This is a genomic window from Runella sp. MFBS21 (assembly GCF_029433105.1).
Taxonomy (GTDB): domain Bacteria; phylum Bacteroidota; class Bacteroidia; order Cytophagales; family Spirosomataceae; genus Runella.
In genome coordinates, this window is the sequence record NZ_JARNTW010000003.1 from 346,029 (window position 1) to 403,699 (window position 57,671).

Annotated in this window: 52 protein-coding genes (2 of these 52 cut by a window edge); 24 read left to right on the forward strand and 28 right to left on the reverse strand. The window is 41.5% G+C overall.

All coding sequences use genetic code 11. The features are described 5' to 3' along the window. Nucleotides 1-163, reverse strand: the 5' portion of a protein-coding gene (locus P1X15_RS08870; RefSeq protein ID WP_277337791.1) for a hydroxypyruvate isomerase family protein. Its footprint begins 731 nt before the window's first position; the window shows 163 of its 894 coding nt (coding positions 1-163); the start codon lies at nucleotides 161-163; the stop codon falls past the left edge of the window. Nucleotides 164-439: 276 nt separating this feature from the next. On the opposite strand from P1X15_RS08870, the gene P1X15_RS08875 reads away from it, so the two are divergent. Continuing rightward, the gene (locus tag P1X15_RS08875) at nucleotides 440-898 is read left to right on the forward strand and encodes a hypothetical protein (protein ID WP_277337792.1); all 459 of its coding nucleotides are present in this window, start codon (nucleotides 440-442) and stop codon (nucleotides 896-898) included. Nucleotides 899-914: 16 nt separating this feature from the next. Here the strand turns inward: P1X15_RS08875 and P1X15_RS08880 are convergent, their stop codons facing one another. Continuing rightward, nucleotides 915-1,892: a polyprenyl synthetase family protein gene (locus P1X15_RS08880; protein WP_277337793.1), complete on the reverse strand. Its 978-nt coding sequence runs from the start codon at nucleotides 1,890-1,892 to the stop codon at nucleotides 915-917. Between the two features lie 172 nt (nucleotides 1,893-2,064). On the opposite strand from P1X15_RS08880, the gene P1X15_RS08885 reads away from it, so the two are divergent. The 4 genes from P1X15_RS08885 to P1X15_RS08900 all read left to right on the forward strand — a co-directional run bounded on the left by P1X15_RS08885 (nucleotide 2,065) and on the right by P1X15_RS08900 (nucleotide 8,133). Then, a complete protein-coding gene (locus P1X15_RS08885) occupies nucleotides 2,065-3,399 on the forward strand; it encodes a D-alanyl-D-alanine carboxypeptidase/D-alanyl-D-alanine-endopeptidase (protein ID WP_277337794.1) in 1,335 nt (444 codons plus the stop codon). Nucleotides 3,400-3,434: 35 nt separating this feature from the next. Continuing rightward, entirely contained in the window at nucleotides 3,435-4,628 is a 1,194-nt protein-coding gene (locus P1X15_RS08890) for a DUF2252 domain-containing protein (RefSeq protein WP_277337795.1), read from the forward strand. Between the two features lie 180 nt (nucleotides 4,629-4,808). Then, entirely contained in the window at nucleotides 4,809-5,399 is a 591-nt protein-coding gene (locus P1X15_RS08895; protein ID WP_277337796.1) for a hypothetical protein, read from the forward strand. A gap of 97 nt (nucleotides 5,400-5,496) precedes the next feature. Further along, nucleotides 5,497-8,133: a DUF5686 and carboxypeptidase regulatory-like domain-containing protein gene (locus tag P1X15_RS08900; RefSeq protein WP_277337797.1), complete on the forward strand. Its 2,637-nt coding sequence runs from the start codon at nucleotides 5,497-5,499 to the stop codon at nucleotides 8,131-8,133. A 36-nt stretch (nucleotides 8,134-8,169) separates the two neighbouring features. On the opposite strand, the gene P1X15_RS08905 is transcribed toward P1X15_RS08900, so the two are convergent. The 13 genes from P1X15_RS08905 to P1X15_RS08965 form a co-directional block, all read right to left on the reverse strand. Next, nucleotides 8,170-9,543, reverse strand: coding sequence for a hypothetical protein (locus P1X15_RS08905; RefSeq protein ID WP_277337798.1), 1,374 nt, complete (start codon nucleotides 9,541-9,543; stop codon nucleotides 8,170-8,172). 94 nt (nucleotides 9,544-9,637) lie between these two features. Next, complete coding sequence (locus tag P1X15_RS08910; protein ID WP_277337799.1) at nucleotides 9,638-9,856, reverse strand: cysteine-rich CWC family protein; 219 nt, start codon at nucleotides 9,854-9,856, stop codon at nucleotides 9,638-9,640. Further along, the gene (locus tag P1X15_RS08915) at nucleotides 9,853-10,968 is read right to left on the reverse strand and encodes a PepSY domain-containing protein (protein WP_277337800.1); all 1,116 of its coding nucleotides are present in this window, start codon (nucleotides 10,966-10,968) and stop codon (nucleotides 9,853-9,855) included. Before P1X15_RS08915 ends, P1X15_RS08910 begins: the two co-directional genes overlap by 4 nt. Nucleotides 10,969-11,106: 138 nt before the next feature. Further along, nucleotides 11,107-12,495, reverse strand: coding sequence for an alkaline phosphatase (locus P1X15_RS08920; protein ID WP_277337801.1), 1,389 nt, complete (start codon nucleotides 12,493-12,495; stop codon nucleotides 11,107-11,109). A gap of 316 nt (nucleotides 12,496-12,811) precedes the next feature. After that, nucleotides 12,812-15,448: an SIR2 family protein gene (locus P1X15_RS08925; protein WP_277337802.1), complete on the reverse strand. Its 2,637-nt coding sequence runs from the start codon at nucleotides 15,446-15,448 to the stop codon at nucleotides 12,812-12,814. A gap of 9 nt (nucleotides 15,449-15,457) precedes the next feature. Further along, on the reverse strand, nucleotides 15,458-16,027 hold the full coding sequence (locus P1X15_RS08930; protein WP_277337803.1) for a hypothetical protein: 570 nt from the start codon (nucleotides 16,025-16,027) through the stop codon (nucleotides 15,458-15,460). A gap of 157 nt (nucleotides 16,028-16,184) precedes the next feature. Beyond that, a complete protein-coding gene (locus tag P1X15_RS08935) occupies nucleotides 16,185-17,012 on the reverse strand; it encodes an SUMF1/EgtB/PvdO family nonheme iron enzyme (RefSeq protein ID WP_277337804.1) in 828 nt (275 codons plus the stop codon). Between the two features lie 345 nt (nucleotides 17,013-17,357). Next, entirely contained in the window at nucleotides 17,358-18,266 is a 909-nt protein-coding gene (locus P1X15_RS08940) for a hypothetical protein (protein ID WP_277337805.1), read from the reverse strand. Next, a complete protein-coding gene (locus P1X15_RS08945; RefSeq protein WP_277337806.1) occupies nucleotides 18,263-19,333 on the reverse strand; it encodes a cytochrome-c peroxidase in 1,071 nt (356 codons plus the stop codon). Before P1X15_RS08945 ends, P1X15_RS08940 begins: the two co-directional genes overlap by 4 nt. Then, complete coding sequence (locus tag P1X15_RS08950; RefSeq protein WP_277337807.1) at nucleotides 19,311-20,111, reverse strand: MbnP family protein; 801 nt, start codon at nucleotides 20,109-20,111, stop codon at nucleotides 19,311-19,313. The genes P1X15_RS08945 and P1X15_RS08950 overlap by 23 nt, the downstream gene beginning before the upstream one ends. Nucleotides 20,112-20,222: 111 nt before the next feature. Continuing rightward, nucleotides 20,223-20,618, reverse strand: a complete 396-nt coding sequence (locus P1X15_RS08955; RefSeq protein WP_277337808.1) for a hypothetical protein — start codon at nucleotides 20,616-20,618, stop codon at nucleotides 20,223-20,225. Between the two features lie 81 nt (nucleotides 20,619-20,699). Next, a complete protein-coding gene (locus P1X15_RS08960; protein ID WP_277337809.1) occupies nucleotides 20,700-21,773 on the reverse strand; it encodes a cytochrome-c peroxidase in 1,074 nt (357 codons plus the stop codon). Nucleotides 21,774-21,779: 6 nt separating this feature from the next. Continuing rightward, complete coding sequence (locus tag P1X15_RS08965) at nucleotides 21,780-22,592, reverse strand: MbnP family protein (RefSeq protein WP_277337810.1); 813 nt, start codon at nucleotides 22,590-22,592, stop codon at nucleotides 21,780-21,782. A gap of 252 nt (nucleotides 22,593-22,844) precedes the next feature. Between P1X15_RS08965 and P1X15_RS08970 the strand changes: the two genes are divergently transcribed. The 3 genes from P1X15_RS08970 to P1X15_RS08980 all read left to right on the forward strand — a co-directional run bounded on the left by P1X15_RS08970 (nucleotide 22,845) and on the right by P1X15_RS08980 (nucleotide 25,014). Further along, nucleotides 22,845-23,195, forward strand: a complete 351-nt coding sequence (locus P1X15_RS08970) for a PadR family transcriptional regulator (protein ID WP_277337811.1) — start codon at nucleotides 22,845-22,847, stop codon at nucleotides 23,193-23,195. 57 nt (nucleotides 23,196-23,252) lie between these two features. Next, nucleotides 23,253-23,777 carry a hypothetical protein gene (locus tag P1X15_RS08975; protein ID WP_277337812.1) on the forward strand — a complete coding sequence of 175 codons (525 nt, stop codon included), beginning with the start codon at nucleotides 23,253-23,255 and terminating at the stop codon, nucleotides 23,775-23,777. 382 nt (nucleotides 23,778-24,159) lie between these two features. Next, nucleotides 24,160-25,014 carry an energy transducer TonB gene (locus P1X15_RS08980; protein WP_277337813.1) on the forward strand — a complete coding sequence of 285 codons (855 nt, stop codon included), beginning with the start codon at nucleotides 24,160-24,162 and terminating at the stop codon, nucleotides 25,012-25,014. Between the two features lie 63 nt (nucleotides 25,015-25,077). On the opposite strand, the gene P1X15_RS08985 is transcribed toward P1X15_RS08980, so the two are convergent. After that, on the reverse strand, nucleotides 25,078-25,764 hold the full coding sequence (locus tag P1X15_RS08985; protein WP_277337814.1) for a hypothetical protein: 687 nt from the start codon (nucleotides 25,762-25,764) through the stop codon (nucleotides 25,078-25,080). 138 nt (nucleotides 25,765-25,902) lie between these two features. On the opposite strand from P1X15_RS08985, the gene P1X15_RS08990 reads away from it, so the two are divergent. The 4 genes from P1X15_RS08990 to P1X15_RS09005 all read left to right on the forward strand — a co-directional run bounded on the left by P1X15_RS08990 (nucleotide 25,903) and on the right by P1X15_RS09005 (nucleotide 29,509). Continuing rightward, the gene (locus tag P1X15_RS08990) at nucleotides 25,903-26,346 is read left to right on the forward strand and encodes a YHS domain-containing (seleno)protein (RefSeq protein ID WP_277337815.1); all 444 of its coding nucleotides are present in this window, start codon (nucleotides 25,903-25,905) and stop codon (nucleotides 26,344-26,346) included. A gap of 94 nt (nucleotides 26,347-26,440) precedes the next feature. Next, a complete protein-coding gene (locus tag P1X15_RS08995) occupies nucleotides 26,441-27,562 on the forward strand; it encodes a sensor histidine kinase (protein WP_277337816.1) in 1,122 nt (373 codons plus the stop codon). Continuing rightward, nucleotides 27,559-28,329 (forward strand): LytTR family DNA-binding domain-containing protein, encoded by a 771-nt coding sequence (locus P1X15_RS09000; RefSeq protein ID WP_277337817.1) that lies wholly within the window; start codon nucleotides 27,559-27,561, stop codon nucleotides 28,327-28,329. Before P1X15_RS08995 ends, P1X15_RS09000 begins: the two co-directional genes overlap by 4 nt. Nucleotides 28,330-28,735: 406 nt before the next feature. Beyond that, on the forward strand, nucleotides 28,736-29,509 hold the full coding sequence (locus P1X15_RS09005) for a hypothetical protein (protein ID WP_277337818.1): 774 nt from the start codon (nucleotides 28,736-28,738) through the stop codon (nucleotides 29,507-29,509). Nucleotides 29,510-29,580: 71 nt separating this feature from the next. Here P1X15_RS09005 and P1X15_RS09010 read toward each other — a convergent pair whose 3' ends face one another. Both P1X15_RS09010 and P1X15_RS09015 read right to left on the reverse strand, forming a co-directional pair. After that, entirely contained in the window at nucleotides 29,581-31,296 is a 1,716-nt protein-coding gene (locus P1X15_RS09010; protein ID WP_277337819.1) for a GMC oxidoreductase, read from the reverse strand. 42 nt (nucleotides 31,297-31,338) lie between these two features. Beyond that, nucleotides 31,339-31,968 carry a gluconate 2-dehydrogenase subunit 3 family protein gene (locus P1X15_RS09015; RefSeq protein ID WP_277337820.1) on the reverse strand — a complete coding sequence of 210 codons (630 nt, stop codon included), beginning with the start codon at nucleotides 31,966-31,968 and terminating at the stop codon, nucleotides 31,339-31,341. A gap of 304 nt (nucleotides 31,969-32,272) precedes the next feature. Between P1X15_RS09015 and P1X15_RS09020 the strand changes: the two genes are divergently transcribed. Then, the gene (locus P1X15_RS09020; RefSeq protein WP_277337821.1) at nucleotides 32,273-35,506 is read left to right on the forward strand and encodes a M4 family metallopeptidase; all 3,234 of its coding nucleotides are present in this window, start codon (nucleotides 32,273-32,275) and stop codon (nucleotides 35,504-35,506) included. An 81-nt stretch (nucleotides 35,507-35,587) separates the two neighbouring features. On the opposite strand, the gene P1X15_RS09025 is transcribed toward P1X15_RS09020, so the two are convergent. From P1X15_RS09025 to radC, 3 genes are all read right to left on the reverse strand, one after another. Continuing rightward, nucleotides 35,588-36,037, reverse strand: coding sequence for a DinB family protein (locus P1X15_RS09025; RefSeq protein ID WP_277338066.1), 450 nt, complete (start codon nucleotides 36,035-36,037; stop codon nucleotides 35,588-35,590). Further along, the gene (locus P1X15_RS09030; RefSeq protein ID WP_277337822.1) at nucleotides 36,037-37,356 is read right to left on the reverse strand and encodes an APC family permease; all 1,320 of its coding nucleotides are present in this window, start codon (nucleotides 37,354-37,356) and stop codon (nucleotides 36,037-36,039) included. Before P1X15_RS09030 ends, P1X15_RS09025 begins: the two co-directional genes overlap by 1 nt. Before the next feature lie 81 nt (nucleotides 37,357-37,437). Further along, nucleotides 37,438-38,142: a RadC family protein gene (gene radC / locus P1X15_RS09035; RefSeq protein ID WP_277337823.1), complete on the reverse strand. Its 705-nt coding sequence runs from the start codon at nucleotides 38,140-38,142 to the stop codon at nucleotides 37,438-37,440. 62 nt (nucleotides 38,143-38,204) lie between these two features. Between radC and P1X15_RS09040 the strand changes: the two genes are divergently transcribed. Next, nucleotides 38,205-39,215 carry a glycosyltransferase family 2 protein gene (locus tag P1X15_RS09040; protein ID WP_277337824.1) on the forward strand — a complete coding sequence of 337 codons (1,011 nt, stop codon included), beginning with the start codon at nucleotides 38,205-38,207 and terminating at the stop codon, nucleotides 39,213-39,215. Nucleotides 39,216-39,239: 24 nt separating this feature from the next. Here the strand turns inward: P1X15_RS09040 and P1X15_RS09045 are convergent, their stop codons facing one another. Next, the gene (locus tag P1X15_RS09045; RefSeq protein ID WP_277337825.1) at nucleotides 39,240-39,686 is read right to left on the reverse strand and encodes a GNAT family N-acetyltransferase; all 447 of its coding nucleotides are present in this window, start codon (nucleotides 39,684-39,686) and stop codon (nucleotides 39,240-39,242) included. Between the two features lie 62 nt (nucleotides 39,687-39,748). Next, nucleotides 39,749-40,813, reverse strand: coding sequence for a ferredoxin--NADP reductase (locus P1X15_RS09050; RefSeq protein WP_277337826.1), 1,065 nt, complete (start codon nucleotides 40,811-40,813; stop codon nucleotides 39,749-39,751). Between the two features lie 225 nt (nucleotides 40,814-41,038). Between P1X15_RS09050 and P1X15_RS09055 the strand changes: the two genes are divergently transcribed. Then, entirely contained in the window at nucleotides 41,039-41,365 is a 327-nt protein-coding gene (locus P1X15_RS09055) for an iron-sulfur cluster assembly accessory protein (RefSeq protein WP_028666816.1), read from the forward strand. 69 nt (nucleotides 41,366-41,434) lie between these two features. Here the strand turns inward: P1X15_RS09055 and P1X15_RS09060 are convergent, their stop codons facing one another. Beyond that, nucleotides 41,435-42,787: an FAD-binding protein gene (locus P1X15_RS09060; protein ID WP_277337827.1), complete on the reverse strand. Its 1,353-nt coding sequence runs from the start codon at nucleotides 42,785-42,787 to the stop codon at nucleotides 41,435-41,437. A gap of 363 nt (nucleotides 42,788-43,150) precedes the next feature. Between P1X15_RS09060 and P1X15_RS09065 the strand changes: the two genes are divergently transcribed. From P1X15_RS09065 to lepB, 5 genes are all read left to right on the forward strand, one after another. Then, the gene (locus P1X15_RS09065) at nucleotides 43,151-43,954 is read left to right on the forward strand and encodes a ParA family protein (RefSeq protein WP_277337828.1); all 804 of its coding nucleotides are present in this window, start codon (nucleotides 43,151-43,153) and stop codon (nucleotides 43,952-43,954) included. A 116-nt stretch (nucleotides 43,955-44,070) separates the two neighbouring features. Then, a complete protein-coding gene (locus tag P1X15_RS09070; RefSeq protein WP_028666819.1) occupies nucleotides 44,071-44,991 on the forward strand; it encodes a ParB/RepB/Spo0J family partition protein in 921 nt (306 codons plus the stop codon). Beyond that, the gene (locus tag P1X15_RS09075; protein WP_277337829.1) at nucleotides 44,988-45,677 is read left to right on the forward strand and encodes a DUF5683 domain-containing protein; all 690 of its coding nucleotides are present in this window, start codon (nucleotides 44,988-44,990) and stop codon (nucleotides 45,675-45,677) included. The genes P1X15_RS09070 and P1X15_RS09075 overlap by 4 nt, the downstream gene beginning before the upstream one ends. Before the next feature lie 71 nt (nucleotides 45,678-45,748). Continuing rightward, nucleotides 45,749-46,468 (forward strand): 4-hydroxy-tetrahydrodipicolinate reductase, encoded by a 720-nt coding sequence (gene dapB / locus P1X15_RS09080; RefSeq protein ID WP_277337830.1) that lies wholly within the window; start codon nucleotides 45,749-45,751, stop codon nucleotides 46,466-46,468. A gap of 39 nt (nucleotides 46,469-46,507) precedes the next feature. Continuing rightward, nucleotides 46,508-47,647 (forward strand): signal peptidase I, encoded by a 1,140-nt coding sequence (gene lepB, locus P1X15_RS09085; RefSeq protein ID WP_277337831.1) that lies wholly within the window; start codon nucleotides 46,508-46,510, stop codon nucleotides 47,645-47,647. 157 nt (nucleotides 47,648-47,804) lie between these two features. On the opposite strand, the gene P1X15_RS09090 is transcribed toward lepB, so the two are convergent. The 4 genes from P1X15_RS09090 to sbcD form a co-directional block, all read right to left on the reverse strand. Next, nucleotides 47,805-49,001 carry an ATP-binding protein gene (locus tag P1X15_RS09090; protein WP_277337832.1) on the reverse strand — a complete coding sequence of 399 codons (1,197 nt, stop codon included), beginning with the start codon at nucleotides 48,999-49,001 and terminating at the stop codon, nucleotides 47,805-47,807. Between the two features lie 87 nt (nucleotides 49,002-49,088). Continuing rightward, the gene (locus P1X15_RS09095) at nucleotides 49,089-50,123 is read right to left on the reverse strand and encodes an OmpA family protein (protein WP_277337833.1); all 1,035 of its coding nucleotides are present in this window, start codon (nucleotides 50,121-50,123) and stop codon (nucleotides 49,089-49,091) included. A 69-nt stretch (nucleotides 50,124-50,192) separates the two neighbouring features. Continuing rightward, nucleotides 50,193-53,234, reverse strand: a complete 3,042-nt coding sequence (locus P1X15_RS09100; RefSeq protein ID WP_277337834.1) for an AAA family ATPase — start codon at nucleotides 53,232-53,234, stop codon at nucleotides 50,193-50,195. Between the two features lie 196 nt (nucleotides 53,235-53,430). After that, entirely contained in the window at nucleotides 53,431-54,645 is a 1,215-nt protein-coding gene (gene sbcD / locus P1X15_RS09105) for an exonuclease subunit SbcD (protein WP_277337835.1), read from the reverse strand. A gap of 121 nt (nucleotides 54,646-54,766) precedes the next feature. On the opposite strand from sbcD, the gene P1X15_RS09110 reads away from it, so the two are divergent. The 4 genes from P1X15_RS09110 to P1X15_RS09125 form a co-directional block, all read left to right on the forward strand. Next, nucleotides 54,767-55,048, forward strand: coding sequence for a nucleotidyltransferase family protein (locus tag P1X15_RS09110; RefSeq protein ID WP_277337836.1), 282 nt, complete (start codon nucleotides 54,767-54,769; stop codon nucleotides 55,046-55,048). Then, on the forward strand, nucleotides 55,045-55,380 hold the full coding sequence (locus tag P1X15_RS09115; protein ID WP_277337837.1) for a DUF86 domain-containing protein: 336 nt from the start codon (nucleotides 55,045-55,047) through the stop codon (nucleotides 55,378-55,380). Before P1X15_RS09110 ends, P1X15_RS09115 begins: the two co-directional genes overlap by 4 nt. A gap of 16 nt (nucleotides 55,381-55,396) precedes the next feature. Then, a complete protein-coding gene (gene serA / locus P1X15_RS09120; protein ID WP_277337838.1) occupies nucleotides 55,397-57,301 on the forward strand; it encodes a phosphoglycerate dehydrogenase in 1,905 nt (634 codons plus the stop codon). A gap of 105 nt (nucleotides 57,302-57,406) precedes the next feature. Further along, nucleotides 57,407-57,671, forward strand: partial view of a glycosyltransferase family 39 protein gene (locus tag P1X15_RS09125; RefSeq protein ID WP_277337839.1) — the beginning only. The gene runs 1,067 nt beyond the window's last position; only the first 265 of its 1,332 coding nucleotides appear in the window; the start codon lies at nucleotides 57,407-57,409; the stop codon falls past the right edge of the window.

The following is a 57,671-nucleotide window of genomic DNA, read 5'->3' on the forward strand; positions in this document are numbered from 1 at the left end:
AAGGAATAGAACCATAGCACCAGCGACTTACGGAGTGTTTGATATTACCTTTTAGTTTAGTGGGTTCGGCGGCCATAGTGTCGTTTGTTATCACAGTAGAAACAGTTGCCGCTGAAGCTCCCAGTGCTTTGATTGCATCGCGACGTGATAGATTAGATTTCATTGGAAGGTTTTATTTTTATAAAGAAACATGGCTGGACTTTCTAACGTTTACTTACAACATTGCCATGTGTGTGTTCTAAAATAAATGACCGTTTGCTAAATAAACAACTCTTTGAAAAGCGCAACTCACTAAAAAACGCTTAAACCACTTATCTTCACTAATAAGATTCTGACTATTAAATATTTCTATTTCGTATTAAGCAGTTTTTTTAGCTTTAAAAAAGTAAAACATAACTAATTTCAAACAAAATCAACCATCGCTTAAATTTTATAAATCATGGATACAACTGACATTTTCAACGATTTAGAAATGTATGGAAGCAGCAAAAACGGCACCAAGGTCGTGATGCCTAAAGGCAAAAAAGAAGGCAGTTGCTGGGAATTTGTAGAGATGGCATTAATCGAAAACAACTACAAATACCATAATGAAGGTGGACTAGGCGAAGACCTATATGCCTGGGGAAGTCCTATTGACATAAGTACCATTAGAACTGGTGATATCTTACAATTTACCAATCATATTTTTACACTGAAAGATGGCAGATATTTTAAAAGGGGGCCTAAACATACTGCTATTGTTTCTACTGTAAATGACTCCAAAGCCGTGGTAGGGATATGGGAGCAGCATGTGACCAAACCATCAAAGGTTGTTTTCAATAAAGTATATTTAAGCCCCGAAGGTGAATGTACGGTAGTAGAAGGAACGGTAAAGGCTTACCGCCCCATCAAAAAATAAAATTTGTAGCCAATGGTTAGCTCTCACGCCCCACCAAAAACGCGGCAAAATCAAGCAACGGTTTTTTGCGTTCGATAGAAACACTGAGACTTGCTAAGGCTTCAAAACCTTTGGCAAAATACTCCTCGGCTTTGGCTTCGGCAATTTTATCAATTCCTAGTTTTGAGTAAATTTCCGTTACGGCCGCTACTTTGGTGGCGGTATCATACGTACCTTGGGGAAGACTCAGCCAGTAGTCTAGTTGATGTTTGGTATCGCCTTCGGCCAAAAGCAGGGCTTCTATCAACATAAAGGTTTTTTTGTTGGCGATGATGTCCCCACCTACTTGCTTTCCAAATTTTTCGGGATCGCCATATACATCTAGCAAATCATCTTTCAATTGAAAACCTAATCCCATATTGACGCCTACATTGTACAGAAGTTGAGTTGTAGTCTCATCGGCACCAGCAACGATTCCCCCTAGCTCCATCGCAAATCCCAATAAAACGGAAGTTTTGAGGCGAATCATCTCAATATATTCCTCTTGCGACACATCGCGACGGGTTTCAAAATTCATGTCCCATTGCTGCCCTTCACATACCTCCGCCGCTGTACGATTGAATCGTCGAATCACTAGTGGTAAATGGTGAGCATCTACATGAAGTAAAAGTTCATAAGCATTGACGAGCATCACATCGCCCGACAAAATTGCGGTATTGGCATTCCATTTTTCATGGACCGTAGGCTTACCTCGACGCAAAGGGGCTTGATCCATGATGTCGTCGTGCATGAGGGTAAAATTATGAAATACCTCTACTGCCACGGCAGGTTTGAGGGATTTTTGCCAATCATCTACAAACAAATTTGTGGACAAAACCGTCAAAAGAGGACGTAAACGCTTGCCTCCCAATGACATAATATAACGAATAGGTTCGTACAATTCGGCTGGCTGTTGGCCGTAAGTGGTATTTTCTACTTGTTTGGAAATTGCTTCTAAAAAGGGTTGAAAAGTCATGCTTTAAATGGTAAATGTTGAGCCGCTGTAGCTTTCGAGTCAAAAATAATGGAACTTACCACTATAAACGGCCACCAATCAAAAAAGTTTTGAGTAATTTGTATGAAAAACTTTCACAAAGTGAAAACTTTGCCCCAATCAACCACCTTACCGTCTCCACAATCTTTTTGCTATGCTACGTCATCTACAAACTTATCTTTTTACTTTTTACTGTTGTCTTTTATTCTCAAGCTGTGCTACATCTCAACCTAAAAAAAAGCAAACACCTCCCCAAGTCGCCGAAACCAATAAATGGCGAGATTTAGTTGCCAATTCGGCTATTTTTCGTCAAAATCATACCGGATTTGCACTGTACGATATAGAGCAGCAAACCCTAGTAGCTGAGTACCAAGCCGACCGTTATTTTACGCCAGCCTCCAATACCAAACTTTTTACTTTTTATGCAGGTTTGTCTTTACTTGGCGATTCAATTCCAGCTCTTCGCTACGTCACTAAAGGCGATTCTCTGATATTTTGGGGAATAGGTGATCCATCTTTATTACATCCCGATATGCCTTCTAGCAAAGTGCTTGACTTCCTAAAAAATTGGCATGGGAAGTTGTTTTTCTACCCTCACAACTACACCGGCAAACGCTTTGGTGCTGGCTGGACGTGGGGGGACTATGATGAATACTATCAATGCGAGATTTCGGCTTTGCCCCTTTATGGCAACATCGTCAGATTTACAAATCATACTGTCAGCCCACGCGTCTTCAAAGACAGCTTGCGCACGGCGGGCTGGACCGAAAAATTCAATCTTTCTCGTGATGAATTCAACAATAGATTTTTTTCAACTGGCTGGCCTAGTGGCTCTTTCACCGAAGATGTCCCCTACCGTACTTCTCCGCTTATGGCAGCGCAATTGTTGGCCGATACTCTTAAAAAAGAAATCCATTTACTTCCCAAAACCTCTCTAGGAGGCCATTATTCGACACTTTATAGTTTACCGATTGATACCCTTTATAGACGTATGCTCCAAGTCAGTGACAATATGTTTGCCGAACAAATCATGCTTATGTGTGCTGCCAAACTCGACTCCAACAATCTTGGCTTTGAGACCAAACAAAGTATCGATTTCGTAAAAACACAATTGCTAACCGACCTCCCCGACGAACCTATCTGGGAAGACGGCTCAGGGCTATCGCGGTATAATCTTTTTACACCGCGTTCGATTATTAAGCTTTTACAAAAAATACAAACCAAAGTCCCCGACCAAGAGCGCTTGTTTGGATTATTGCCAATTGGAGGTAAAGCAGGCACTATCAAAAATCAATATAAATCGCGCGAGCCGTTTATATTTGCCAAAACAGGGTCATTATCCAACGTTTATTCTTTAAGCGGCTTTTTGAAAACTAAAAAAGGAAAAGTCTTGATTTTTAGTCTTATGAATAACAACTTTATTCAAAAAACTGCCGAAATCCGCAAAGAGGTTGAACGGATCTTGACCGAAATTCACGACAAATATTAAAGAATCATCAGCCGAATTGCTAGCCCGAAAACAATATGCCAGTCATTGCTCAAATCAAACAAGGCAACTTAGGCCGCAACAAGTTGCTTTTAGAACAAAAATACTACCGCATGACCGAAGGAGTGTACCGCTTTTTCAGGGCTACTTCGTCTATTTTTTATCACGATTTTATTCAACATTTTAGTACAACCGACCATACGCGCGTGTGGGGGTGTGGTGACTTACATCTTCAAAACTTTGGGACCTACAAAGCCGAGAATCGGCTAGTATACTTCGACATCAATGACTTCGATGATGCCTTGCTGCTACCAGCAACTTGGGAAATCAGCCGTATGCTAGTGAGTATTTTGCTGGCAGCCGAAGAACTCGACATGGAGCCTTCCGAGTCGCAATCCCTTCTCAAAACCTTCCTAAAAAGCTATACTACAACACTTTCGATGGGTAAACCGATTGACATCGAGCGGCGAAGTGCAGAAGGCATGCTCAAAGAGTTTTTAGAAAATCTTGAAAAACGCCGCCGCCGCGACCTTATCAAAGAACGCACTATCAAAAGTGATAATAGCCGCCTCTTAAACGTAGACTATGAAAAAGTACTGCCAATCTCTGAGGAACAAAACACCAAAGTCAGAAGACTTTTGGAGTCTTGGCATAGTCAGCATCCTACGCCTTTTTATGAGCGGATTTGCGATGTAGGTGTACGTGTCACAGGTACCGCTAGTCTAGGACTTGAGCGATATGTAGTATTGGTAGAAAATACCAAAGAGAAGCTATATCTACTTGACCTCAAAGAAGCACGGCATTCTACGCTAACACCTTATATTCAACTGCCTCAGCCTCATTGGCACAGCGAAGCGCATCGTATTGTAGGAATTCAGAGCAGAGTCAACAATGTGCTTCCCACTTTACTTAATCCGATTGTAAATGATTCTCAATCATTTGTATTGAAAGAACTTCAACCCGAACAAGACAAGTTTGATTTTCATTATTGGGATGGCGAGCTTGAATCTTTTCTCTCCCTTATCTCTACCATAGGTACGATTACAGCTTCGGGGCAATTGCGCAGTGCAGGGCGGCAAGGCTCTTCTATCGCCGACGAACTCATCGATTTTGCACACGATACCCAATGGCAACGCGATTTGTTGGCCTATTGCCGAGATTATCCTACCAAAGTCCACCAAGATTATTTTCAGTTTTGTGAGGCCCTCGAAGAAGATTTTTTTGATGAATAAATATCAACGCTGGCAACCTTTGGAACATTGCCAAGGTTTTTGACTATAAACTAACGCTGGCAACCTTTGGAACGTTGCCAGCGTTAATGACGTTGCCAAGGTTTTTGCTTCTTAACTTAAGTTAACGAAAAATGAGGCGCTAGACTACAATTTTGCGTTTAAATCATTCTTTTTTAGTCTATGAAACTCATTTCTTTTCACCGCGTCAGTGGCATAGTGATTGCTCTATTTGCCGTTTTTCATTTGTATAATCATCTTATGGCATGGTTTGGTATCGAATCTCACCGCCACTTTATGGAGCTTTTTAGGCGAGTGTATCGCTTTCCACCCGTTGAGGTATTGTTGCTTATATGCATAGGATTTCAGGTGATTAGTGGCATTTTACAAATAAAACATTTACGAACTAAAAACACCCTCACTTTTCTCGACCGTTGCAAAATCTATTCGGGTGTGGTTTTTGCTTTGTTTATTTTACAGCACCTCAGTGCAATCATGGTTCAACGACTGATATGGCATGGTGAGACTGACTTTCATTTTGCAGCAGCAGTAGTATTGTCGGCCCCTCAGAAATACTACTTTGTTCCTTACTATTTCGTGGGGGTGTTTTCTTTAGGAGTGCATATAGCAAGTGTGCATCGTCAAAAAATAATTGCTTGGGTAAGCCCCAATCAAGCTAATTGGCACGCCTTTTTTATTTTATTTCTAAGTTTTAGTATTGCTATTGTGATTTTGTACGTATTTATGGGAAGCAGGTTTGCTATTCCTCAATAGAGTAGTAAATAAGCACTCAAAATTTTGTAACTTTTTGAAGGCTATTTCGTTGATAAACATCAGGCTTTACATCTTTGTTTGTACTTAACTCCTATTCATGAAATCATTTTTTCTATTATTTCTTCTATCTATTCTTAGTTTTTCTTCTTTCGGAGGGGGAATCAAAGGTGTTATCAAAACTTCTAAAGGTGAACCTTTGCCCTACGCTGCGGTGGTGGTTAAAGGGACAAACCTCGGAACGATGGCCAATGCCGAAGGTCGCTACGAACTTGTCTTGGATAAGGGAAAGTATGAAATCATTTTTCAATATTTGGGTTTTAAAGCTTTGGTAAAAACCATAGAAATAGGGACAGATTCCCAAAACCTCGATGTAGTATTAGAGGAACAAGCTCTTAATCTCAACGAAGTAAAAATTGGCTCCAACTCCGAAGACCCTGCCTATACAATCATGCGGCGAGCCATAGCCTCAGCGCGTTTTCATGCCTTACAAGTACAATCGTACAACGCACGTGCCTACATCAAATCTACAGGCGTGATTACCAATATCCCTTTTTTGGCGGAAAAAGCCCTCAAAAAAGAAGGCATCGAAGAAGGTCGTCCGATATTGAATGAAAGTGTCAACGAAATCACTTTCCAACAGCCCAACAATTATCGTCAGCGCGTAGTATCGACCCGTAATAGCCTCGACAACAGCGCTCCAAGCCCCAATGCATTTGTACTTGCGAGTTTTTATGACCCTACCGTGGGCGATGCCGTTTCGCCTCTTTCTCCCAAAGCCTTTGGGTATTATAAATTTGAGTATGAAGGTTCATTCCGAGAAGGGGATTTGGAGGTCAACAAGATAAAAGTGATACCACGCTCGTATGGTGAGGGAGTATTCAAAGGACAGATTTATATCATCGAAAACACTTGGGCTATTCACAGCCTGAATCTCCAAACTACCGTCCAGAGTTTTGATGTTGACCTCAAACAAGTCTCAAGTCTTGTACAAGATGTATGGATGCCCACCAATGTACAGATTCGTTTTGGAGGCTCTATGATGGGCTTTTCGGGTGAGTTCAAATACGTGGTGTCGCTTAATTATAAAAACCTCAAAATCAACCCTTCTTTCAAAGCTCCTCCCACCATCGTGGACGAAAAATTTGAGAAGCCTGATAACGATTTGTCAAAAAAAGACCTTCGTTCCAAAAAACTCAGCGACCTTGCTGCCCAGCAAAAAGAGGTTTCGACCAAACAAATGCGTAAGCTCATGAAAGAATATGAAAAGCAAGAAAAACGTGAACGCAAGGCTCAAAAAGAAGACATTAATGTAGTTAGGAATGACTCGATTGTAGTAGATTCGATGGCACATCGCCGCACCGATACTTATTGGAACGAACTACGGACGATTCCTCTGACCGAAATTGAAACCAAAAGCTATAAACATTCGGACAGTATTCGCATTGTAAAAGAAATCAAAATCAAGGCCGATAGTACAAAAGCCAAGAGAGACTCTTCTAAGGTCGATTTTCTTTCACTCATGACAGGGCGTTCTTTTAGACTATCTAAAAAATGGACGCTTGATTATCAAGGCCCTCTTCATCCTCAAAATGCTACATATAACACCGTAGACGGCTATGTATTGGAGAGCAATTTTAATTTCAAAAGACAGCTAAATCGCGACAACTCTATTTATATTAAACCTTTGGCACGATATGCGTTTGGCCGAGAAGTAGTATCGGGTACAGTAGCTACGGGGTGGACTGGACGGCGACGTGGAATTTCGCTATCTGGCGGGAGGTATGTATCACAGTTCAATGCCAACAATCCAATCAATGCCAATGCCAACACCACCGCGACTTTGTTTTTTGAAAACAATTTTATGAAAATCTATGAAAAAGATTTTGGTCGACTTTCCTTCTATTACTCACGTCTGGCCGATGTTTTTTCACTTAATGGTTTTGTCGAATATGGGCAGCGATACGAACTCGAAAACCTCGAAAATGCTCGCTCATGGATACGTTGGAATCAATTTGCATTTTCGCCCAATGCTCCCTTCAATCAAGAATATGCCAATCGCTCTACGGCTTCCGCTTTGTACTATCGTTTTGAGCCGCACCGCGCCCTCACTCTAGACCTTTCTTTAACATGGAGACCAGGCCAACAATATCGTATTTATAATGGTCGTAAACGCTATCTCAACAACAGAAATCCGTCGGTAGTCTTGCACTATGTCAAGGGGATTCCTGATATAGGAAATAGCATTTCAGATTTTGATTTCTTGGAGCTTACGCTCCGCCAAGATATCAAAACGGGTGTAAGAAGTGAGCTACATTATTCTGTATCGGCGGGGGCTTTTCTCAACAATCGCAACCCATACTTTATGGATTACAAACATTTTGCAGGCAATCAGACTTTTGTGCAATTTGGCGACGCTTTCTCCACTTTTCGTGGTCTGCCGTACTATACCTACAGTACCTCCCAAAGGTTTTTTGAAGCACACATCGTCAACGAATCGCGACGCTTATTGCTGACTCGCATTCCACTTATTCGATTGGCTGGTTTGAAAGAAAACCTTATGGTTCATTATTTAGCCACTCCTACCATTTCTCAATATATGGAAGTAGGTTACGGTCTCGATGGACTGATTCCCAGTTTTCCATTTTTTAGAGTAGAAGCTGTGGCAGTTTTTGAAAATTACAAATATTACCGAACCATTTTCCGAGTAGGAACAACGTTGAAATTTGGTCGGTAACATCGTTGAAATGCAACGATGCAACAGCCAACGATATTATTGTTCGTAATAATATCCAAAAATAATCCCCATTTCGTCTTCGCTAGTCAGGCCAAATCTGACAATTTTGGAGGTATTGTTGTTGTAGGTGATTTCGGAAGTAAGGCCCTCCCCTGCTTTGAATTCGAGCGGCACATTGAAGGTTTTGATAAGAGGATGTTCCCAATCGGTACTTTCATATACGATTTCGCCATTACGCGCACCTCCCGCAATTTTAATCACAAACTTCTCCCCTAATTTGTGCGTATGTGACGTAAGCATCAACACTTTGGTAGGTTTCGAAAACTTAAACGTTTTGGTAGCAATCGTCACCTGATTAGGAGCTAAACGAAAATCCTCATTACCCATATTGATTGAATTGGCTACAATTTTCACCTGCTCCTTAGGCATTTTGTACAAATTGACATATACCTCTCCCGGAATTTTTCCGGCGGTTTTGTTGACATAATGCGAGTTGAAATCAAAAGAATAATTGGCAGGAATCCGCAATGCTATCCCTTCTGGAAAAGTATAATCATGCTCTTGGGTTTGGGTACCTGCCCAAAACACGTGATTTTGCATACTCAAAAACGTCAATAGATTGCTAGTTCCGTCGGCATTGCGCAAATCTCTCACTTGCCCTACAGTGGGTAGGTTGTTGAGGTTTTTAAAATCATACAATATAAAATGATGGCTACCGGGACGCATCCGCGATTGGATGCGATTGATATATAGCTCCGATGTATTTCCGACAGGTTTACGAACAAAAATTTCGCGTTCGTAAGTGTTAGAAACTTCAAAAGGCTCCAAATGTAGCTGAATACCCTCATTAGATTTGGGGGGCTCTAGGGCTGTAAAAGTACTTCCAAAATTAGAACCACACAGCGGCACCGAATTGGTAATGAGGGATGCATCTACCGAACCACCCGCCCGAGGTGCTCCCGCTTCAATCCATTTACGAACAAACTCGATTTCACCCACCGAAAGTCCATTGGCCCCGAGCGGCATGGGATTTCCGTATTGTTTACTAGCCAACAGCGAAGCGGCGCTACAATTGATTTTGGTAAACAAAAAACTCTTAGACACATTGCCAGGCATCACGAGCCGCATCGAATCGGTCTTAGCAGCGGTATTTTTGGGGAATTTATTGATCAGATTGTCATATGAACTTATACCTGCAAGTACAAGCCCATGCTGCCTAAAAGCGGCGTCTTGCTCAGAGGCATGGCAGCCCGAAGTAGCACATGACTTATCAAATATCTGCGTTTGAATCAGTTTGAAAGAACCTTCTTCAAGTACTTGCTCTTCTGCCTTCTGCTGACATGAGCTAACCATCACCGCCGAAGTCACCACCACTCCCAAAACTCCAATGTAAAACTTGAAAGTATTCATCAGTCAAAAACCGTTATCTGTAAAACCTGTGAATATAACGCAATTTACTCATTCGCAACTATCTGTAGCATAGACAATTTTGAACAATAGAAGTTTAATCTTTTTCTGAAGTAATCAATATTCCTCCCAAAGCCACCAAACAATCATTGCAAAGGCATTGATTGAGGTATTTTTGGGCAAGAAACCCCCTTAGTTCTTCACTCAACTGCACCTGAAAACAGGGACAACTCACCCCCAACGAAGCCTGACAACCAAAAGCCTTCCCACAATGAGGGCAGGTAGTAGATTTAGTAGTTTCAAGCGGAAGTTTCATAGAGCAGGCTTGAGTATTTTGTGTTTATTTACTTTTCTTTTTCGACGCCACCAAAGCAAAAACCCTGTCACTGACAATAGTCCAGGCGTAAGGCCAATCACAATATATACAATTTTCAGGAAAATCCCGCCAAAATTCCCAACGTGCAGCGGATGAAAAGTAGCTTCAATTTTTTTCCAAGTCGATAAATCTGAGTACCGAGTTATGCCTAAAAATTCGCCCGTATAAGCATCAAATTGAATAGAATTTTTGGCCGAAAACAAAGGGTTTTCGTTTTCATAACTCCCTCTTACGTTAAACTTACGATGAGGCTGCGGGGGTAGATAAACATAGCTTGGCGTCAACTCAGGAGCTTTGATGAGTGCTTCGTCGTATAAGTTTTGTAACGAAACTTTGGCAAGGGAGTTGGCAGGAGTAGGCGCAACTTCGTTGTCCCACGTTTTCTTTTCAAAAGCAAATAAGTTGAGCCAAAAACCCGTAAAGAAAATAATTACATTAAAAACCAACGACCAAACCCCCACCATACGGTGTAAGTCAGAAGAAATAGTACGCCAGTTTTTGGGGTTGAAACGTTGTCTAAAAGTCAACACTTTCCAGATAAATTTACGATAAACCACCACTCCCGTCAGGATAGACACTAACATTGTTAGGCCAAAAATAGCTGTCAAAGCAGCACCAGGCATCCCTAAGTGGAACGAAAAATGGAATTGAAAAATCCATTCAATCCAACCCACCTCAAGGTCGTCGCTGCGTCCGTGTCTGATGATTTGCCCTGTATATTGATTGATGTTAATGGCTCCTAAATCATAGGAAATCAAGCGTGTATCGTTTAGATAAAGCCGAAATTGATAGGAGTGATTGGGAGGTGCCGCAGGATTCAACCACGCAATACCGTCTAGATTGGGGTATTTTTGAGTAATAATTCGATATAGACTGTCAAGCGGCAAAGGCTCGCCCGCTGGTACGACATCGGTAATATGACCATACATCCACGGTTCAAGTTCCTCTTTAAAAACCAGTATAGACCCACTTAACCCCAATAGCAATAAAAAAAAGCCCGTAATGAGGCCAAACCATGAGTGAAGTGTAAAAAGCTTGCGCTGTATGTTCATAAGTTGATGAAGATTAACAACTACTTGACGGTTAACAAGGCTGTCTAACGGTTAACGCAGGCACTGTTTGAAACAGTGCCTGCGTTGAATACCTCGCCAACCCTGCCAACGTTTTGAACGTTGGCAGGGTTAAAAACTTTATGCTTTTACTTCGGTCAAATCAAGCATAAAATTATGCAAGTCAATATTCTTTACAAAAGGATTGAGTAGCTCACTACCTGGCCCAAACATCGACAACTCCACAAACTCTGCCGTATGGTCGGTGCCAGCCCATCCTATGGAAGTAAAGGGCGTTTGGATTTGGGCCAATTTTTGAAAAGGTAATTTACGGGCATTATAAACGCCGTCTTCACCGAGCAAATAATAATTACTCAAAATCGTTAGCGCCTCCTCAGGTTTTATCACAATTCCCTGCGCCGCTTCGATGCGCTCAATAATCTGCGCAGGCGTAAAATTTTTGTCAATACCATTCAATATCCACTCGTTGGTGTGCTTGAAAGTCACGATTTTATCAAAATTGGCATTGGCTTTAGAACCCGACAAAAGCGCAGGGCTGGCATTGCCGTGGTCAGTAGTAAGGACTACGAGCGTATTTTTATCTTTTTCGGCAAAATCTATCGCTACTTTGAGCGCATCATCAAACTGGATTTGCTCCCCAATTAAGCCACCAATGTCGTTGGCATGAGCCGCCCAATCTACCTTACCAGATTCTATCTGTAGTACAAAGCCATTGGGATTTTTTTGCATGATTTCGATGGCCTTTTGGGTCATCTCGGCCAAGGTAGGCACTTTTGCTTTGAGTTCTTCTGAATTGGCACGGTCAAGGGCATACGGCAGTCCGTCGTTGTGAAATACTCCCAAAATAGGCTTCTCTGCATTTAGTCCTAGCATTTCTTGACGCGTAAGTGCTACTTGATAGCCGGCGGTTCGGAAATCTTGCAGCAAGTCGCGTTTATCAGCCCGATTTTCTTTCGAGAACACATCCGTTCCTCCGCCCATCATTACATCAAACTTCAACGATAAGTACTGCACCGCAATAGGGTCCATGCTACGGCTTTTGGAATTTACCGAAAAACCCGCCGGTGTCGCATGTGTAATAGGCACCGTAGTAACACAGCCCACAGCCTTGCGAGCTTCTTTGAATTTCTGCAAAATAGGCCGGTATTCTTCGCCATTGGGGCCCATGTTGAGCACTCCATTTTTTACTCTCACTCCCCCACCCCACGACGAACTCGCCGCCGCCGAGTCGGTCACTAGAGAGCTCGCCGAAGCGGTATCCATAAGTGCTCTTTTGACGCGATTATCGCGCATGAGTTGTAGCCAATGACTCCCACGCCCGTGATGACGCTGTAGCATCAAATCCGCCATGTTGAGGGTGCCGATACTCATGCCATCGCTTACCATAAATATGATATTTTTGACCTTGCCTTTCTTTTTGGCAATGGCATCACCCGCTCCCCAAGGATTGAATAGCTGAGTCCCAAAAGCAGCCAAGGAACCATTTTTAAAAAAATCTCTTCTACGCATAGATTGGTTTGGTTGTGGTTGTATAAACTATAAATCACTGAGTATGATGTATGCCTTCACAAAGCTACACACTCTCTATTTATTACTTGACATTTCCGAAATAATACCACCACACTTTTTGTCATTTTTCACTTGTGATATTCTTGTATCTAATGATTCCTTAATTACGCATCAAATTAAACATTCGCTTTGTAGCCCACGTTGGTGGGCATCAATCTCTATGTCGTCGCGTAAGCTGGCTTATGTAGGTAGTTGGAACAAAAACCTTCTTATTTTCAGAGTCAGAATAGAACACTCTTGACTATGAAAAAGCTTATCAACGTACATCCTTTACCAACTCACACATAAAAGTATAAATATCATCATAGTCACTTCCATAAACAAGGTTTTGAATGTTGCGGTCTAATGGTATATTTCCTTTATCCTTTTCCAAGATTAGCCTATAATGATGATGTTCCGAATTTATTACCTTTTTCGACCATTCAAATAGTGGTCCAAAGTTAGGGTCATCAAGCCCTGCTCCAAAGCCAATAAAGAGTATGTATTTACTTAAGGAAATAGCTTTTTCAATGGCTTGAAAAAATTCATCATGTTTCAGGTCATTATAAGAAATATTGCCTAAAATGACCGTATCCGCATCGTCATAGTAACCATGAAGGTGGACTATTTCATTTCTGTTACCATTTACGACGTCTTGAATTTTATCAGCATCCTTATTGGAGATAATCCCACGCTTCAAGTTTTCGTTCAGTAACTTGTCATAGTTGGTAGTATAAATTTGGGTATCTAACTCGCCAATTTTATTGATTAATTCTGGGCGGTTATTGGGAAGCGTTCCTACTTTGTTTCTTAGCCAAGTTTTGAACTGATGTACACCTTTTAATTTATTTGTAATGTGTTCAGCAACACTCAACCATTCTTCTAGTTCGTTAGAATCAATTGCTTCTCTTTTTCTTCTTACCCAATTATCATCGCAGTTGGCTACATCTTTACAATATTCTACCCCATTTTCAAGCAAGCCGCGCCACTTTGATAATGGTTCGTTTTGAGTTGTGTAAGCCGATACGCCTGTTCCGACAAAAATGACGACCTTTTGTTCTTTCAATTTTTGAACTAATTCATGATAAACGGCTCCTTTTGTGATACTCATAGTTGTTTTTTGGGGGGTTAAAAATCTTTGGAATGCTGGAATATGTACCGTTTGTCCATTGTAATCTTTACAAAATTGATTCCTTAAATCGTGATTTTCTTTTAAATTTCGAAAATTCACTTTGAGACCTTTTTCGTTGCTTAAATATATCTGAAAATAGTCACTATTCCAATCTTGCAAATTTCTATTTTTTTCAGGGATTGAAATAACAAAGTCAACAACTTGCTTGAGAATATCCATAGTGTTGACATTTTTCTTTTCAAACAAATTTAATTGTTGCTGCTCTCTGTCAAATTTTATTAGTAATTTATTGCCGTTATCTAAATCAATGATTATTCCATTATTCCAAAAAAGATAGCTTCCTTTCTTTACTTCAACGGCGCATCCAAATTTTCCATAAATTTTTAACATTACCAAATTCATCAAATAAGAATCTGATTCAATAATAATTGAAGGATAGCTATTAAACTCTCTTTCTTCTCTTTTTCGATTTCCATCTTGTTCGGGTAGGTATTGAGGAATAAAGAACGTATTGGGTTCACTGGGTATGGTGAAAATTAAGTCAAATGATAATAGAATTTTAATAAGGTCTTCGTAATTGAGAAAGACCGTAAATTGACTGCGATGAATCGTGTGCCTTATTTCATCTTCAGATAATTTCCATTTGCTTACATCAGATAAAATATTTTTATAAACAAAGTCTAAAAAAACTTTTGGTTTTGCGAAAATCAAGTGGGGTGTTATGTCTTTGAAATACAATAACAAGCCCATGTTGTGAAAGACTTGAAGTAAAATTGTATCTTCTTGATTTATAGAGCCATAGAATAACTCATCTGTTTTGACAATCGCTTCATTTTCAGATTTTATTAAACTGTAAACGTATTCGTACCTTTGGGGGCGCATTAAAGGTTTGGTGTTTATTATTTCGAGTAAAAGTTCATTTAATCCGCCCAAACGTTTTGGGAGATTTTGAGGTTTTTTATCAGGCATCAATGCCATGGCATGATAATGTAAACTTAATTTATTTCCATATTTAACTTGATATTGAGTTTGGTTAATAGGAGTGATTTGGTAGCCTTTTTTATCGATTTTATTTTCAACGACAATGGCATCTGACTTAATTTGGTTGTCAATATCAAAACCTAATTGTTCTATACATCGTAGCCAATAATATAATTCAAAACATTTATCCAATTGTCCTTCTCTTAGTTCCTCGTTTTCAGAGCTTGCCCAAAGCAATAAATTGATAGCGCCGCCTGAAAAAAACAATTTATGAGTAGCATGAAAATACTCTTGGCCGCCAAAGTCCCAAACGTGCAATGTGATAGGCTGTTTATCAGTATCTTTGATTAATTTTTTTATTTGTTGATAATCAATGCCATGAGTACTCAGATTAGATGAATTAGCATTATGTTTATTATTTTTCCAGTAGTAGAGCAAGTTTGATTTACCTATGTTTGTATTTCCTAACAGCAATACTTTTACGTGATTGAACGGTACTTGAAGGTTATTAAATAATGTTTTTACTGCTCGCCAACCTACTTTTACTTCCGAAGGGTAATCACGATCAATAGAAGTATTTGTTAAATTTACTTCATATAATATTTCAAAATTTTTAAAAAATTTTATTTCGTTCAAACCAATCGGAAGTCTTGATAAGTCAAGTGCTTCTAATGAATTCTTGGCCGAAGCTAAACGTTGTGGTAAACTTGTTAGGGGATTGTTGCTTATATCTAAAATGCTGAGTTGAGGTACGGCGGAATCGAAAGTGAATGTTTTTATATGATTATTCTGTGCAATCAAGCAGGCTAATCATTGGGCTTGTTTAGGAATTCGAAGCTCGTTTAGATTACCATTTGATACATTAAGAAAACGTAAAGAGTTTAGGGTGTTAGGTAATCGTAGTTTTGCTAGTTCGCCGCAAAAAGAAATGTCAATATTGTTTAATTGCTCAAACTTTCCATTTAGTTCCACTTGAGTAAGCTTAGGACAATGTGAAGCCTTAAAAGTGGTTAGTTGGCTGCAATTTGCTAGATTAATATGATTTAACTTTTTATTCTGAGAAAGGTTTACAAAAGTGAGATTAGGTAAAAGATTGGGATAAAAACCTTCGAGGTTGGTATTGACGATTGACAAAATCTGAACAAAGTCACTGTTAATTTCTAACAAGTCAATCAGCTGAATCCACTCATTGGCTTTTAATTCTATACTGCTGATATGCAGCCCAAATGCCTTCCCATCCCAATAATACCGTTTATCAGGGCTTGGAATGTCAACATTAGTATCTTCATGTTTGACGGGAGAAAGGGTTACTTTCAGCGTTTCGATTTTCGCTGCTTTTGTAAATCCTTGAGCGTCTAAAAAGGAGGTTAATTCGTTCATGCTAATCTAAAAAATGGCTAGTTTCAGGGTATTTAGATGCTTCTAATTCTGCGGTATTTAGATGCCTCCTTCGTCGGCATGACAAATAGAAGATTATTTGTTTCGTTGACATGACAAATAGAGACTCACTTGTTTCGTCGGCATGACAATTGGAGGCTTATTTGTTTAGTCGTCCCTCCTCACGCTTCGTAGATTCGTTTCGGTCTGAAGGGAGGAAAAAAACCAACCGAAAACCGTTGCCGTTGAAGCGGTAGCCGGGGGCGTCGTAGCTGCGGCGGCGAATACGGCAGTTGAAGCGGTTGCCGAAAAAGCCGCCGCCCCGAAGCACTTTGGTTACACCTTGTTGGTTGGGAGTGGGTAGGCCATTTTTTGGTAAATCTGCCAATTTGAATTGATAATCGTCTTGGCACCATTCCCAAACGTTGCCGCTCATATCGTACAAACCCAGGGCATTGGGTTCTTTCAAGCCAACGGGGAACGTAGATTTATCACCCGAATTATCGGTAAACCAGCCTACGTCGTGGAGGTTGTTAGAGCCCGCATAATCCAGTTGGGGCTTATCCCAAGCTTGCCCACCAGCTGCGGCGTATTCCCATTGGGCTTCGGAGAGGAGAGCAAAAAGCCCCTGAAAGCCCAATACCTGTAGTTGATGATTGAGTTTCGGTAAAAAATCCTTGGTGATCTCGTTCCATGATAGGCCTTCCACTGGACGATAGTTGCCTTTAAAACGGGAAGAGATTTGTCCCGTTACTTTTTGGTACAACTCCTGCGTAACCGCAAACCGCCCGATAAAATAATCACGGTCAAAGGTGATTTGGGTTTCGGCTTCGTTTTCATAGCCTGAGTTATTATCGCCCATGGTAAAGGTTTTGCCACGGGCCGCTACATATACCAGCTCGGTGTAGTCGAGGCCAAAGAGTTTAAAGTCTTGGCCATTGAGGTCTTTGAGGGTTTCTCCTTCAGAGTAGGGTCGGTTTAAGTCCATATTTTAGGGCGCATAAGTACTTGCTAAACAGCCCGTAAAATACAAAATCAACCACAACACGCCTAATTTTTCAGGGGTCATTTTTAGCACTCCATCTCTTTCGGCTCAGGGCTTCCATTGGGGCATTTCCGAAACAATCCCACCACACTTTTTGTCATTTTTCCCAAAAAAAGGATTTCCTTTTTCGGTGGGAGTTTGCGAAAGCCAATAAATCCCTCAAAACTTTAGAGTAACAGCAACTGTACCAAGCCCTACCTAACTCCTGAAACTGATACTAATTTAATTTAGCAATGTTTTGGTGTGAAATGAGGGTAACAAACCTCACAATGATGTCGATTCTCTTTCTTAAAATAGAAAAGTAATGTGAGTCGTAGTTGTATTTTTCAGTTTTAAATCTCCATCCGAAAGATGCTGATAAAGAGGCGTTTGATATGTAACACCTGCCGAAATCTTTTTATAATACAACTCAAATCCTACATTGGCAGTAGAAAGAACTCCTCCCGTAAAAGTATTTTTAGTGCCGTTTTTGGTATCATATCCAAAACGCTCCGCATACACTCCTACATTAGGCATCAAAGTAAGTGACGACAACGACACCGTCCGAAATACCGAAATCGATCCACTCGTACGGTTAGCAAAACGGTATTGATTGGGATTGGTCGTATTGATTTTATAAGATACATCTACGTTGGCACCCCAATTTTGGTAACGTAGGTTGTAGATAGCATTCAAGACAAAATCGACACTGCCCGTACCCAATTGAAAATTGGCATTGGCCACCTCACTACCATCTTCTACATATCGAAACTTACCCGTAGGAGCTTTCACTCCTCCCCCAATGAGCAGGGTTTGATCCACTTTATGGGATGTAGAATCCCAAAATGTATTGACAATATTGTAATGAAACAAGGCCGACACATCCCCTAGCCCATTGATTCTCTGCGGGGTCTCGGTACGGTAAAGTGTTTGGGTATTCAAACTATAAGGTACAAACACCATCAGCTGTGTCCGTTTGAAAGGATAAAAACGCGCCCACAATTCGGCCGTTTGAAAGTTTTCACGAGCGCGAAAAAAAGTACTATTAAGATGAGATTCATAGTTTTTGATACGATAACGCACCCCCGCAAAGCGCATGTGTGATTGGGGCAAAATACCAAAAAAAGAACCGCCATTGCCACAGCCGCATACATCACAGGCGTGAGAGGGCAGTATTCCCAATAGACTCAGCAAGAAAGTATAAACTAAATTTCTCATGGTGCAGCAAAGCGTGGATTGGTTAGAAAATCTTTGTCGGTCAATGTTTTAAGAAAAGCAATGATTTTTTGTTGTTCTTCTTTTGTCATTGCGATTCCAAGACGCCCGTTTTGTTTTAAAAGTGGGTCTAGATTATCAGTTTGTTTTACACCACCTGCATAATGCTCCAATACCCCTTCCAAATTCAAAAAACGACCGTCGTGCATGTAGGGATAAGTGACCTCGATGTTGCGCAAAGTAGGTACTTTAAATTTGTTTTTATCTTGCGGATTTTCGGTGATTCGATAGCGTCCTAAGTCATCGGTGTATTCGGGTAAGAGTCCATTACTCCGAAAACTGTGATCGGTAAAGAGCATTCCACTATGACAAGTAGCACAGCCTTTTTCTTTAAAAAGCTGTAAACCAGCAGCTTCATCGGGAGCCAATTGCGCTTTGCCTGCCAAGTATTGATCATATTTAGAATTGGCAGAAACGAGTGTTAGCAAAAATTGAGACAATGCCTTCAGAAAACGTTCCGTGGTGATTTCGTCGGTACCATAGGCTTTTTTGAAAAGACGGGGATAGTCTTTGTGAGTCCGCAGTTTTTGAAGCACATTCCCGATTTTTTCGTCCATCTCAAGGGGATTTTCAATCGGTGCAATCGAAAACAAATCCAAGTCAAAGACCCCACCATCCCAAAAAAACGAATCTTGCCATGCCAAATTGACCAGCGGTTGGGCATTACGTGTTCCTTCTTGGTCGTCTATTCCGTGACTAAAACCATGCCCGTGATGCGTAAATGCGTGACTTTGATTATGACATTCGCCGCACGAAATGCTACCATCACGCGAGAGGATTCCGTCATAAAAAAGCTTTTTCCCCAAAGCCACCCCATCGTTGGTGAGGGGATTTTTGCTAAGGTCATAACTAGGTTCGGGAAAACCCTGAGGTACCGAGAAAAGGGGTTCGGGGCTTGCCTCTCCCCCCAAAATAGAGCAAGAAGCAAGCCATCCAATAAAACTCAACGACACCGCCACAAGGCGCCAACGCGAGCTGTTGATGAGATTACATTTTGTCGTTGTGGACATGATCTACTTTAAACATCTTGGTATAACCGTCCACGATAGGTTTTGAGGCCGCCGGGTTCATCACCACGCTTGTTTTGGCAATACTCACCCCTTGGCTAAATGTCTGAAGTACGTCCGTGATGAGATGCACAGTGGGGGCTACGTTTTTACGAACTTGAGCCGAAGTTGTCCCAAAAGACACAGAAACCGTACGGAGATTGTTGGCAGTGACTGAATTCATCCCGCCAAAACCACCGACATGGAATTGGAACTTTTTGGTAGGCGTAGTCGCTACCGACGAATTCCCTTCCAATTTGAAGAAAATATATCCCGAATTCCACGACCAGTACATGTTGTCTGTACCATAAGAAGCGGGGTCAAGCGCACCCGTACGCTGCGACACATCTGAAGTGCTTTTGAGGCTATCTACCCCAATAACGTAGCTGATAGAAGTATAATCGCCCGCTGGTACATCTTTCAAAGTGATATTCAATGATTTGGTATCGGCCTGACGAACTAAGAAATACTGGTTAGGAAACTTCACCTCAGTACCGTCTGCTTTTTTGAGGGCGATATTGCTCACAAAATAGTTGAGCGTTGTGACGGTAAAATCTTCGTTGGCCGCGTTTTTGTAAGTTTTGGTATCTAACACAAGCTTTTCGTTACCTACATAATTATCAAATTCAAGGATAACAGAATTTTTATCATTAGGACCGATTTCTTCTTCTTTGCTACACGATACCAACACAAAAGAGACTGCCAACGCCATAAGCGTTGAAAATAAGAATGACTTTTTCATTTAAAATGGAATATTTGCTTTGAATGAATTAAAATTGTTTTGAACACAAGCCCCATAAGAAAACCAATTCACACTGATTTTCAATTAGTTGCTTTGTGTAACTAAAAAACATTACAAAACAAATGCAGGTGGGCGGAGCAGCGAAGAGGTAAAATCGGTCGTAGGATTAGGCTGATAATGAGCATTATCAATTCGCTCAAAATAACTTACAGATACTGATGAAATCGTCAGAATCACTTCATCAAATACATCTTGTATGATTTTTTTGAAGGCATCATCTTGTTTTTGGGCTTCTTCGCGCGCATGACCTTCGGCTACTTTGTGAAGCTGTTTGGCTAAGTAGCACTTCCCATCGCAATGAAGCTGAGGTTTGAAGCGATTTTCGCACAGGTTTTTGATAATGAAGTCTTTACGAAGCTCAAAGTCAAGATACACAAACGGCACTATCAGTATTTTGAAACTGATAAGTGTTAATAAAAAGTACGCTATGACCCTTCTACCGTTCATGTGATATAATAAATACGACTGCAAAGATAAATCTCCTCTTATACAGTTGTATGACAAAAGTCACATAATTTTCCGTCTTTTCTAAAATGCCTTCCCAAATCCAGGGTCAGCAAAGCGGTAGTCTTTTACAAATTGCTCATCCGAAAGGGTTCGGAGAAAGGCAATTATCTTTTGCTTTTCTTCGGAAGTAAGTGAGATACCAAGCTGGGCGTTTTGTTGAAGGAGCGGGTCTAAATTAGGAGTCTGCTTTACATTTTGAGCGTAGTGGTCAAGTACTTGTTCGAGAGTAGCAAAGCGCCCGTCGTGCATGTAAGGGGAAGTGTAGCCAATATTTCGGAGGCTTGGCACTTTAAATTTGTATCTGTCTTCTGGATTTTGTGTAATTCTAAAACGCCCTTCATCGGTAGAACGGTCGATGCTTAAGCCATTGTTTCTAAAAGATTGATCCGTAAATAACTCGCCCTCATGGCAGGTGCCACATTTTTGTCTAAAAATCGCTAAACCTTCCTTTTCAGTAGCGGTGAGGGCATTGGTCGTACCGCGCAAATACAAGTCATAACGGGAATTATTAGAAACCAAAAATACCATAAATTGTGACAAAGCTTTGGTAAAACGCTCGGTCGTAATTTCAGGGGTTCCAAAGGCTTTCTTAAACAACTGCGGATAATCTGGATTTTTACTGTCGCGCAATTTTTGCAAGACATTGGGAAGTTTTTCGTCCATTTCTACCGGATTTTCGATAGGGGCGATTGAAAACAAATCCAACTCATGCACACCACCATCCCAGAAAAATGTTTTTTCCCATGCCATATTCTGAATGGGAGGCGCATTTCGCATCCCGATTTTATCGTCAATACCATGACTCAAATCATGTCCATGATGCGTAAAAGCTACCGCCTGCTGATGACACGTACCGCAAGCGATGGTGCCATTGCGCGACAATATCCCGTCATAAAAAAGCGACCTACCCAACTGAAATCCATCATAAGTGATTGGATTAGAAGATAGATTGTATACCATTTTGGGAAAATAAGCTGGAATAGGCATTTCCAATTGCTCTGGCTGAGGCTCGGGAGTAGGTGCATCGGTACTACGGCTACACGATGCCCACCCAAAAAGCCCCAGCGAAAACAAAATCATCCACGTATTTTTCATACGCTTTTAGTCTTTTACATTCAATACCCTAAACATTGACACGTAATTGTTGGCCACAGTAGTAGAGTAGTCTGATACCATAATGGTAGGATACTGGGCTAAACTAATTTTTTCTTTTCCATCAAAAACTTTGGCAATGTCTGCCTCTATTTCGATAGTAGGCTGTTGAGTAGGGCCTACTTTGGCAGCTGTACTTCCTAAAGATAAGGCCACAGGACGAATATTATTGAAAGTTTTGGCATTGTACCCACCGAAACCTCCGATATGGTATCTAAATTTCTGATTACCAGCAGCATCTGGCGTTACACTTGGCGAAGTCCCCTCCAATTTCATAAAAATATAGCCCGAATTCCAAGACCAGTACATTCCGTCGCCGTCGTGGGTAGCATCTCCTGGGTCAAGTACTCCTTTGCGACGACTGATATCCATCGTACTCCGTAAACTATCTACTCCTATCACAAATCTTAATTCCGTATAATCTCCCGTTGGAATTCCGCGCAATGTCACTTTTTGAGAAGCAAGATTGGTCGCTTTGATAAGAAAATAACTCGAATCTTGAGGAATCGTGAATGTAGTGCCATCAGCTTTTTTGAGAGAAATATTACTGATAAAATAATTGAATGAGGTTACCGTAAACTCCTCACCTACGGCATTTTTGTACTTACCTGTTCCGACTTCTAGCGTTTGAGTGCCTACCCGTGGCACAAAAGATAGAGTCAGGGTACTTTGTTCGTTAGGATCAGGAGTAGTTTTACAGGACTGACTCAAAAGCCCTCCAAGCAATGCCACTACACCTGCCCAAAGTATTTTATTTTTCATGAGATTAGTATGCTAATTTTAGAAACAATTACAAGTAAAATATTTAAAAAACACTGTTTATCAAAAACTTACACTCTATTTCAAGCTATCAAAATGCCGCCTTGGTCTCTTTTCTATTCATAACGCTCAATATATCCAAATTGATGCAAAAATTTTAGGGGTTTTATAAATTTAAAAAAAATTGTGACCTTCTTTTTTGATATATAAAAATCTTATATATATTTGTTCGCATAAATTAGAATCTCAATAAATATGGAAGCAAGTAATAACGAATTTTTGCGCGGTACCCTCAAAACAATTGTCCTTAAGCTTTTGGCAGAAAGAGGGCGGATGTATGGATACGAAATTACCCAATCAGTTAAAGACCGTACAAATGGTGAAATAATGCTGACTTTCGGGGCGTTATATCCTGTACTTCATAAACTTGAGCAAGAAGGATTTCTACTTACTGAGTCGGTAGAAGTAGATGGGCGGCTACGAAAGTATTATTCTCTTACTCCTAGTGGGAGTGCTTCGGCCGTCCAAAAAGTTTCTGAGTTTGAACGCTTTGTAGAAGCTATGCAATCTCTTCTACAACCTCAACAAGGTCTATCAGTGGGTTAAAAGCCCATTTTCACGCGGCATGGTTCCTTTTTGTTTTATTCCTAAAAGACTCTTGAAATGAAAAAACTGACTTCTCATCAATTAGGCCTCTTACAAGATCATCTGATTCGTCACAATACCAACGATGCTCTTTTGGCTGAACTCCTCGATCACCTTGCCTGTGAAGCAGAGGAGTACCTCTGGAAAGGATATAATTTTGACTTAGCTTTGGAAAAAATCACGCAAGAAGCCAATTCTAAGGCGGTCAAATACCTCCGCGAAACCTACCGTCAAGATGTAGCAATGAGCGAGGAACAACTGCAAACCGCTACCCTAGACGACATCGTTTTTGAGTTTCGTAACAAAGCTTATGGTGCCTATGACTTACGTCAATCTTATCCGATGGCCTTACGCAATGCCCTCATTTTGGGTATAAGTCTTTTTATGATGCTGATGGCCTTTTTGTCGGGAATGAATCAAGGCGAATGGTCATTTATCAGCTCATGGGGAATCATGTGGATGGTAGGGGTTTGTGGAATGGCTTACTCGATTGGGACTTGGGTTTTTAATCGTCCTCCTCATCGACTCACAGTCCCTATTTAGTTAGTTTACTGGCTTTTATGTATGCTCTTCACCTTAGTCTTTTAGACTTAGGGCTTGAGATTATTGTGGTTTTAAACTCCTATTAACAGCCCTTTTTACTAGGAACCTCACTTCAAAAACTTTCTTAGACTCCTTCTTATAGCAAGTTTAGGTCTGCTAAAATCTTTCTTCTAGGCTCTCTTTAGCTCACCTAAATTAACATATCAGCGATTTTTTACTTAGCGACGCTCATTTTTTTCTTGGAGCAATTTTAATTTTCATATGTAATCTATAGTGCTTATCAAATTTTAGTCTACTCATCCATTCAAACAATTGAAAATCAGCACATTTACCAACACTTCAAAAATTATCATTCTTACTTAAACCCAACACACTCACAGCAATGGAAACACCCTTATCTCCCCTCTCGACCACTATCGAGCTGAGCGAAGCTATGTCTTTTGACGACATCATTTTTATGAATCGGCATCGCGCCTATGGCGCTTACGACCTACGCAAAGCGTATCCCGTCACTTTACGAAATTCGGTATTGATTGGAGTTGGCATTTTTTTGATGATGTTTATTTTGCCGACGGTTTATAACCAACTCAAACCCGAAGAAGCTGACATGTTTAAACGTACTATTGAGCTTGAAAACGTACACCTAGACCCGCCACCAAAAGAAAAACCCATTCCTCTTCCCGAAAAGCCCATTGAGGCTCCTAAACAAACGACCATCAAAAGTTTGATGCCAGAAGTAAAGCAAGATCAGAAAGTCCAAGAAGAAGAACTACCTCCTCCAGTGTCTGAATTTGAACATGCGGCACCGGGGCAAGAAACTGTGGAAGGTACGGGGGATGAAATCACAGAAATTGTGGCACCTCCCGAAAATATCCCTGACACAAAAACCCAACCTGCCGAAGTCAAAGCAGAAGAGCCTATATGGACTGGCCCCATAGAAGTACAACCGGAGTTTGTAGGAGGACTGGAAGGCTTACGAAATTTTCTCATCAAAAACCTTAAGTACCCGCCTATGGCTCAGCGAAGCAATATACAAGGAAAAGTGTTTATGAGTTTTACAGTCGAACCTGACGGTTCGCTATCAAACATCACTATAGAGAGAGGAATTGGTTTTGGGTGCGACGAGGAGGCATCTAGGGTTTTGAAACTCATGCCAAAATGGAAACCCGGCAAACAATCAGGGCGAGCGGTAAGAGTAAAATTCAACATGCCTATCGTGTTTGCTCTTCAAGACTAAATCTTTCTTTGATACTTTAAAACCTTGGCAACGCTTGGAGCGTTGCCAAGGTGAGACTGACTATCAATATCCCCCTCCAAAACGGTAATTGATACCAATAGAAGCAAAATAAGGGCTACCGACCGAGAGCTCGCCATTAATGCCGATGTTTTCGGTAACATACCCACGCAATCCAAACAAAATCACTTGCACTTGAGGCATCACAAAACTTCCTCCTAAACGACTCCCAAGAAGCGAACGCCAAATACCTCCGCCACCAGCTTCTTTAAAAACTTCGTCTATTTTATCATCCAAAGCGCTCGAATTGACCTTTACTGACCAAATCCCGATTCCTAATCTGAAACCCGAATACATATCTACACGTCCGGCATTGCCGTAATGAAACAATGCTCTAGCGCCGAGAGTCACGCGGGAAACACCTAATTTGACGTTTCCGTAGTTTTGCTCACTCGACTTCAGGTCTTTCAAATCAAGGGTGGTCTTGTTGTAACTAATGGCCCCACCAATCGAAAACCAATGATTGACGCCATAATCGTAAGCAACATTGAGTTGGGGAAAATTGCTTGCACTACCCGAAGAGAATGAAAATGTAGTATCGGACGATTCTTGCGAAGAAGTGATAGTACCTCTAAACGGCGAAAAAAGGCTCACCCCCGACTGCACACTCACCACATGAGGATAGTCTTCGTTTTGAGCGATGGCTACTAAACCATAAAAAGTTAAAAATAAAAAGGCAAACGTTTTTTTCATAACTACTCAATTTGTGAATGAAAACATAAAGGGCACAAAACTAATAGAAAATATTGGCTCTTGGTCAGGAAGCCGACATTCGGTATCGTCACAGATGCGGACTTTTGTTGAGTTTTTAAAATTTAACAAATAGACATTATGAAACGACTTGTTTTTATTTTCTGCCTCTCCGTATGGACTTTGGTAAGCCTAAAAGCGCAAAAATCCGAAATCTTTGTGAAAGATAGCATTGCCATCAACGGCTATGATGCAGTGGCTTATTTTAAGCAATCAGCTCCCGTAAAAGGACAACCACAATTTACTTATCTGTGGAAAGGAGGCAAGTGGCTTTTTTCGAGTGCAGAAAACATGAATGATTTCAAAGCCAATCCCGAAAAATATGCTCCTCAATACGGCGGCTATTGTGCTTATGGTACCGCCGATGGTCACAAAGCCCCCACTGACCCTGAAGCATGGACAGTATTGGACGGCAAGTTGTATCTCAATTATAACAAGAAGGTATTTGGATTATGGCAAAAAGACCGTGCAAACTTTATCATAAAAGCCGACAAAAACTGGCCCACTGTCAAAACCCAAGAATAAGCGTGGCATGGGAGTTGAAGTCATTCAACCTTCTAAAAAGGTCACTCAATCACAATGATTTGGCAATCAGCCTGCCTTACTTTATATTGGGGTTGTGATAAAATCAAACCATACTGACCATCTTTCGTTACGCCAAAAGGCTCAATTAGCATTGAACATATCGGTGATTTATTTTCCACTGCGCCTATATGTCAATATCCATGATTTAGAGCAAGTCTCATGGATACTCCGAATGCCTCTATGGACGATGGAATTTAGTGTTATTTTTCTATTTTTTTATCTGTGGATTATCGTAATCGAATGGGTTCAGCAACAGCTATTTGGGTGGTTTGGGCGTAATTTTCTTCTTGATTTAAAGACTCCCACCCAAATAGCTACTTTTTTGATGGCATGTGGCTTGGCTGTATTGTTCAATATTGTTTTTAGGATACTATGGACTACCTCCGAAGCCGCCCTTGAAAAGCAGTTTGGTATTATACAAAAACAATCTATCGAAAATACACTATCTCATTTTTATACCCGAGACCAAAAAAGAAAGTCCAACAATGGACTAACGTTTATGGCTTTGCTCTCGGCGTTTTACTTTACCTCAAATCGCCGTACCTATCGCCAACTTCAAAATATCCAAATCGAAGCCGAACGCCTCGAAAAAGAAAATATTCGCGCCCAATTTTCGGCACTAAAAAATCAGGTAAGCCCGCATTTTTTATTTAATAACTTCAGTATTTTATCTTCATTAATTGAAACCAATTCAGATTTGTCAGTAACTTTTGTCAATCGCCTTTCAAAAGCTTATCGTTATATTTTAGAACAAAACGAACATGAATACATTAGCTTAAAATCAGAACTTGATTTTATTGAAATTTACGTTTTTTTGCTTCTTACACGTTTCGATAAAAAACTCCAAGTCAATATCTCTATCTCAACCGAAGAAGCCACTCAATGCTATATTGCTCCTTTGACGCTACAGTTGCTGATTGAAAATGCCGTAAAGCACAATCGAATGTCGGAAATGATGCCTCTAGTAGTCGATATTTTTTTAGAAAAGGGCTATATCGTAGTCAAAAACCCTCTACAGCTCAGGCTACAGCCCGAAACCTCCACGGGGGTAGGATTACACAATATTGTCAATCGGTATAAACTATTAACCTCATTCCCGGTTATGATTGAAAAAACAGAAAGTTTTTTTGAAGTACGTATCCCCTTACTCTCATGAATGTATTGATTGTAGAAGACGAAAAACTCACAGCCTCTCGCTTAGAAAATCTACTACTCAAATACGACTCCTCGATCAGAGTTTTAGCAATACTTCCCTCTGTTATAGAAACTGTGAGTTGGTTTAGGAATACCGCCAATCCAAAACCAGACCTGATCTTTTTGGACATCCATCTCGAAGACGACCTTGGTTTTCGAATCATCGAAATTTTGAACCTGACTACTCCTATTATATTCACTACTGCCTTCAACGAATACATGCTGAAGGCATTTAAAGTAAACAGCATAGACTATTTGCTCAAGCCCATTGATGCCGACGAACTAGCCGCCGCTTTACAGAAGTTTGAACGAATATGGGGAAGTGTTACTACTCCTACTCCTCGTTTCAACGAAATGCTGGAGTTTTTCGAAAAAAACGCTTCTCCTACCTACAGAGACCGCTTCATGGTCACAGTAGGTACAAAACTGCTCATCATCAAAACGACAGAAATAGCTTATTTTCAATTTGAAGACAAAGGCACTTTCCTCATCACTCATTCAGGTCAACGCTTCGCTCTTGATTATAGCCTCGATAAACTCATGCAGCTCCTAGACCCTCATGCGTTTTTTAGAATTAATCGTTCGTTTTTGATTGCTTTATCTAGCATAAAACTTGTGCATATGTACACCGGAAGTAAACTAAAAATAGAGCTAGTCCCTCCATGTAAGCATGAAGTTTTTGTGAGTGGCGACCGAATCAGCAGCTTTAAAGAATGGCTCGGCAAATAATCAAACACATCCCCATTCAACCCTCAAATATCCCGATTTAGCTACTAAAAGAGGTCATTTGTATTTTTTTGTTTCTCTATCTCACTCTGATTATCTACTTTTAAGGCACTCAACCACCCATTTTAGTTTTTCTATGCTTCTGTAAGTCTAGCCAAAATTATTTGGTGGTTGTTTCATCATCTTTACTAAAAGACATTATCCTAGCTGATATATATTCAGGATTTAGTCCTGCATTCAAAGATTTTTTTTAGATAAATTAAGTGAGTAAAGCCACGCGGGAAGCAATGCCTCCCGCGTGCTTCATTTTCAGGGACCGTCACTCAGGCTAACCCCAAAATAAATCGACATTGGATATATCATAAAGTCGATGTATGTTTGACACCATACTTACTCAACTCATATATCCATGAAATATATTTTATTTTTAACATTTGTTTTGTTTTTGGGGGGTTGTACTTTCAACGAAAAACAAGATGCAACTATCTCTAGTACAGATTTCAAAAAACTTGACACTACACTCTCATTTGCGGGATATTGGTTGAGCGAAAGTTATCTCAAAGATATTCAGCAACATAAATCTCCTCAAAAATCTCAAGAAGGGAGTGAAGATTGCATGGTCATCATTCCTGAGCGGACTCTTCAACCTACTTCTCTGATTTGGAATTTCCATGAAGGCAGCCCCGAAATGAGAGTAGTCAAAAATGGCAATCAATACCAGCTTTATGAATCCATTGAAGATTCGCTTACGCAGTTGTACAACAACATTAAAATTCTATCTCCTACCAAAATCAGCATTGGCGAAAAAGACTTTGTCAAAATCACCCCTCATATAAACCCTGACGAAGCCGGCAATCCACTTATTTTGGAAGAAATACTCTTTAAAGGTACTTATACCCTACCCGACGGCCAAAAAGTAATATTTAAAAACAATGGGCAAGTGAGTGGCTTAGAAGATTATCAATTTTATGAAGCGGCTATCGACTACATAGGTCCGGGTATGCAAGTAGATCAACTCAGCCTAAGTGCTACTAAAGACAAAAAAAACTGGATGGGCTTTCAATTTCAAGGCGATACTTTATTGGTTTTCAATCTTAAGTGTGTTGAATACGACAAAGCCAACGAAACCTGCGGGTGGGTAGATTTTGGCGAGTTGAAATACACTTTGGTCAAACAAAAGTAAAACTACTTTCATCAAAAAAGCGGCTAAAAAGCCGCTTTTTTGATGAAAATAAATACTTATGCGTCCAAAAATCAAAGGCTCTTTTTCTTCAATTGATCTACTGCAAAAGCTGCCGCACGAGCCGTGAGCGCCATATAAGTCAATGAAGGATTGACACAAGAGGCTGAAGTCATCGCAGCGCCATCGGTCATAAAGACGTTTTTGCAAGTATGAACTTGGTTATGGGCATTGAGTACCGACGTTTGGGGATCTTTTCCCATGCGGGCTGTTCCCATTTCGTGAATACCAATTCCTAGATTAGCCTTCGTATTGTCGTAAGTGCTGATATTTTTGATACCCGCAGCTTCGAGCATTTCGGCGGCGTCGTTTTTCATATCTACGCGCATTTTGAGCTCATTCTGGCCATAAGCTGCATCAAATACCACAATAGGCATTCCCCATTTGTCTTTTTTGGTAGGGTGCAATGTAAAGCGGTTGTTTTCATTAGGCAATACCTCCCCAAAACCTCCGATACCCATTGTCCAACCACCTACTTGACTCATTTCTTCTTTGAAAGAGGCACCGAAGCCTTCCATACCAGTACCACGTCCCCAGCCTGAGCGACCTGCACCTCCTTGATACCCAAATCCACGGACATAGTCACGCTTGTCTTTGCCCCAATTGCGATAACGTGGGATATACACACCATTGGGACGACGGCCAAAATAATACTGGTCATTAAATCCTTCAAATGTTCCTGAAGCTCCTACGCCTAAGTGGTGATCCATAATATTGCGGCCTAGTTGGTCGCTATCATTGCCAAGGCCATTGGGAAAACGGCTCGATTTGGAATTCATTAGAATAGAAGCCGAAGGAATCGCCGACGCATTTAGGAAGATGATTTTGGCATAATATTCTTTGACTTCGAGGGTATTTTGATCGATAGTACGCACACCTGTGGCTCTACCTTTTTTCTCATCATAAATTACCTCTGATACTATTTTATCATTGACCAAAGTCAGGCGCTTGGTTTTCATCGCCGCTGGCAGGGTAGCTGCCTGCGTACTAAAATACGCTCCAAATGGGCATCCTCGCATACACATATTACGGTATTGGCAAGAAGCACGTCCCAGAGCTGTATGAACACCTTGGGGTTTGGTAAGGTGAGCCACTCGACCTACGGTAATCACCCGCCCCATTTTTTTCATTACTTCCGATTTTACGTGTTTTTCAACACAATTAAGCTCCATCGGAGGAAGGAATTGGCCATCAGGCAATACCGAAAGTCCATCTTTAGAACCGCTAATTCCGGCAAAACGCTCTACATAATCGTACCACGGGGCTAGGTCTTTGTAGCGAATTGGCCAATCGATAGAAATCCCTTCCTTGGCATTGGCCATGAAGTCTTCTTCATTCCAACGATAACTCTGGCGTCCCCACAAAAGAGAACGACCTCCCGTATGATACGCTCGAATCCAGTCAAAAGGGCGGGTTTCGAGATAAGGGTTTTTGCTATCGTTTTCAAACAAATAACGGTGTTCTTCATTGACAGTATAGCCAGTCCGAATCCCTGCCCAATACTCCTCTGCGGCCTGAATCGTAGGACGCCCACGGTGCGCAAACTCCCACGGAGCTTTCATGGCTGTTTCGTAGCCTTCTACGTGCTTGATGTCTCGTCCGCGCTCCAAACACAACACTTTCAAGCCTCTTTCTGTCAATTCTTTGGCTGCCCATCCGCCACTTATGCCTGAACCTACCACTATAGCATCGTAGGTCAGTTCTTTTTGAGCATCAATATTTAGATACATCTTAGGTTAATTGGTTAATGTTTTTGTCAAAATCTACCTATTTTACAAAGCATATGCTTTTTGACCCGGTTTGAGCGGAATACACCCTTCGTATTTTCCCGGAATAGGTACATAATCAAGTGCTTGTGTAGCACCTTTTTCAGAAGTAAAATACCCAAACAAGGTCAATTCTTTTATCAAACGCCAGAAAGGCGTGCCTTTGATTTTTTTAGAATCTACTACTTCTTTGTCTACATTATCACCTACTTTGACTTGCTGCACGTTGGCATTTTTCATCATTTCGATGGTCTCTTTTTCTACTTGCTTCAAGATAGCCACTTGCTCCGCCGAAGTAGTATCTAAGAATTTTTTGCCATGAGCTTTGGTAGCTTTTTCGTCCAAATCGGCCAAGCCTTCCAAAAAATTTTGCTGCTCTTGCGCACGATAACAATCTTTTAGCATTAGCTCGATAAAAGGACCAACTTCGGCGTCTTTGGCTCCAGGAGTAGAGGTACGGGGAATAATGTGCTCTGCTACTTCTGCCACTAAAGCGCGTTGAGCAGAAGTAAGGCTGAAATCAGCACCCATTTTGGGGGAAAGATTCGGCTCTGCACCAAAAGCCATTAAAGACGGGGCAGAAAGAGTCCCACCCATCAAAAGGGCTACTCTCGACAATGCTTCTCTGCGGTTCATGTTCATAGGATAGTCTTTGTAATTTTATTGGGGAGATGTAAAAATACGTTAGAATTATACAATTTTTACTTTTGCCTAACGGTTTTTTAGCACAAATCGTATAAAAACCATAATACATAATCTATCCTGTAAAATAACCTTCTGACAATCAAAGCGTTCTTAAGCATTATTTAGACTCCCTCATTCTCTCCAAAAAAGCCATGAGTAAAATCTCCCTCTTAAATAAAAAGTTTTCCCTTTAAATAAAAGCTACTCTCTTCTTAGCAAAATATATAATACCTTTCTTGTCCAAAACTTCGAAACCATGAAATTATATTTTACTGTATGCTTAGTGTCATTGCAATTTTGCTCATGGGCTCAGACCAATTTCACTGAACAAAAACCTCGCAAAGGCACTCCGCAGGAACTACCTTCCTCTCTCAAAAATACCACACAAATTGACGGACAACGCGCCCTAAAAAAATCGGCACGGGTAGCTTCTGTTTCGCCACGACCGCTATTGGCTAAGGTCGTAAGAGACTCCTCTGGGGTGGCTGTTTTTATCGAATATCGTCAAGCTATCAATACAAATACCAAAGGAAGAGCCGCACTCTCTTTGGCTGCTCTTGGGTATGTTTCACAACTAAAGCCACTGCTCCAGCTACAGCGCCCTGAAGAAGAATTGGACATAACTACTATCGAAGAAGATGAATTAAAACAGACCCATATCCGTCTCCAACAGCATCACCAAGGTGTACCCGTCTACGGTGGGGAGCTGATTCTTCATCTTCAAAACAACCAGTTTACGAGTATAAATGGACAACATTTCAAATCACCTATTTTAAGTAAAATCACCCCTACTCTCTCTCTACAAGATGCGACTCAGTATGCCCTTGCCGACCTAAAACAAGAAACAATTGTACGAGAACTAAGTAAAGGCGAATTGAGCATTTTGAAAAAACAAATCGCTGAAACCGAGCTGGTAGTTTACCATCCCGAAACCTCCCCTCAAGTGGCTCATTTGGCTTGGCACATGGTAGTTCGCCCCAACTTTATCGAACGTTGGAACTATTTTGTGGATGCCCATACGGGCGAAATACTCTCCAAAACCAACCATACATGTGCTTTGGATGGCCCTGTCAAGGCTACGGCTCGTGACTTGAATGGGGTAAATCAAACAGTCAATGCTTATTTGAAAGGTACCACTTATTTTTTGTTGGATGCGACTAAGCCTATGTTCAACAATAGCCTCTCTAAAATCCCCGATGACCCTATTGGAGGCATCTGGACAGTAGACGCTCGCAACTCAAAAGCTGACGATATCTCACTTTGGCAAGTTACTTCCTCCAACAATACTTGGTCGCCTCTGGCGGTATCGGCTCATCACAATGCTGGCATAGCTTACAATTATTTCAATCAAGTTCACAAACGAAACTCGCTCGATGGCAAAGGCGGCACGGTGATTTCGGTCATTAATATGCGTGACGAAGACGGCAAAGACATGGACAATGCCTTCTGGAATGGCGGCATCATGGCCTACGGCAATGGCTCGACCGCTTTTAGTCCCCTAGCCGGTGGACTCGACGTAGCCGCTCACGAGATGACCCACGGTGTCATTGAAAATACCGCCAAATTAGAATATCAAGGTCAGTCAGGTGCTATTAATGAATCAATAGCCGATATATTTGGCGTATTGGTAGACCGTACCAATTGGACAATCGGCGAATCGGTAGTCAAAAAAAGTAGCTTCCCTTCTGGTGCTTTGCGCGATTTATCAAACCCCAATCAGAGTGGTATCAACACCAACGGCTATCAGCCTCGCAACATGAGTCAGTACGTAAATACAACCAAAGACAACGGTGGCGTACATATTAATAGCGGTATTCCTAATCACGCGTTTTTTCTGTTTGCCAACAGTGCCAACGTGGGCAAAGACAAAGCAGAAAAAGTGTATTTCCGAGCAATGACCACTTATCTCACCCGATTTTCCAAATTCATTGATTTAAGAATAGCCGTCATCAAAGCCACTACTGACCTTTTTGGAGCAAACTCCTCGGAAACAACTGCCGCCCGCAATGCCTTTGATCAAGTGGGGATTACCGAATCCAATACCCAAACACCACAGAAACCCACTACTTTACCCACCAACACTGGCCAAGACTTCTTGCTTGTGTATGGTTCTGATCAAAAATTATATTCGACTTCAACCACTGGCGGAAATATCACCGTAAAATCAACCCGCCCTATCATCAATCGCCCTAGCGTAACCGACGACGGAAAATATGCCTACGTGGTCAACAACGACCGCCGTATACGCGCCATTAGCTTAACCGGAACAGCCGAAGAATCATTGATTTCGGACGAAACTATCTGGAACAAAGTCGCCATCTCGAAAGATGGACGCAAACTTGCCGCTCTCACCAACCAAGCCGACAAGACGATTTATGTTTATAGTTTTGACCTCAAAAAATGGGTCAGATTCAAACTCTACAATCCTACCTATACCAGTGGTGTAAGTACGGGGGATGTCCAGTATGCTGATGGTTTGGAATGGGATGCCTCCGGCGAATACCTCGTTTATGATGCATTCAATCAACTCAATACTTCCAACGCCACCTCTATCAATTACTGGGATGTGGGTTTTATTAGGGTTTGGGACGCAGTCAAACAAGATTTTGCCGATGGCAACATCCAAAAACTGTTCAATAACCTAGATGCGGGAGAGAGCATCGGTAATCCTGCTTTCGCCAAAAACTCAACGGCTATTTTGGCCTTCGATTATATATATGAACCCAGTAATGAGTACGGTATTTTAGGCGTGGATTTAGAAAAAGGTAATGTCAATGCCATTGCCAACAACAATACCATCGGCTACCCTGACTACTCTCGACTTGATGACCGAGTGGTATTTACTACTAAAGGAAGTGGAACTACGCAAACAGTAGCCGTAGCAGGTGTAGAAGCGGACAAAATTACGGGTAAAACCAGCCCTACAACAATCCTCAACAATGCCACTTGGCCGCTTTGGGTGTCACAAGGTACTCGCCAATTGCCCACAATCAATTTTACGGCGATTGCCGATAAATTTGAATATGAAGGTCCCTTTGATCTTCGCGCTACAGCTTCCAACGGCGACGCTGTATCTTTTGTGGTGGTTTCTGGGCCCGCTCAAATCAATGGAAATAAGCTAACTATGACTGGGGCAGGTACCGTAACAATCAAAGCTTATACCAATCCTGAGCGTCCTTTCTATCCTATTGCTACGGCAGAGCGGTCATTTAAAGTGATACCTGTTTTGAGCGCCCCGATTACCACTACGGAGGCTTTAGAAGTATATCCTAATCCCGCCGTGGATGAGGTGCGAATCAAACTCCCCTCCAAGCTTCAAGCTCACTCTTTACGATTGATTGATATCAACGGAAAAGTGCTCTTACCACAATCTTATCAGGTACCTTTTCAGGAGACCAACCTCAATTTAAAGCACTTAAATACGGGGACTTACATCCTTTCTATTGAGACAAACGAAGGAGTTTTACAACAAAAAATCGTCAAGCAATAGAGAAATAGCCACAACTTAGATGGGTCATTATACCATAATAGATCTTCCAAGTTTCAGAAACTTGGAAGGCCTATTATGCTTTTACCTTTCATCCAACAATCGGCGATGATAATTTACTTGCCCTAGGTGATACGCCAAATGTGCTACCAAATGAGTAAGGAAATATCCAGTTGAAGTTTTTTTATCAAAGACCAAAATCGGATACTCTTCTTCAAAATCCTCTGTCGATAATCTTGGAAGAGTTTCTTTAATCACCTGAATAATATCATCAATATCTTTGAGTAGTTTGGTTCTTGGCACATTCTTGTCACTAAACTCCAAAGGTCGGTTGCGTACATAGCCCGTTTTGCCTATTCCGGCCCCGATATAAGTATTCAAATTTCCAATCAGATGCAATACCAAGTTGCCCGCCGAATTGGCGATATTGCCTTCTACTTTCCAGATATTTTCTTCAGATTGATAAGCCCAAAGCTCCTCTTTGAGCTCGTTTAGGTCTCTTTCAAAAAGGGTGATTAAAGTTTGGGTCATCATCATGATTGTGTATCTCTTTTTCTTTTAAAATACAAAAAAGCCAAGCCTCCTAATCCCAAAAAGAATAATCCCGCCAAAGCTTGTTCGGGCTTTTCAATGAGGGTATTGACCACCACAAATGCCGATAAACCCATGAAAATCAAAGGTGTAACAGGATAAGCTAAGGTGCTATAATTGCGCGCTAACCCTTGTTTCCTAAATTTAAAAATGGTAGCCGCCGTCAGGAAGAAAAAAGCAGTATCCACAAACACTACATAAGTGATAAGATTGGAGAATGTTTTCCAAAAAACAAGCAGCAGGATTGTCCAAAAAGACTGGAAAATAATTGCCCAAAAAGGAGTCTGATAACGCGGATGAATCTCGGCAAATTGTTTAAAAAACAGGCCATCTTGGGCCATAGCAAAGTAAATACGGGGTGCCGTCAGAATATAAATACCAATCGTACCCAAGACCGACAATACAATCAAAAAAGAAATAAACTTCGCGCCCCATCCCCATACACTTCCTACTGCTTCGGAAGCTACGCCTTTTGAAGCAGCGATTTGTTCGATAGGAATGAGTTTCAAATAAGCAAAATTGACACTCAAATACGCCAAACACACAATTCCGATTCCCAACAGCATGGCACGTGGTACTAGCCGATTGGCATCTTTGACCTCCGCCGCAATAAAAGTGGCATGTTGATAACCACCATACGAAAACGCCACCCCAATCAACGCCAAACCAAAAGACGATACCAGCGGTAAATTTTCGGCATTGCTACTCCACGAAAAATCAGTAATATCCACCGCATTTACACCCGCTATGAGTCCTATCACTACCACCACTGCAATCCCTATCAGTTTGGCCAAGGTAAAAACTGACGCAAATACCCCTCCCCACTTCACTCCCAGTACATTCATGAGGGTCAACAAAGCAATAGTGCCAACGGCCACCACAAGCTGTATGGACTCAGACATGGGAATCAGCTCATTGAGGTAAGAAGTAAAAACCAAAGTAAGTGCTGCCAAAGAGCCTGTGTTAATAACCAATAACATCGACCAACTGTATAAAAAAGCGGGAAGCTCGCCAAAAGCTTCCTTCAAAAACACATAAAACCCACCCGCTTTTGGAAAAATAGAAGCAATCTCTGCGAAGGTCAAAGCACCACACAAAGCCACCAAACCGCCTGCCACCCACACCGCAAGCATCCATCCTGTAGTGGGCAAATAGCCCGCAATCTCCGAAGGCGTCCGGAATATCCCTGAGCCAATGCTCGACCCCACAGCAATCATCGTAAGGCTAAAAAGAGTAATTTGTTTTTTAAGTTGATCCGACATGAAGAAAGGTAAATTAAAAAGGGAAGGTAGTTAGGTTTGTTGCTTTTGGGGGCGGAAAAAGTATTATCCAAAACAAGGGTTTTAGAGTAGTCCTTCATCCATAAAACTAAAATAGCCAGTATCCGCAAATATCAAATGGTCTAACACTGGAATATCAAGCAGCTTGCCCGCAGCACATATACGCCTTGTAAGGTCTTTGTCGGCCTCACTAGGGCGTAGATTGCCCGAGGGGTGATTATGAGCCAATATCATCCCACTCGCCAAATGCTCAATCGCTGCTTTAAAAATAATTTTAGAATCAGCCACTGTACCCGACACTCCCCCTTGGCTTATCTGCACGGGCCGAATGATTTCATTGGCGCGATTGAGGAGCAATACCCAAAACTCTTCGTGCGACAAATCCAGCAAATAAGGCCGAAGCTGCTCATAGCAATCTCTCGAACTTGTGATGCGAGGTTTACGTACTACTTCACTTTCTTTGCGACGGCGCCCCAATTCCAGCGCCGCCATTATCGTAATCCCTTTGGCTTCGCCAATGCCCCGTATTTTAGTTAAATCTTTGAGAGAAAGTTTAGCCAATTCGTTTAGGTTATTGCCTGCTTTTTGCAAAATTACTTTGGCCAAATCTACCGCCGACAACTCCACCGTACCCGACCCAATCAAAATCGCAATCAACTCTGCATCAGAAAGCGCCGCTTTGCCTTTCAACATCAATTTTTCGCGTGGGCGGTCTTCTTCGGCCCAGCTCAGGATTTTTCTAGAAGATAAGTAATCGTCGTTTGTCATGGTATCTCATAGATGTCGTTCGGGGTAAAAATACTAACTTGCTGCCGAAATCAAAGCAAATCATGCGCAAATACAGCATCATTATTCCTGTTTATAACCGTCCCGATGAGTTAGCTGAGCTACTGAATTGCCTAGCACAGCAGACTTTCAAAAACTTTGAGGTCATTATTGTAGAAGATGGTTCACGCATCAAATGCGACCAAGTAGTGACTTCTTTTGCAAAAACACTTGAAATTTATTATTTCTACAAGGAAAATGGCGGGCAAGGTTTTGCCAGAAATTATGGATTTGAACGCGCCAAAGGAGATTACTTCATTTTGCTGGATTCAGATGCTTTATTAGAATCCAACTACCTCCAAATCGTCGATACTCGACTCAACACTCAGTATGTAGACCTATACGGTGGCCCCGACACCGACCATCCAAGTTTTACCCCTATCCAAAAAGCTATCAGTTATTCGATGACATCTCTCTTTACAACGGGAGGAATCAGAGGTAAAAAAAACAATCTTGGTGGTACTTTTCATCCCAGAAGTTTCAACATGGGCCTATCGCGGGAGGTTTGGAAACGTACAGGTGGATTTCAAATCAGCCGCATGGGCGAAGATATCATTTTTAGCATCTCGGCTCTTACACTTGGTTTCAAGTCGGCGTTGATTCCAGAAGCTTTTATTTATCACAAACGCCGTACAGGATTTGGGGCTTTTTTTCGCCAATTGAAATTTTTCGGACGCGCCCGTATCAACATTGGTCGGTTTTATCCCAAAGAATTAAAACTAGTACACGCTTTTCCGTTGCTTTTCACCCTTGGCTGCGTGAGTATTCCTTTCCTAGGATTGATTCACCCTTGGCTTTTGTATGCTGGAATTGGCTTCTTGGCCTTGTATGTAAGCCTGCTTTATATAGATGCGACCCGCCAATCTGGCAGTGTGCAAGTAGGAGTCTTGAGTGTTTGTGCGGCCTTTGTACAATTGTTTGGCTACGGTATTGGTTTCTTGCAAGAAGGTATGCGACGACTCTTTGAACCCAAAACCCATCGCGAAACAGGCGCAGCCGTAGAATACCCCTCATAGGGATACTCTACGACTTAATATTCTCTATAAATCTAATACTGCCGAATACAAATCTATACCCGGAGCCCAATAATCTGACTCCTGCCCCACTAGTTTAAAGCCAAATTTTTCGTAAAAACCAAACGAATGTTGTGAGGTCTCGACCATGATGGTCTTAGCTTTTCCCGAAGCTTTGATTTTGTCAATACGATAAACCGCCAAGGCTTTCCCTACGCCAGTACCCTGAGAATCAGGATGTAAAAAAGCCCATGACAGGCCTCCTTGCTGATCAGACTCACGAATCCAGTAGCCACCGCCTCCCACAATCTGTCCATCAATCGCAGCTACTACATAGTCATCGCCAAATAAGTCTAAATATTCTAAGAAATCGCCGAGTTCTTCGGGGGCAAAATATTTTGGGGTATTCAACATAAAAATCTCTTCCAAAATAGTGCGGTCGCTCAACTCATAAGGGCGTATTACAATTTCCATGGTATATGCTTGAATCGTTCAATCAAAAAAAGACAAAAAAAGTGCCAACCTATGGCATTGACTTATTCTATTTCTATCACCACATCCTTTGAAAGAGGGTGCGCCACACAAGTGAGAATGTACCCAGCCGCCAATTCCGACTTAGTAAGCCCGTCGTCTTCATCCAAATGAACCTTTCCAGAGATACACTTACCCATACATGCCGTACACATTCCTGCTTGGCACGAATAGGGCAAATCTATATCCATCTCCAATGCAGCCTCCAACACTGTTTGATGAGGCTCTACCGTAAATTTATATTCGGATCCTTCGTACAACACGGTCACTTCTTGGGTCTTGAGACTGCCATCATCCTCTTGTTCGGTCACCTCTCCGTGGGTATGTGATGTGATAAAACTTTCTTTATGAATCAAATCAGGATTTACTTTCAAGATTGCTAAAGCACTCTTGGCTTCCTCCATCAGACCTTCAGGACCACATAGGTAATATTCGGCTTGATTTGGTTGTAAATCAGAGATTTCTTCCAAAAACTTCAGAATTTGGGATTGGTTCAAACGGCCCGCTGCTCCTTGCCATTCTCCCAACGGTTGGCTCAATATATGTTTTATTTCAAAACGCCCCGCAAATTGGGTTACTAATTCTTCCAATTTGTCCTTAAATATGATACTGTTTTCGTGGCGATTACCATACAATAAAATCACTCTGCTGTCGGCTTCCACTTTCAGAATAGACTTAGCCATCGAAATCAGCGGTGTAATACCACTACCCGCTCCTATCAATACTACCGTACGGGCATTGCGAGCATCAGGCTGCACCATAAAATGCCCCATGGGTTCCATTACTTCTATAAAATCTCCCTCTTTGATGTGGTCAATCAACCAATTAGAGACCAAGCCTCCGGGCACTCGCTTTACCGTTACGGCCGGAGCGGTATCCATATGAGGTGAACTACACATCGAATACGAACGCCTTACTTTTTGTCCTTCTGGACTCACAATCAACGTCAGAAACTGCCCCGGATGGTACTTAATCATTTCACTTAAAGGATGCCAAAACGAAATGGTAACTGCTTCTGGCGTTTCCTTGATTACTTCTTTTACCTTGAGATGATAATATTTGACAGACATGCTTTTGTAGATATATTCTCCTAAGTTTTCTAACCGACAAAGGTACGATTTGTTTTCTAACTCAGTCTCTCTTCCGAAAAAACCAAGCCAACTGACTCTCATAATGAAACTTTTGAAAGAAGGGTTTGGTTTTAAGGATAGCTATTTATTGAAACAAAACATCCGTTTATTCACTCATAGTTTTGAACACTATCAGCTATAAACATTAAAATATAACTCATCGCAATGGTAACGGTAACTGACAAAGCCAAAGACAAAATTTTGGAACTTCGCCAAGTAGAAGGCAAAACGGACGAAAACCATATTCGGGTAGGTGTGGTAGGTGGAGGGTGCTCAGGGTTGATGTACAACCTTGAGTTTGACAGTTCAAAACTACCCACTGATATGGAGTTTGAAGACAAAGGCATTAAAATCGTCGTTGACAAAAAAAGTATTCTTTATTTGGCAGGGACTGTATTAGACTTCTCAGACGGGCTCAATGGCAAAGGGTTTCAGTTTGTGAATCCCAACGCTACTCGTACATGTGGCTGTGGCGAAAGCTTCGCGGTATAGGTCTCCTGACAATATAATTGAAAGTGAAAAAAGAAAGCGTCTTGCTCAAACGGGCAAGACGCTTTCTTTTTAAGCCTGACTTTCTTCAAAAAGATTCAGGTCTATAAATTCATTCCTAAATTTTCCTTCGGGGTCATGTTTAGCCATCAGATTTTTAAAATCGGTTAGTTTTTGGATGCGATATTGAAGCACCGAGGGTTTGAGTCGAAAGAGTTTTCCCCAGTGAGGCCGAGGCTCATAGGGTGCCAAAGCTTCTTCAATAAGAGGGAGCAATTGGGTTACTTCTTCTACCTCTTGCTTCCAAGTAAAGTGAAAAGCCACGCATGTTTTTTTGTAAAAAGGACTCATCCACAAATCATCTTCGGCAATAGCCCTGATTTCGGTGATTAGCAAATGAGGCGAGACTTTCTCGTGCAATTTTTCGATAGCAAGCAATCCCGCATAAGCATGTTCAAAAGCCACAAAATATTCAGATTGCAACTCTTTGCCACTGCTTGGCGTAAATCCCATTTTAAAATGAGGCATCCGTTCGTACCACGGCCCTTCTACTCCCATTTGTTCGGTACAGTTTACGGCATCTAGCGCTTCGATAGGGTGAAGATGCTTGGTAGCCAATGTAGCACCAAAAAATTCGGGAGCTACTTCTTTCATCTCTGCTGCTTTGCTTTTAATCCATACTTCGCTGATGTTTTGACGGGTCCAATCCGTGAATAAACTCACGCTGTATCCACTCGACATGATCTGCTCAAAATCTTTCTCAAGCGCACTCATCGGCATATTTTGGTATACGACTTGCTTCATTTTAAAAGTAGGCTGTAAGGCAAGCGTCATTTTGGTGACAATTCCCAATGCTCCTAAGCCTACTACTGCGCCAAAAAATTCATCCCCGTCTTTGTCACGCGAAAGATTCACGATTTCGCCTTTGCCGTTTACCATTTCTAGAGCAACCACTCCCGTGGCTAAGCTTCCATTTCGCAGCCCCGAGCCATGCGTAGAAGTAGCGCACGCACCAGCTACCGAAATATGAGGCAAAGAGGCCAAATTGTGCAGAGCATAGCCATTATCATCTAGATATTTACAAAGCTCACCGTACTTGATACCCGCTTCTACGGTGACAGTATGGTTGTCTTTATCAAGCGATAAGATTTTGTTGAAAGCTGCCGTAGAAATTTGGTTTTCGGGACTATCCGCGATGGTATTGAAGCAGTGCTTAGTGCCAAGGCCTCGCACTTTTTTACATTTTTTGATAAGCTCTTGAAGCTCACTCACGCTTTGGGGAGTATATAAATTGTCGGTGCTGTAGGTGAGATTCCCAGCCCAATTGGTACGAGGAGTGGCCTTTTCTTTACAGGCCATGAGATTGGATAGCATACTTCCAGTAATCAGAACGGATGAGGTTTTAAGAAAAGTTCGCTTATTCATAAGTAGTTTCATTTTTCAACCAATAGATACTCATTTAATCCCTTAAATATTTCAGCCTCACAATGTGGTTTTAAGAAGATGAGTGGAAGCATATGCCTATTAATCAAAAATTTAATCATTTCTTAAAAAGAGGAATAAAGAAGTATAATTAAGAGTTTAGTACAATAAAAGTAAGGAATATTACCGCAAAATCTCCTCTTTTGTTTTGATAAATAGTCAGATATAGGTCTTGTGGTTTCTATCTAACTTGGTTAGGATTTGGTATTTATTAAAGTTTCGTGAAACATTTAACAAATTTTACGTGGAACATTTTGGGTTATTCCGAATAAAGACGGATATTTGAAGGCGATAAACCTAACAACAATGGGCAAAATCATAGCTATAGCCAATCAAAAAGGCGGCGTTGGAAAGACAACCACTGCAATCAACTTAGCGGCAAGTTTGGCAGTATTGGACTATAAAACTTTAATTGTAGACGCTGACCCTCAGGCAAATTCAACCTCAGGATTGGGTTTCAACCCCAAAGAAATTGAGTACAGTATCTATGAATGTATGGTAGAGGGGGTGATTCCTCAAGATGCCATCGTAGAAACTACTTTTGAGAATTTGTATTTGCTTCCTTCCCACATCGACTTGGTAGGTGCGGAGATTGAGATGATCAATCTCAAAAATCGCGAAGAGAAAATGAAGGAAGCATTACGCCCTATCAAAGATGATTATGACTTTGTGGTGATTGACTGCTCGCCTTCTTTGGGCTTGATTACCATCAACAGCCTCACCGCCGCCGACTCGGTGATTGTGCCTGTACAGTGTGAATATTTTGCGTTGGAAGGTCTTGGAAAACTCCTTAATACCATCAAGATTATTCAGACACGTCTCAATACCAACCTAGCTATTGAGGGTATTTTACTTACCATGTACGATATGCGGGTTCGTCTATCCAATCAAGTAGTAAACGAAGTAACGGCTCATTTTAAACACATGGTATTCAATACCATCATCCCGCGCAATGTACGCCTGAGCGAATCTCCTAGCTATGGTGTACCTACCATCGCCCAAGACTCCGACAGCAAAGGGGCGATTAGTTATCTTAATTTGGCTCGGGAGATTTTGAGCAAAAACGGGCTGCTTGAACAAGACGAACAAATCGCCCGAAAAAGCCACTAGTTTGAAGTAGGCTTTTTGGCTAATAGCCGATTTTTTAAAAATGATTTTCAGTAGTTGAGATAGAAGAATTTTAGATAGCTCTAAAATTTCCACAATCTATAAACATTCAATATGACATGGAAAATATCGGAAAAGTTGCTCCAAAAAAAATGACTGGTTTGGGACGAGGCTTAGGGGCATTGCTCCATGATAGCGACAACGTAAATCGCTCTACTCGCCCTTCTCCTTACGAAAACGTGAGCATGATGACCGAGATTCACGTCGAGCAGATAGATACCAATCCCTATCAGCCCCGTACTCGTTTTGATGAAGATGCCCTCAACGAACTAGCCGAATCGATTCGTGTTCAGGGCATTATTCAGCCCATTACGGTACGTCAGATTGGGCGTGACCGCTATCAGTTAATTTCGGGAGAGCGCCGTCTTCAAGCATCGAAGCTCGCCGGCCTTACTCATATTCCTACTTATATCCGTACCGCCAACGACCAGCAAATGCTGGAAATGGCCCTTATTGAAAACATCCAACGTGAAAACCTTAACGCCATAGAGATTGCGCTAAGTTATCAGCGATTGATTTCAGACTGTGGACTCAAACAAGAAGAATTGGGAGAACGGGTAGGTAAAAATCGAACTACGGTCAACAACTACATTCGCCTCTTGAAACTCCCTCCAATGATACAGGCATCTTTGCGGGATGACCAAATCACAATGGGGCACGCACGGGCAATCATCAATATCGAAAACCCTGAAGTGCAACTCAAAATCTTCCGCAAAACTATCGAAGAGGCGTGGTCGGTTCGTAAGGTAGAAGAAGCAGTACAAGCCCTCAAACTCAACAACGAAGACACCAATAGCAAAGATCGCCGCCCCACTGCATTGAAACAGGAGATTCGTTCGTTACAGTTTAAACTTTCGTCTTATTTTGGAGCCAAAGTGTCAATCAAAACCGATGACAAACAAAAAGGAGAAATCAAAATCCCCTTTACCTCACAAGATGAGCTAGACCGTATCTTAAAAGTGCTAAAATTTGAGTCTTGAAAAAGCTAGGTATCATCATAGGTTTGTTGTGGTTAGGGATAGGAGCATTGGGGGTGAAGGCACAGCAAATCACTACCGATTCTTTGGCAAAACGACTCTCCAAAATAGCGGCGGTAGCAGATACGATACGCCCAGATACGCTCCAAACAAAAACCCTCAAAAGTGCCGTAGCCAAAGCTGAAACGCCAAAATCTACTACTAAGCACAGTCCTCGCAAGGCTGCATTGTATTCATTGGTAGCTCCCGGGCTTGGTCAAGCTTATAACAAGCAGTATTGGAAAATGCCCTTTGTGTATGCAGGTTTCGGAACGGTGATATTCTTTATCAAATATTATGACATACGTTATAAGGATTTTTTAGGTCCTTATGTTGCCAGTTACAATCCCGAAACAGGAGCTCAGCTACGCACAGAAGCAGAGGTATATCTGCGAGGTCAGAAAATAACCCGTACCTTAACGCTTGATAGAATTACCCAAGGAAAAGAATTTTATCGGCGCTACAGAGATCTCAATTATATTCTTTTGACGGCCGTATGGGCGCTCAACGTAGTAGAAGCCAACGTAGCAGCCCACCTCAAAACTTTTGATATGTCAGAAGATATATCGCTGCGTTTTCAGCCCGATGCTAGTTACAATCAGTTTACGGGTGGGGTTGTAGGCGCAAAATTAGTCATTGGGATTAAGTAAATTACCACTGGTATTTGGTTTAGATAGGAAGCTATCACATATTTTATCATCATCTTTTTAGTACGTTTATAATGAATATTCTTCTGCTTGGCTATGGCAAAATGGGAAAAGTGATTGAACAAATCGCCCTGAGCCGTGGTCACCAAATCGTGGGTAGAATTGATGTCTCCAATCGCCACGAATTAGATACATTTAATCGCGGAAATGTCGATGCCGTGATTGAATTTAGTGCTCCAGAAGCCGCTTACGAAAACCTAAAATGGTGTATGAGCAAGGGGCTTCCTACCGTATGTGGTACTACGGGATGGCTACATCATCGCCCAGAAATTGAAGAGCTTTGCCTCCAACACAAGGCTGCTTTTTTTTATGCTTCTAATTACAGCATTGGCGTCAATCTTTTTTTTCGTTTGAACAAATACCTCGCCCTCCTCATCGGCAATTATCCGCAGTACAATGTTCACACGACCGAAATTCACCATATTCACAAACTTGATGCTCCTAGTGGCACGGCCATTACGCTAGCTGAAGGGCTTATTGAAAGTCTGCCTACCAAAACCGAGTGGATTAACCAATCCGAAGTTGCCGAAAATCAAATCCCAATTGTATCTTTGCGCGAAGGTGAAGTTCCTGGAACCCACATCATTCGGTACGATTCTGAAGTAGATAGTATCGAAATTCAGCACGTAGCCCATAGTCGTCAAGGATTTGCCCTGGGTGCCGTAATAGCCGCCGAATGGCTGTCTACTCGCCAAGGCGTTTTTGGTATGGACGATATGCTTGGAGAAGGATAATTCGCTATTTGTTATTCGTTGTAAAAAAGAATTTTATTTATGTCAAAACCCAAACCTAAAAAGTCGGCCTTTAGAGAGTGGCTCGATTCGATTGTATTTGCCGTAGTAGCAGCTACACTTATTCGGTGGCTATTCTTAGAAGCCTATACCATTCCTTCTTCTTCGATGGAAAAAAGCCTGTTGATTGGCGATTTTCTGTTTGTAAGTAAACTTCATTATGGGGCTCGCACACCCGGCACTCCTCTGCAAGTCCCGCTTACCCACCAAACCATCTGGGGGACAAATATTCCTTCTTTCTCTACGCTCATCCAACTCCCGATGTATCGCCTACCGGGCTTTTCGGATGTGAAGCGCAACGACGTAGTGGTATTCAATTATCCCGGTGACCCCGACGAGCCTTTCGAAGACCCGCTTCAAGGAAATGGTGGCTACAAGGCTTTTCCAGTGGACTTGCGTACCAACTTCATCAAACGTTGTATCGGAGTGGCAGGAGATGTGATTGAAATCAAAAAAGCAGTAGTATATGTCAACGGGAAAGAAGCCGAAATTCCTCCAAGAGCTCAATTCTTTTACCGTTTAGAATCCAATGATTTGTTGGATGACCGTTTTTTTGAAAATGAAGATATTCAAGCCTATAGTGCTTATCCAGCCGACTCTATTACTACGAGCAAGTACGTTTATCAAATCCGTACAACCCCGCAAATCGTGGATGGGCTGAAAAAACATAGTTTTATCAAAAGTGTAACCCACGAAAGCCCCTATACCTCTACAAGTACCGAAAATGGGCTTTTTCCGGTAACGGCCAAACAAAATCTGGACTATTGGGGGCCAGTACAAGTGCCCAAAGAAGGACTCACAATCCAGCTTGACTCGGCCAATGTCGCTAAGTACGCTAATGTAATTAAGTATTTTGATCATAACGACGCCGATAAAGTAGTGATTGCGAATGGAAAAATAAGCATTGATGGCAAAGCCATTACAAGCTATACTTTCAAGCAAGATTACTATTTTATGATGGGCGACAACCGCTACGAATCGGCAGATTCTCGTTTTTGGGGATTTGTACCCGCCGACCATATTGTAGGCAAAGCGGTCTTTATTTGGATGTCGATAGATCCTAATCCCAAATCAGTTCTCAACAAAATTCGTTGGAATCGACTCTTCAGACTTATCCATTAAGTGCTGATTATTAAGCAGTATCTTGTATTTGCTTTTTATTGGCATTTTTGACTGATGTACTTGTTTCGACTAAATTGAGTTCAAAACAATAGAATGGTAAAACTGTACTTTCAGTTTTACCACTCTATTGTTTTTCGTTACTCCGCACGGTCAGTTTTTAATACAAAAATCCAAACAACCACATTGGTACTACGTTGGTATAGCCCATCTCAATGTTGTCTTTGACTACCCAAGCATCGGATAAGCCGATGATTTGCTTCTTTTTTTTGTTTTTTCCTCCCACTTCCAAGGTAAATTGGTTGTTTACTATAAAATCTCCTTGGTCGGCCAAAAACAGATGATGTCCCGCGTTACTCAATTGATTAGCGATGAATGTTTCCCGCAAAGTACCTTCGTTGGGATTTTGTCCCAATACATAATTAAAATTGGTGTTTTCTAGTACAATTTTATCGGGTTTCTGTAGCATAGATGTCCCATGTCCTTCTTTATGGATATTGCGAATAATAGCCCCCTGCTCTAGATGTTGTAGCCACATCAATACTGTATTACGACTTACTTGTAAAGTGGTGGCTAACTCTTGAATATTGGGGATATAAGGAACTGCATCGGCCAAAATTCCTAACAAACGACGGATTTTGGATTGGTGAGAAGCTGAATAGTCATGTAAAAAGGCCAAATCAAATCCGAGTACGGCATCAATCAAACGAAAAGTGCGAGTGCTATATTCCTGAGCAGAGGTGGTTTGAATACCCAAAGGAAGATAGCCTGTCTGTAGGTATTTTTTGAAATAAACCAATGGGCTTTCCAGTTGTTCCATGATTTGCATGGCTAACATTTGGTGATTAGTGAGTAAGTGTTGGAGCGAAAAAGCCGGAAAATCAGCAACTTGATATAGCGACAAGTATTCACGAAAAGACATCCCATGAAGGGTAAAACTCAAAGCTCTCCGGCTCAAATCCGCCTCACCTCGGTAAATATCTAAGGCCGAAGATGCTGTAAATAAAACCCGCATGGTAGGGAGACCATCATAGATATTTTTTAACTCTGCCGACCAATTAGCGTATTTGTGTACCTCATCAATGACCAACAGCCGTCCTCCCTGCTTGTGCCATTCTTCGGCGGTTTCGAGCAGAGAATGCTGATAAAACCAAGGGTGATCGGCAGTGATATACAAGGAAGTAGCTAAGGATTGGGTTTTGAGGTATTGCAAAAGCAGGGTCGTTTTGCCTACACCTCGAATACCTCTAATCCCTACCAAACGACTCTCAAAGGGAACTTGCTCATACAGATACCTCTTAAATTCAACAGGGGTATTTTGCAAAATACTGTTTTGAAATAAAAACAACTTTTCCATTCTTTTGTTCTCATTAGAGGACAAAATTAACAAAACTTTGTTTCTAGTACAAAACCATTTTGTATTCCAATAAAGCTCTAATAATCTTTAATTTTCCAAAATCACTACTTCTACCCGTCGATTTTTCTTTCGTTCTTCCTCTTTTAGGTTCGTTGTCAAAGGCCGGGTTTGACCATAGCCTCGGTATTTTAGTCGTTTGGCATCAATCCCTTTTTCTAGCAGGTAATTAAATACGACACGAGCGCGATTTTCGGACAAAGCAAGGTTGAGCCGCGCGTCACCTATACGATCGGTGTGTCCACTAATTTCTATCTTCAGTGCGGTGTTTTGCTTCAAAACTTCCGTCAATTCATCCAACTGTGGATATGATTCGGGTTTTAAGACGTAGCTACTTTGGTCAAAGTATATCTTTTCTAAGTTGATATGCTTGCCCACTACGAGATTGAGATTGCTAAAAGAGTTTTCCTCTTTTTTAGGGGTTATATTGGCATTCGGAATGGTTTCTACAGGAATCAGCGTTGGGTTTAAGACGGTGGCGTTGCTAATTTCGTGGCTTTCTTGAGCTATATTTTGTGTATGATTCTTAATATCTTCTACCTTCGTTACCAAAGTTTCTTTCACAAGATTGGCCGTACAGTTGAAACTCCGATTGTCTTCTCCTAATTCTATATTTTCATCTTCCAGAGCTTTTGTGTAGCCTTCTGCAATTACCTCTACCCGAAGCATAGAACCTTTGCTTATGGCAAACCGAAATAGATTTGTTTCAGAACTAATTCCTTCAAAAAATTCGCCTGCATCAGTTGTAATTTTAAAAATTGCTTTTATAGGAAGGCGTGTATGACGGTCAAAAGCCTGACAAGTGATGAGATTCATTGGCCTTTTGCTTCCTGTAATAGCGATCTGCATGGAGGGGGGCAAAGCCAGCAATTCTTTTCCAAAATTGTTTTTGGTCAGATTTAATTGCGGCAAAATCTTCGTTTCGTTTAGAGGGTCGGATAAAGGAGAACTTAATTGAGGAATTGAAAATTCGTTGGAAGACTGTGACCACACAGTACTTTGCCCCCATAAAATAATGGAACTAAAGCTAATGGTAGCCTGTAACAAAAAAGCCCAAAAACGCATGAAGGTAAAACTGTCCGAAATAGTAAATCGATTAGGTTTGGCACAATATACAACATCTATTGGTGTTTTTCAACCCACAATTTCCATGGTACTAAGTCCGTTGGCATTCTTAAAAAGGCGGATTTGGGTTCCTATCCGTTCTTTGAGGGCTTCCACGTGCGAAATGATACCAATCGTTTTTTGGCTTTCGGACTGCAAGCGTTCAAGCATCCCCAAAGCCATATCAAGCGAATCGGGGTCGAGTGTTCCAAATCCTTCATCAATAAAAAGGCTTTCAATGCTTACATTTTGTGATGCCAAATCTGATAATGCCAACGCCAACGCCAAACTCAGCGTGAAGGTTTCGCCACCCGAAAGCGTATTGACGGCCCGTTGGGCATTGCCCTGATAAGTGTCTATTACAAAAAGGCTGTCGGTATCTTCTTTGGGTTTGTCTAAGATATAACGGTCTGAAAGGTGACGCAGACGCTGATTGGCCAAACCGATGAGGTTGGAAAGAGTTAAGTTTTGGGCAAAGTTGCTGAATCTGTTTCCAGTACTATCACCAATATATCGATTGAGCAAATCCCATTTACGTCGCTGCTGTCGTAGTTGTTCAAGCTCAGTTTGCAGTCCTGCAAATTTTAATTTTTGTTGGGCATGGTTATTTAAACTAGCTGATATTTCTGATGATTCTTTCAAATACTGATTGCGTAGGTCAAGACAAGACTTTAGTTTAAAATCGACTTCTTCGTCCGAAAAAGCAGTTTGACGCATTTGCACTGTTTGCAGCAGCTCCTCAGCCCAAGACTTATGATTTATTGAAAGTTCTTTATCTTTGTCTTCCAGTTGTTTACGGGTATTTTTAAGCTTTTCTACTTCTTGGCTTGACAATAATAGCTCATCAGCAATCACAATACTTTCTATGCCTTTGGCTTGTAATTGTTGGGTCAACAAAACCTCCAGACCTTCCATAGCTTCAGTCTCAGTTTTGAGGGCTTCCCTAATCTCAGACTGTTGTTTTTGAGCAATCAGCAACGTAGTCTGTGCTTGAGAAAAAGTTTCTTTCAAATACTGACTATCTTTCCTCACGTCTCTTCCTGCATAGCGTTTTTGTTTTTGCTGCTCTTTCTCTATTTTCTTGATACGCAACTCAAACAATTGCGAATATTGAAGCAACAAGCGTTGAATCACATCCTCCAATTCTTTGATTTTCATCCAATTATCAACAACTAGCTGACGCTCTTGCAGTTGCTTTTTTACCTCTGCCAATTGCTCAAGGGTTGTTTTAGGAGGCAAAGCTACTACTTCCAGCAGCTTCTCACATTCGGTATTGGCGTCTTTGTAAGCCTCTCGCAACTTACCCAAATCCCCCTCAGCTTTTGCCTTTAATGCCTCCGCTTTGCTGATTTCAGTAGCTAGGTTTTTATATTGAGAATCTATATCTCGGTATTTTTTTTCTAATAAATCCAATTCCACCTGAACCTCCGACAAAGCATTGACATAAGCATGAACATAGGGATGATGCGTAGACCCGCAAAGGGGGCACTCTTCTCCATTTTGAAGGGCATTGCGAAGGTCTTCTAAATTAAACTTCTGCTGCTCTTTTTCTTTTTTCTGTTGTAGCTGTTTTAGTTTGAGTTCTGCTTGTTGGAGGGCCTGTTGCAGTTGTTCAGCCTTTGGTTTATTTTCGTTAAGGTACTGCGTATTTTCTGTGAGTATATTTTTTTGTTCTTGCCCTCGTATCATTAGCTCGTGGCGATAGCCTAGCTTTGCAGATAGTTCAATCAATGTTTTTTCTTGAGTACCGAGGCGAGCAAGTTCGTCTTTTGCATCAAAATTTGCCGCAAAAAGGCTCAATTCTTTTTGATTTTCAAGGCTTTTCTGCCGAAGGCTTTCATAAGTATCATCAAGTTTTTCGAGCATTAATCCTTTCACCCAAGGATGCGAAGCCCCCGCAGCATTTTGTTTGATAGTACCAAATACAGGTCGGATTTCAACATTTAGATTTTCTATTTCTTTTTCTAAATTTAAAATCTCACTTTCAAATTCAGTCAGTTTTTCTACCAAATTCTCGATTGTCACTTCCTGCTGAATCAGAGCTTGGGTTTGGGTCAGCGTCTCAGCAATGCTTTTTTGTTGAAGGGCAATTTGGTGATTAGTATTTTGTAATCTTGCTTCCAAACTTACCACTTGATTTTTTTGCGCTTTGAGCGTAGCTAGGTCGCCCACCCATTCACTTACTTGTTCGTGTTGTTGAAGTCGCTGCGCTTGTAGTTCAAATGCTTCTTTTTGTTGCGCTAGGGCTTTTTTTTCAGTCTCGGCTTTTTCGAGTTTTTGTTGAAGCTCAAAGCAGCGCAATAGTGTATTTTTTTCTTTTTCCCAAAATTTCAAATCATCATCGGCCTGTTTTCGCTGCGTTTCGGCAATTCCCCATGCTTTTTCAAATTGCGCTACTTCATCCTCCGAAAGCATCGAGACGAGTTGAAGCTCTTTTTCTTTTAGTTCGAGTTTTTCCTTCCATTCTTTATCTTTCTGAAAAGCTGTACTACCTAGCTGCCGATAAATATGTTGCCCCGTAATATCTTCAAGAAGTTTGGCACGGTCATGAGCTTTGGCTTTTAGAAATTCGGCAAAACTCCCCTGCGCCAACACTATTGACTTTACAAATTGACCATAATTCAGCCCTATAAGCTCTTCATTTTTTTTAGGAAAATTAGACAAACCTTTAATATCCAGCAAATTACCAGAAGGCAATTCGGCAATTTCCATTTGATAATTATTCCAATTGCCATTACGATTACGGGCAATACTCCACCGCGACCGATACTGCCGTCCTTTTACTTCGTATTCTACTTCGGCGTAGGCTTCGGCCTTGGGTTCGTCGGCAGCTTTCAGATTTACAATAGAGCCTAGCTTTTCGATTTCGGTCTTTGAAATTCCCCCAAAACGCGGAATTTCGTTGTACAAAGCCAAGGTAATAATGTCGAGTAAAGTAGATTTTCCGGCACCTGTAGGCCCCGAAATGATAAACAAGCCCGAAATAGCCAACGGATTTACGGAAAAATCGACGCAGCAAGGCTCACCATAAAACGAATTGATATTTTTGAAACGGGTACGGAGTATTTTCATTCAATAGCTAAATTTGAAAACTTGAAAATGAGGTAATTGCTACAGCAAATCGCTTAAAAATTCCTACTGACTATCAGACACTTACCTGTCATTTTCAAATTGTTTGATTAACACTATCCCATAGTGCTTATAATTATCAATCACCAAAAACAATGATTATCAACAAGTTAATAAATTTTCCAACTTAAATCGACCCTCAATCGTGCTCATTCATTTCTCGCCACATTTCTTCAAAAGCTTCTACCAACAAGCTTTGGGTTTCTTGGTCTAAGTTTTCGGCCACCAGATGCTTCAAAAATACGTCTTTGGGGGTTAGGTCTTGAATAGACGTACCCGTCATGAAAAGCTCATCAGCGCCCCGAGTGCGGTTTTCAAATGACAAACGCGGCTTAATAATCTGAAAAGGAGCTTTATCAAACTCCTGCAACAGATAATTGAAATACATTTCTTTTTGAGGGTCGGCAAAAGGCTCTGTCACGTGTACTTCTACAAAAGACGACAAAGAAGCTGAAAAGGAATACATTTTCAAGGCCGCCTCTACTTCGTCAAGCGTACCATTGAAGCACCGCAACTCTCGAAAGGTGGGCACGGCCACAGCCTCTACTTTGGTAATCTGAGCGTTGTCGAGAGTCAATTCTAGGACATATTTGGTATCATTACGCTCACTGAAACTAAGGGCAATCGGCGAGCCTGAATAACGAATCATATCTGAGCCGCCCATGCGTTGCGGCCGATGAATATGCCCCAAGGCTACGTAGTCAAACCCTTCAGGAAAAAACTCCGCCGAAAAAGCAGCTTCCCCCCCAATAACGTGGATATCGCGCTCGCTTTCTGACACCGAAGCTCCATTGACATACAAATGCCCCATCGCAATAGAAGGGAGGCTTTTGAACTGACTTGTTTTGAGGTCTATTAGCTTTTCATAATGCCCGCGTATTCCTTGCCGCAAGGCCGACAAGCGATCTTCGTACCCTTCCCCACTGACCGATTTTCGAAGGTCGGCTTCACGCAGGTAAGGAACCGCAGCCACTACTACTTCTCCTTTGGGGGTATGGATATGCAAAAGCTCATCGTTAAGACTTTCCAAGGCACTCCCCACCACCTTGATATTCAAAAACTTAAGCAATTCGCGGGGTGCATTGAGTACCCCAGGCGAGTCGTGATTTCCGCCTGTCACAATCACTTGACAATCCGTCCCAATCAATTTTTTCAGGAAGCCATAATACTGAGTCAAAGCTAAATTGGAAGGATGGGCGGTATCAAAAATATCCCCCGAAATCAACAGCAAATCAATGCTACGCTGCTGAATAGTATCAGAAAGCCATTCCAAAAAAAGCCGCTGGTCTTCTTCGAGACTGTATTTATGAAGTTGTTTGCCCAAATGCCAATCGGCAGTATGAAGAATTTTCATGCTCATTTTGTCAGTTTTGGCTGTTTTTGAGGTTGAAAACCTAAGGTCGTCTATCCAATTTTAGATAACATTGCAAAAATGCCAAAAAGGAACGGTAAATTTGCACTAAACTTAAAAACACATGCACATACCTTTTGTCTTTTTTGATTCGATACGTGCTTATTTACAGCAAAAAAAAGTTACCAAAGCAGCTTTATTTGGTTCGTTTGCGCGTGGAGAACAAAATGCAGAAAGTGACATTGATTTGTTAATTGAAAAAGAAGGGATGACCTTTTTTGAAGTGTTGCAGATGGAAGAAGACTTGCAGCAGTTAACCCAACGAAAAATTGACATTGTAGAATTTCAAGCCATCAAAAATTCATTGAAATCTTACATTTTCAAAGATTTAATCCGGTTGATATGAGAGATGATAAAGTCTATTTGGGAGATATAATTGAAAGTATAGAATTGATTTTTAGTTATATAGATAACCAGTCTGATTTTGAATTCAGCCAGAACTTATTAGTACAAGATGCAATCTATCGACGATTTGAAATCATTGGGGAAGCCACCGCTAATATCTCTGAATCTTTTAGAACGGCTCATCCTGAAATAGAATGGCGACTAATGAGAGCGATGAGGAATAAACTATCTCACGAATATTTTGGCATTTCGTCGCATACTATCTACAATACTATACAACAAGACCTCCCCGTTTTATTGGGCAAACTCCAGAATCTTTATATTAGTTTATAATTATCGTAACCCACAAATGCTTACCAACACGCTTGAACAGACCTACTATGTCATTGACTTCGACAGCACTTTTACGCAAGTTGAGGGCTTAGACGAGTTGGCAAATATTGCCCTTGCAGGCAATCCCAACCGCGAAAAAATTGTGCAACAAATCAGAGACTTGACCGAAAAAGGCATGAACGGCGAGATGTCGTTTGCCGAAGGGTTGCGTCATCGCGTGAGCCTTTTGCAAGCCAATCGCTCTCATATCGACACGCTCGTTGATTTTTTACGCACCAAAATATCCGACTCTTTCATTCGCAACCGCGCTTTTTTGAAAGATTATGCCGATACCATTTTGATTGTATCAAGTGGTTTCAAAGAGTTTATTGTGCCTATCGTTACGGAGCTTGGCCTCAAAGAAGAAAATGTGTATGCCAATACTTTTCGTTTTGATGAAGAAGGAAATATCATCGGCATAGACGACGACAACGTGCTCTCGCAAGACAAGGGCAAAGTGAAGCTTCTTCAATCACTACAGCTAGAAGGTGATGTGTGCGCTATCGGTGATGGCTACACCGACTACGAGCTGCGCGAATCAGGAGTAGCACAGCATTTTTATGCCTTCACCGAAAATGTCGAACGCGCCAATGTCACCAAAGTAGCCGACCACGTGGTTCCTTCGCTGGATGATTTTCTGTTTTTGAAAAATCTTCCTCGTTCACAATCTTACCCCAAAAGTCGTATCAAGGTATTGCTCCTCGAAAATGTGCACCCAGTAGCACGCCAAGCTTTTGAAGATGAAGGCTTTAATGTGGAATTTGTGAAAGGAGCGATGGATGAAGAGGAACTCATCGAAAAAATCAAAGACGTGACCATCTTGGGAATCCGTTCCAAAACAATGGTGACGCGTAGAGTTCTTGAAAATGCGCCTCGGTTGATTGCCATTGGAGCTTTTTGTATCGGTACCAACCAAATCGATTTGAAAACTGCCACCGAAAATGGTGTTGCGGTCTTCAATGCTCCTTATAGCAATACTCGCTCAGTGGTAGAATTGGCGGTGGGTGAGATGATTATGCTCATTCGGAATGTATTCCCGAAAAGCAGCGGGATGCACGCTGGTAAATGGGATAAGTCGGCCAACAATAGCTTCGAAGTGCGCGGCAAAAAGCTAGGCTTGGTAGGCTACGGCCATATCGGCACGCAGCTGTCGGTGATTGGAGAAGCCTTGGGAATGGAAGTGTATTTTTATGATGTGGTAGACAAAATGCCCATCGGAAATGCCAAAAAACTCAAGTCTCTCGATGAACTTTTGCAAATTTCCGATGTTTTGAGCCTTCACATCGACGGTCGCAAAGACAACAAGAATGTAATAGGAAAGCGGGAGTTTGAGTTGATGAAAGACGGCGTGGTATTTCTCAATCTTGCTCGCGGCCATGTAGTGGATGTAGAAGCCCTCGTAGAAGCCCTCAAAAGTGGTAAAGTATCGGGAGCGGGCGTGGATGTGTTTCCGTATGAACCCAAAACCAACAAAGAGACTTTTGAAAGTGAGTTGCGCGGCTTCCCGAATGTGATTCTGACGCCGCACATTGGCGGTAGTACTGAAGAAGCCCAAGAAGGTATCGGTCACTATGTACCCGAGCGCCTACTCGAATACATCAACAACGGTAGCACTACGGGCAGCGTCAACTTCCCTGAAGTGCAGTTGCCGCTCCTCAAAGGCTCGCACCGCTTGTTGCACGTTCACCGCAATGTACCGGGTATTTTGGCAAAGCTCAACAATATCTTTGCGCGTTATAATGTCAATATCACCGGACAATACCTCAAGACCAACGAACAAATTGGGTATGTTATCATGGATGTAGCCCGCAGCTATGCCGAAGGCTTTATCCAAGAAATCAAAGAAATGGAAGAAACCATTAAGTTCAGAATGCTGTACTAATCAAACGTTTAGACCTGCATTCTACTTTAATTTCATATTGTCGAAAGGAGCGGAAGTATCATTAAGAAACAACCGCTCCTTTTCATCTTTGCCAAATCAGCAATTATGCTTCGTTATTTTTCTCGCGAAAAAACCCTTTTTCATTTATTAATAGCAGGGTGTGTACTCCGAATCATGGTCTTTTTGGTCATGAATGCCTCCAATCCCGATCAGCATCACGAGGTACTGCGGTTTATCAAAGAGTTTCATCGATTGCCTCGCATCCGTGAATTGTTTTTGGCCACTCATCCCCCCTTTTATTATTTGGTAGCCCTACCATTTTATTGGTTTGACGACCCCGTGTCGTTGAAACTTACGCAGCTTTTATCAC

Excerpts from the sequence above, each read along its gene's own strand:
- P1X15_RS08875 (WP_277337792.1), top strand. The coding sequence starts at position 440 with ATGGATACAACTGACATTTTCAACGATTTAGAAATGTATGGAAGCAGC.
- P1X15_RS08880 (WP_277337793.1), bottom strand. The coding sequence starts at position 1,892 with ATGACTTTTCAACCCTTTTTAGAAGCAATTTCCAAACAAGTAGAAAAT.
- P1X15_RS08885 (WP_277337794.1), top strand. The coding sequence starts at position 2,065 with ATGCTACGTCATCTACAAACTTATCTTTTTACTTTTTACTGTTGTCTT.
- P1X15_RS08890 (WP_277337795.1), top strand. The coding sequence starts at position 3,435 with ATGCCAGTCATTGCTCAAATCAAACAAGGCAACTTAGGCCGCAACAAG.
- P1X15_RS08895 (WP_277337796.1), top strand. The coding sequence starts at position 4,809 with ATGAAACTCATTTCTTTTCACCGCGTCAGTGGCATAGTGATTGCTCTA.
- P1X15_RS08900 (WP_277337797.1), top strand. The coding sequence starts at position 5,497 with ATGAAATCATTTTTTCTATTATTTCTTCTATCTATTCTTAGTTTTTCT.
- P1X15_RS08905 (WP_277337798.1), bottom strand. The coding sequence starts at position 9,543 with ATGAATACTTTCAAGTTTTACATTGGAGTTTTGGGAGTGGTGGTGACT.
- P1X15_RS08910 (WP_277337799.1), bottom strand. The coding sequence starts at position 9,856 with ATGAAACTTCCGCTTGAAACTACTAAATCTACTACCTGCCCTCATTGT.
- P1X15_RS08915 (WP_277337800.1), bottom strand. The coding sequence starts at position 10,968 with ATGAACATACAGCGCAAGCTTTTTACACTTCACTCATGGTTTGGCCTC.
- P1X15_RS08920 (WP_277337801.1), bottom strand. The coding sequence starts at position 12,495 with ATGCGTAGAAGAGATTTTTTTAAAAATGGTTCCTTGGCTGCTTTTGGG.
- P1X15_RS08930 (WP_277337803.1), bottom strand. The coding sequence starts at position 16,027 with ATGAACGAATTAACCTCCTTTTTAGACGCTCAAGGATTTACAAAAGCA.
- P1X15_RS08935 (WP_277337804.1), bottom strand. The coding sequence starts at position 17,012 with ATGGACTTAAACCGACCCTACTCTGAAGGAGAAACCCTCAAAGACCTC.
- P1X15_RS08940 (WP_277337805.1), bottom strand. The coding sequence starts at position 18,266 with ATGAGAAATTTAGTTTATACTTTCTTGCTGAGTCTATTGGGAATACTG.
- P1X15_RS08945 (WP_277337806.1), bottom strand. The coding sequence starts at position 19,333 with ATGTCCACAACGACAAAATGTAATCTCATCAACAGCTCGCGTTGGCGC.
- P1X15_RS08950 (WP_277337807.1), bottom strand. The coding sequence starts at position 20,111 with ATGAAAAAGTCATTCTTATTTTCAACGCTTATGGCGTTGGCAGTCTCT.
- P1X15_RS08955 (WP_277337808.1), bottom strand. The coding sequence starts at position 20,618 with ATGAACGGTAGAAGGGTCATAGCGTACTTTTTATTAACACTTATCAGT.
- P1X15_RS08960 (WP_277337809.1), bottom strand. The coding sequence starts at position 21,773 with ATGAAAAATACGTGGATGATTTTGTTTTCGCTGGGGCTTTTTGGGTGG.
- P1X15_RS08965 (WP_277337810.1), bottom strand. The coding sequence starts at position 22,592 with ATGAAAAATAAAATACTTTGGGCAGGTGTAGTGGCATTGCTTGGAGGG.
- P1X15_RS08970 (WP_277337811.1), top strand. The coding sequence starts at position 22,845 with ATGGAAGCAAGTAATAACGAATTTTTGCGCGGTACCCTCAAAACAATT.
- P1X15_RS08975 (WP_277337812.1), top strand. The coding sequence starts at position 23,253 with ATGAAAAAACTGACTTCTCATCAATTAGGCCTCTTACAAGATCATCTG.
- P1X15_RS08980 (WP_277337813.1), top strand. The coding sequence starts at position 24,160 with ATGGAAACACCCTTATCTCCCCTCTCGACCACTATCGAGCTGAGCGAA.
- P1X15_RS08985 (WP_277337814.1), bottom strand. The coding sequence starts at position 25,764 with ATGAAAAAAACGTTTGCCTTTTTATTTTTAACTTTTTATGGTTTAGTA.
- P1X15_RS08990 (WP_277337815.1), top strand. The coding sequence starts at position 25,903 with ATGAAACGACTTGTTTTTATTTTCTGCCTCTCCGTATGGACTTTGGTA.
- P1X15_RS09000 (WP_277337817.1), top strand. The coding sequence starts at position 27,559 with ATGAATGTATTGATTGTAGAAGACGAAAAACTCACAGCCTCTCGCTTA.
- P1X15_RS09005 (WP_277337818.1), top strand. The coding sequence starts at position 28,736 with ATGAAATATATTTTATTTTTAACATTTGTTTTGTTTTTGGGGGGTTGT.
- P1X15_RS09010 (WP_277337819.1), bottom strand. The coding sequence starts at position 31,296 with ATGTATCTAAATATTGATGCTCAAAAAGAACTGACCTACGATGCTATA.
- P1X15_RS09015 (WP_277337820.1), bottom strand. The coding sequence starts at position 31,968 with ATGAACCGCAGAGAAGCATTGTCGAGAGTAGCCCTTTTGATGGGTGGG.
- P1X15_RS09020 (WP_277337821.1), top strand. The coding sequence starts at position 32,273 with ATGAAATTATATTTTACTGTATGCTTAGTGTCATTGCAATTTTGCTCA.
- P1X15_RS09025 (WP_277338066.1), bottom strand. The coding sequence starts at position 36,037 with ATGATGACCCAAACTTTAATCACCCTTTTTGAAAGAGACCTAAACGAG.
- P1X15_RS09030 (WP_277337822.1), bottom strand. The coding sequence starts at position 37,356 with ATGTCGGATCAACTTAAAAAACAAATTACTCTTTTTAGCCTTACGATG.
- radC (WP_277337823.1), bottom strand. The coding sequence starts at position 38,142 with ATGACAAACGACGATTACTTATCTTCTAGAAAAATCCTGAGCTGGGCC.
- P1X15_RS09040 (WP_277337824.1), top strand. The coding sequence starts at position 38,205 with ATGCGCAAATACAGCATCATTATTCCTGTTTATAACCGTCCCGATGAG.
- P1X15_RS09045 (WP_277337825.1), bottom strand. The coding sequence starts at position 39,686 with ATGGAAATTGTAATACGCCCTTATGAGTTGAGCGACCGCACTATTTTG.
- P1X15_RS09050 (WP_277337826.1), bottom strand. The coding sequence starts at position 40,813 with ATGTCTGTCAAATATTATCATCTCAAGGTAAAAGAAGTAATCAAGGAA.
- P1X15_RS09055 (WP_028666816.1), top strand. The coding sequence starts at position 41,039 with ATGGTAACGGTAACTGACAAAGCCAAAGACAAAATTTTGGAACTTCGC.
- P1X15_RS09060 (WP_277337827.1), bottom strand. The coding sequence starts at position 42,787 with ATGAATAAGCGAACTTTTCTTAAAACCTCATCCGTTCTGATTACTGGA.
- P1X15_RS09065 (WP_277337828.1), top strand. The coding sequence starts at position 43,151 with ATGGGCAAAATCATAGCTATAGCCAATCAAAAAGGCGGCGTTGGAAAG.
- P1X15_RS09070 (WP_028666819.1), top strand. The coding sequence starts at position 44,071 with ATGGAAAATATCGGAAAAGTTGCTCCAAAAAAAATGACTGGTTTGGGA.
- dapB (WP_277337830.1), top strand. The coding sequence starts at position 45,749 with ATGAATATTCTTCTGCTTGGCTATGGCAAAATGGGAAAAGTGATTGAA.
- lepB (WP_277337831.1), top strand. The coding sequence starts at position 46,508 with ATGTCAAAACCCAAACCTAAAAAGTCGGCCTTTAGAGAGTGGCTCGAT.
- P1X15_RS09090 (WP_277337832.1), bottom strand. The coding sequence starts at position 49,001 with ATGGAAAAGTTGTTTTTATTTCAAAACAGTATTTTGCAAAATACCCCT.
- P1X15_RS09095 (WP_277337833.1), bottom strand. The coding sequence starts at position 50,123 with ATGCGTTTTTGGGCTTTTTTGTTACAGGCTACCATTAGCTTTAGTTCC.
- P1X15_RS09100 (WP_277337834.1), bottom strand. The coding sequence starts at position 53,234 with ATGAAAATACTCCGTACCCGTTTCAAAAATATCAATTCGTTTTATGGT.
- sbcD (WP_277337835.1), bottom strand. The coding sequence starts at position 54,645 with ATGAAAATTCTTCATACTGCCGATTGGCATTTGGGCAAACAACTTCAT.
- P1X15_RS09110 (WP_277337836.1), top strand. The coding sequence starts at position 54,767 with ATGCACATACCTTTTGTCTTTTTTGATTCGATACGTGCTTATTTACAG.
- P1X15_RS09115 (WP_277337837.1), top strand. The coding sequence starts at position 55,045 with ATGAGAGATGATAAAGTCTATTTGGGAGATATAATTGAAAGTATAGAA.
- serA (WP_277337838.1), top strand. The coding sequence starts at position 55,397 with ATGCTTACCAACACGCTTGAACAGACCTACTATGTCATTGACTTCGAC.